The organism is Rhodococcus sp. IEGM 1406, from assembly GCF_030056745.1.
In the GTDB taxonomy this organism is placed as follows: Bacteria; Actinomycetota; Actinomycetes; order Mycobacteriales; family Mycobacteriaceae; genus Rhodococcus_F; species Rhodococcus_F erythropolis.
Genome location: NZ_JASHKO010000001.1, coordinates 1,490,415 through 1,536,206, shown reverse-complemented (window position 1 = coordinate 1,536,206; position 45,792 = coordinate 1,490,415). Strand labels below are relative to the sequence as shown.

The 45,792-nt window shown below is 62.4% G+C and carries 44 protein-coding genes and 1 tRNA gene (1 of these 45 cut by a window edge); 20 read left to right on the top strand and 25 right to left on the bottom strand.

Going from position 1 to position 45,792, the window contains the following annotated elements; genetic code table 11:
- Positions 1-94 precede the first annotated feature (94 nt).
- From QM596_RS07430 to QM596_RS07410, 5 genes are all read left to right on the top strand, one after another.
- Positions 95-895 (top strand): thymidylate synthase, encoded by an 801-nt coding sequence (locus tag QM596_RS07430; protein WP_003946427.1) that lies wholly within the window; start codon positions 95-97, stop codon positions 893-895.
- Positions 896-897: 2 nt separating this feature from the next.
- On the top strand, positions 898-1,389 hold the full coding sequence (locus tag QM596_RS07425) for a dihydrofolate reductase (protein ID WP_019744784.1): 492 nt from the start codon (positions 898-900) through the stop codon (positions 1,387-1,389).
- Between the two features lie 84 nt (positions 1,390-1,473).
- Positions 1,474-1,806 carry a cupin domain-containing protein gene (locus QM596_RS07420; RefSeq protein ID WP_003946336.1) on the top strand — a complete coding sequence of 111 codons (333 nt, stop codon included), beginning with the start codon at positions 1,474-1,476 and terminating at the stop codon, positions 1,804-1,806.
- A gap of 19 nt (positions 1,807-1,825) precedes the next feature.
- Positions 1,826-2,521, top strand: coding sequence for a hypothetical protein (locus QM596_RS07415; RefSeq protein ID WP_283308501.1), 696 nt, complete (start codon positions 1,826-1,828; stop codon positions 2,519-2,521).
- A 27-nt stretch (positions 2,522-2,548) separates the two neighbouring features.
- A complete protein-coding gene (locus QM596_RS07410) occupies positions 2,549-4,240 on the top strand; it encodes a sensor histidine kinase (RefSeq protein WP_283308499.1) in 1,692 nt (563 codons plus the stop codon).
- A gap of 2 nt (positions 4,241-4,242) precedes the next feature.
- Here QM596_RS07410 and QM596_RS07405 read toward each other — a convergent pair whose 3' ends face one another.
- From QM596_RS07405 to cycA, 7 genes are all read right to left on the bottom strand, one after another.
- Positions 4,243-4,881 (bottom strand): response regulator, encoded by a 639-nt coding sequence (locus tag QM596_RS07405; RefSeq protein WP_019744786.1) that lies wholly within the window; start codon positions 4,879-4,881, stop codon positions 4,243-4,245.
- Positions 4,882-4,957: 76 nt separating this feature from the next.
- Complete coding sequence (locus QM596_RS07400) at positions 4,958-5,851, bottom strand: universal stress protein (protein WP_003946389.1); 894 nt, start codon at positions 5,849-5,851, stop codon at positions 4,958-4,960.
- Positions 5,852-6,209: 358 nt separating this feature from the next.
- Positions 6,210-7,250 (bottom strand): LLM class F420-dependent oxidoreductase, encoded by a 1,041-nt coding sequence (locus QM596_RS07395; protein ID WP_007727670.1) that lies wholly within the window; start codon positions 7,248-7,250, stop codon positions 6,210-6,212.
- 175 nt (positions 7,251-7,425) lie between these two features.
- The gene (locus QM596_RS07390; protein ID WP_019744789.1) at positions 7,426-8,319 is read right to left on the bottom strand and encodes a universal stress protein; all 894 of its coding nucleotides are present in this window, start codon (positions 8,317-8,319) and stop codon (positions 7,426-7,428) included.
- A 141-nt stretch (positions 8,320-8,460) separates the two neighbouring features.
- On the bottom strand, positions 8,461-9,966 hold the full coding sequence (locus QM596_RS07385) for a glutamate-cysteine ligase family protein (RefSeq protein ID WP_283308498.1): 1,506 nt from the start codon (positions 9,964-9,966) through the stop codon (positions 8,461-8,463).
- 125 nt (positions 9,967-10,091) lie between these two features.
- A complete protein-coding gene (locus tag QM596_RS07380; protein WP_003946431.1) occupies positions 10,092-10,862 on the bottom strand; it encodes a M23 family metallopeptidase in 771 nt (256 codons plus the stop codon).
- A gap of 122 nt (positions 10,863-10,984) precedes the next feature.
- A complete protein-coding gene (cycA, locus tag QM596_RS07375) occupies positions 10,985-12,448 on the bottom strand; it encodes a D-serine/D-alanine/glycine transporter (protein ID WP_019744791.1) in 1,464 nt (487 codons plus the stop codon).
- Between the two features lie 142 nt (positions 12,449-12,590).
- Between cycA and QM596_RS07370 the strand changes: the two genes are divergently transcribed.
- A complete protein-coding gene (locus QM596_RS07370) occupies positions 12,591-13,307 on the top strand; it encodes an HAD family hydrolase (RefSeq protein WP_135000461.1) in 717 nt (238 codons plus the stop codon).
- Positions 13,308-13,314: 7 nt separating this feature from the next.
- On the opposite strand, the gene xylB is transcribed toward QM596_RS07370, so the two are convergent.
- The 3 genes from xylB to QM596_RS07355 all read right to left on the bottom strand — a co-directional run bounded on the left by xylB (position 13,315) and on the right by QM596_RS07355 (position 15,354).
- Positions 13,315-14,712, bottom strand: a complete 1,398-nt coding sequence (xylB, locus tag QM596_RS07365; RefSeq protein WP_283308496.1) for a xylulokinase — start codon at positions 14,710-14,712, stop codon at positions 13,315-13,317.
- Between the two features lie 24 nt (positions 14,713-14,736).
- Entirely contained in the window at positions 14,737-15,054 is a 318-nt protein-coding gene (locus tag QM596_RS07360; RefSeq protein ID WP_003946343.1) for a WhiB family transcriptional regulator, read from the bottom strand.
- A 69-nt stretch (positions 15,055-15,123) separates the two neighbouring features.
- Positions 15,124-15,354 carry a DUF3263 domain-containing protein gene (locus QM596_RS07355; protein WP_020970382.1) on the bottom strand — a complete coding sequence of 77 codons (231 nt, stop codon included), beginning with the start codon at positions 15,352-15,354 and terminating at the stop codon, positions 15,124-15,126.
- 194 nt (positions 15,355-15,548) lie between these two features.
- On the opposite strand from QM596_RS07355, the gene QM596_RS07350 reads away from it, so the two are divergent.
- Together QM596_RS07350 and QM596_RS07345 are read left to right on the top strand one after the other, a co-directional pair.
- Positions 15,549-16,736: an ROK family transcriptional regulator gene (locus tag QM596_RS07350; protein ID WP_021332277.1), complete on the top strand. Its 1,188-nt coding sequence runs from the start codon at positions 15,549-15,551 to the stop codon at positions 16,734-16,736.
- Between the two features lie 266 nt (positions 16,737-17,002).
- The gene (locus tag QM596_RS07345; protein WP_019744796.1) at positions 17,003-18,304 is read left to right on the top strand and encodes an MFS transporter; all 1,302 of its coding nucleotides are present in this window, start codon (positions 17,003-17,005) and stop codon (positions 18,302-18,304) included.
- A gap of 46 nt (positions 18,305-18,350) precedes the next feature.
- Here the strand turns inward: QM596_RS07345 and QM596_RS07340 are convergent, their stop codons facing one another.
- From QM596_RS07340 to QM596_RS07300, 9 genes are all read right to left on the bottom strand, one after another.
- Positions 18,351-19,151: a crotonase/enoyl-CoA hydratase family protein gene (locus QM596_RS07340; RefSeq protein ID WP_283308494.1), complete on the bottom strand. Its 801-nt coding sequence runs from the start codon at positions 19,149-19,151 to the stop codon at positions 18,351-18,353.
- A 65-nt stretch (positions 19,152-19,216) separates the two neighbouring features.
- On the bottom strand, positions 19,217-20,170 hold the full coding sequence (locus tag QM596_RS07335; RefSeq protein ID WP_283308777.1) for an LLM class F420-dependent oxidoreductase: 954 nt from the start codon (positions 20,168-20,170) through the stop codon (positions 19,217-19,219).
- Positions 20,171-20,231: 61 nt separating this feature from the next.
- Positions 20,232-20,633, bottom strand: a complete 402-nt coding sequence (locus QM596_RS07330) for a nuclear transport factor 2 family protein (protein WP_019744799.1) — start codon at positions 20,631-20,633, stop codon at positions 20,232-20,234.
- Complete coding sequence (locus tag QM596_RS07325; protein WP_020908682.1) at positions 20,630-22,351, bottom strand: class I adenylate-forming enzyme family protein; 1,722 nt, start codon at positions 22,349-22,351, stop codon at positions 20,630-20,632. The genes QM596_RS07330 and QM596_RS07325 overlap by 4 nt, the downstream gene beginning before the upstream one ends.
- A gap of 13 nt (positions 22,352-22,364) precedes the next feature.
- Positions 22,365-23,648, bottom strand: coding sequence for an ABC transporter substrate-binding protein (locus QM596_RS07320; protein ID WP_020908683.1), 1,284 nt, complete (start codon positions 23,646-23,648; stop codon positions 22,365-22,367).
- Positions 23,649-23,706: 58 nt separating this feature from the next.
- Positions 23,707-24,795: a branched-chain amino acid ABC transporter permease gene (locus QM596_RS07315; protein ID WP_019744802.1), complete on the bottom strand. Its 1,089-nt coding sequence runs from the start codon at positions 24,793-24,795 to the stop codon at positions 23,707-23,709.
- A complete protein-coding gene (locus QM596_RS07310; protein ID WP_019744803.1) occupies positions 24,792-25,688 on the bottom strand; it encodes a branched-chain amino acid ABC transporter permease in 897 nt (298 codons plus the stop codon). The genes QM596_RS07315 and QM596_RS07310 overlap by 4 nt, the downstream gene beginning before the upstream one ends.
- A 3-nt stretch (positions 25,689-25,691) precedes the next feature.
- Positions 25,692-26,405: an ABC transporter ATP-binding protein gene (locus QM596_RS07305; RefSeq protein WP_283308490.1), complete on the bottom strand. Its 714-nt coding sequence runs from the start codon at positions 26,403-26,405 to the stop codon at positions 25,692-25,694.
- The gene (locus tag QM596_RS07300; protein WP_020970389.1) at positions 26,402-27,205 is read right to left on the bottom strand and encodes an ABC transporter ATP-binding protein; all 804 of its coding nucleotides are present in this window, start codon (positions 27,203-27,205) and stop codon (positions 26,402-26,404) included. The genes QM596_RS07305 and QM596_RS07300 overlap by 4 nt, the downstream gene beginning before the upstream one ends.
- Before the next feature lie 114 nt (positions 27,206-27,319).
- Between QM596_RS07300 and QM596_RS07295 the strand changes: the two genes are divergently transcribed.
- From QM596_RS07295 to QM596_RS07280, 4 genes are read left to right on the top strand one after another with little or no spacing between them, the layout of a single operon-like run.
- Positions 27,320-27,907, top strand: coding sequence for a nuclear transport factor 2 family protein (locus QM596_RS07295; RefSeq protein ID WP_283308489.1), 588 nt, complete (start codon positions 27,320-27,322; stop codon positions 27,905-27,907).
- On the top strand, positions 27,904-28,674 hold the full coding sequence (locus QM596_RS07290) for an SDR family oxidoreductase (protein ID WP_021332267.1): 771 nt from the start codon (positions 27,904-27,906) through the stop codon (positions 28,672-28,674). Before QM596_RS07295 ends, QM596_RS07290 begins: the two co-directional genes overlap by 4 nt.
- Complete coding sequence (locus QM596_RS07285; protein WP_283308486.1) at positions 28,671-29,726, top strand: NAD(P)H-dependent amine dehydrogenase family protein; 1,056 nt, start codon at positions 28,671-28,673, stop codon at positions 29,724-29,726. The genes QM596_RS07290 and QM596_RS07285 overlap by 4 nt, the downstream gene beginning before the upstream one ends.
- A complete protein-coding gene (locus tag QM596_RS07280) occupies positions 29,723-31,351 on the top strand; it encodes a long-chain-fatty-acid--CoA ligase (protein ID WP_283308485.1) in 1,629 nt (542 codons plus the stop codon). The genes QM596_RS07285 and QM596_RS07280 overlap by 4 nt, the downstream gene beginning before the upstream one ends.
- A gap of 74 nt (positions 31,352-31,425) precedes the next feature.
- Here QM596_RS07280 and QM596_RS07275 read toward each other — a convergent pair whose 3' ends face one another.
- Genes QM596_RS07275 through QM596_RS07265 form a run of 3 tightly spaced genes read right to left on the bottom strand, consistent with a single transcriptional unit; the run spans position 31,426 to position 34,947 of the window.
- Entirely contained in the window at positions 31,426-32,157 is a 732-nt protein-coding gene (locus tag QM596_RS07275) for a VOC family protein (protein WP_047890091.1), read from the bottom strand.
- On the bottom strand, positions 32,154-33,671 hold the full coding sequence (locus tag QM596_RS07270) for a carotenoid oxygenase family protein (protein ID WP_019744811.1): 1,518 nt from the start codon (positions 33,669-33,671) through the stop codon (positions 32,154-32,156). The genes QM596_RS07275 and QM596_RS07270 overlap by 4 nt, the downstream gene beginning before the upstream one ends.
- Positions 33,672-33,714: 43 nt before the next feature.
- Positions 33,715-34,947: an acetyl-CoA acetyltransferase gene (locus QM596_RS07265; protein ID WP_021332263.1), complete on the bottom strand. Its 1,233-nt coding sequence runs from the start codon at positions 34,945-34,947 to the stop codon at positions 33,715-33,717.
- Positions 34,948-35,070: 123 nt separating this feature from the next.
- On the opposite strand from QM596_RS07265, the gene QM596_RS07260 reads away from it, so the two are divergent.
- The 5 genes from QM596_RS07260 (at position 35,071) to QM596_RS07240 (ending at position 39,984) form a co-directional block, all read left to right on the top strand.
- Positions 35,071-36,282: an acetyl-CoA C-acyltransferase gene (locus QM596_RS07260; protein ID WP_047890093.1), complete on the top strand. Its 1,212-nt coding sequence runs from the start codon at positions 35,071-35,073 to the stop codon at positions 36,280-36,282.
- The gene (locus QM596_RS07255) at positions 36,279-37,202 is read left to right on the top strand and encodes an SDR family NAD(P)-dependent oxidoreductase (RefSeq protein ID WP_020970396.1); all 924 of its coding nucleotides are present in this window, start codon (positions 36,279-36,281) and stop codon (positions 37,200-37,202) included. The genes QM596_RS07260 and QM596_RS07255 overlap by 4 nt, the downstream gene beginning before the upstream one ends.
- On the top strand, positions 37,199-38,023 hold the full coding sequence (locus tag QM596_RS07250; protein ID WP_029255965.1) for a DUF1295 domain-containing protein: 825 nt from the start codon (positions 37,199-37,201) through the stop codon (positions 38,021-38,023). Before QM596_RS07255 ends, QM596_RS07250 begins: the two co-directional genes overlap by 4 nt.
- Complete coding sequence (locus QM596_RS07245) at positions 38,020-38,886, top strand: acyl-CoA thioesterase (RefSeq protein ID WP_021332262.1); 867 nt, start codon at positions 38,020-38,022, stop codon at positions 38,884-38,886. The genes QM596_RS07250 and QM596_RS07245 overlap by 4 nt, the downstream gene beginning before the upstream one ends.
- Before the next feature lie 81 nt (positions 38,887-38,967).
- Positions 38,968-39,984, top strand: coding sequence for a winged helix-turn-helix transcriptional regulator (locus QM596_RS07240; RefSeq protein WP_283308482.1), 1,017 nt, complete (start codon positions 38,968-38,970; stop codon positions 39,982-39,984).
- 9 nt (positions 39,985-39,993) lie between these two features.
- On the opposite strand, the gene QM596_RS07235 is transcribed toward QM596_RS07240, so the two are convergent.
- Complete coding sequence (locus QM596_RS07235) at positions 39,994-41,373, bottom strand: LLM class flavin-dependent oxidoreductase (RefSeq protein WP_283308775.1); 1,380 nt, start codon at positions 41,371-41,373, stop codon at positions 39,994-39,996.
- 242 nt (positions 41,374-41,615) lie between these two features.
- Between QM596_RS07235 and QM596_RS07230 the strand changes: the two genes are divergently transcribed.
- Positions 41,616-41,691 (top strand) — tRNA-Arg (locus QM596_RS07230).
- Between the two features lie 49 nt (positions 41,692-41,740).
- On the top strand, positions 41,741-42,703 hold the full coding sequence (locus QM596_RS07225; protein ID WP_060938199.1) for a formylglycine-generating enzyme family protein: 963 nt from the start codon (positions 41,741-41,743) through the stop codon (positions 42,701-42,703).
- Between the two features lies 1 nt (position 42,704).
- Here QM596_RS07225 and QM596_RS07220 read toward each other — a convergent pair whose 3' ends face one another.
- Entirely contained in the window at positions 42,705-43,622 is a 918-nt protein-coding gene (locus QM596_RS07220) for a TauD/TfdA dioxygenase family protein (protein WP_020970412.1), read from the bottom strand.
- A gap of 42 nt (positions 43,623-43,664) precedes the next feature.
- Positions 43,665-44,327 carry a TetR family transcriptional regulator gene (locus QM596_RS07215; RefSeq protein ID WP_283308480.1) on the bottom strand — a complete coding sequence of 221 codons (663 nt, stop codon included), beginning with the start codon at positions 44,325-44,327 and terminating at the stop codon, positions 43,665-43,667.
- Between the two features lie 205 nt (positions 44,328-44,532).
- On the opposite strand from QM596_RS07215, the gene QM596_RS07210 reads away from it, so the two are divergent.
- Positions 44,533-45,792 carry the 5' portion of an arylsulfatase gene (locus tag QM596_RS07210; RefSeq protein ID WP_283308478.1) on the top strand. The gene runs 1,077 nt beyond the window's last position, so the window shows 1,260 of its 2,337 coding nt (coding positions 1-1,260); the start codon lies at positions 44,533-44,535; its stop codon lies beyond the right edge, outside the window.

The following is a 45,792-nucleotide window of genomic DNA, read 5'->3' as shown; positions in this document are numbered from 1 at the left end:
TGGGGATGGGGCGTTTGGTTTTTGGCGGTGGCTTTTTTTTCCCGGGGGTTTTTTATTAACGCCCCACGGCAAGGCAGGCCCTAGACTGATTCCCGTGACTGTCTCCACTGCTTACGAAGACCTCCTCCGGCTCGTCATGGAGACGGGTACCGCCAAATCCGATCGAACCGGAACCGGCACCCGCAGCATCTTCGGTCACCAGATGCGTTTCGATCTTGCCGACGGCTTTCCGCTCGTCACCACCAAGAAGGTCCACCTCAAGTCGATCGTCAACGAGCTCCTGTGGTTCCTGCGCGGCGACTCCAATGTGGCGTGGCTGCACGAGCACGGCGTCTCCATCTGGGACGAGTGGGCCGACGAGAACGGCGAACTCGGCCCCGTCTACGGCGTCCAGTGGCGTAGCTGGCCCACCCCTTCGGGCGAGCACATCGACCAGATCACGCAGACCGTCGAGACCCTGCGCTCCAACCCCGATTCGCGGCGAATCATCGTCTCGGCGTGGAACGTCGCCGACATTCCGCAGATGGCGCTGGCTCCATGCCACGCGTTCTTCCAGTTCTACGTCGCCGACGGAAAGCTCTCCTGCCAGTTGTACCAGCGCAGCGCCGACATGTTCCTCGGCGTTCCGTTCAACATCGCCAGCTACGCGCTGCTCACCCACATGATGGCCCAGCAGGCCGGACTCGACGTCGGCGAGTTCGTCTGGACCGGCGGTGACTGCCACATCTACGACAACCACGTCGACCAGGTCACCGAGCAGCTCGGTCGCGAGCCCCTTCCGTTGCCGACCCTGAAGCTGAACAAACGCGACTCCATTTTCGACTACACCTTCGAGGACGTCGAGATCGTCGATTATCAGCACCACCCCGCGATCAAAGCGCCGGTAGCGGTCTGACGATGACCGATCGCACAGTCACCCTCATCTGGGCGCAGGCCCACGACGGCGTCATCGGCGTCGACAACACGATCCCGTGGCGCGTGTCCGAGGACATGGCTTACTTCAAACGCGTCACCATGGGACATCCGGTGATCATGGGACGGCGCACCTGGGACTCCATTCCGCTGAAGTTCCGGCCGTTCAGCGGGCGTCGGAACATCGTCGTCACGCGCGATCCGCAATGGCAAGCCGAAGGCGCCGAGGTAGTCCACAGGCTGGACGACGCCTTGGCGTTGCCGGACGGTGACGTATTTGTCGTCGGCGGCGGGCAAATTTATTCGGCTGCACTGCCATTCGCGACGCATCTCCTGGTGACCGAGGTCGACCTCGACATCGCCGGTGATGCCTTTGCTCCCGAGATCGGCCCCGAATGGAACCTGAAGTCCGACGAGCCCTGGCAGACCTCGGAGAAGAGCGGGCTGCGCTTCCGCTGGCTGGAATACACGCGCTGACCGACTTCCGCCGATAACGAGGCACCTCGCGAGTGAGTCGGTCATACTCCAAGAACGACATTCACCGCTTCCGAGAGGTCTTCGATGGACAAGAAGTCACTGACCGCTCTCGCTCGCCAACAGTTGAAACTGGCGGGCTCGGCGACCAGCGGTCGCAGTTCACAAACCGTCTACGGCGGCCACCAGCGCAGCCTGCGACAGACGGTGATCGCGCTGAGCGCCGGCAAGAGTCTCGCCGAACACGACAGTCCGGGCGAAGCCACACTGTTGGTCCTGAGCGGGAAGCTGAATCTTGTGTGTGGGAGCGACCAGTGGAAAGGATCCACCGGTGATTTCCTCACCGTGCCGGCCGACCGCCACAGCGTCGAAGCGCTCGAAGACGTTGCATTTCTGCTCACCGTCGCTATGAAGGGTTGAAGTCGGTACCGTCTTCCGGGTGAGCGAAACCGTGATCGAAGTGTCCATCGTCGCAGCCCCGTCCGTTCTGTGGCCCGCCCTGCGCGACCCGTCGCTGATTCGTCGTTGGTTCGGCTGGGAGTACGACGGTCTCGACGACGAAATCACCCAGATCTACTCCACCGCTGAGGCCGATCCCGAAGCACTGACGCTGAAACTCGGAAACGGTGACCGCTTCTCACTTCTCGAACAAGACGGCAAGACGGTCGTCCGCATCGATCGGCCGGCCAAATCTGCCGCCGACGACTGGTACGACGACATCACCGAGGGATGGACGACGTTCCTCCCGTTGCTCAGATTCGCAGTGGAGCACCACGGACTCGCTGAGCGAAGAACCATCTATCTCGACGGCCTGCTGCTCCCTGGCGAGAATGCGGCAACCGTCCTCGGGCTCACCGAAATCGGTTTGGAAGCGGGAAGTCGGTACGCGGCGACAATCGCTCCCGGCGACTATTTCGAAGGCGTCGTCGACTACGTCACCGATCACCAATTCGGGTTGACAGTCGAAGATCTCGGTCCTGGTCTACTCTCTGTCGCGACCCAGTCGGTGACTCCGCAGCGGCCAGACGGAGGCATGTCCATCCTGCTGACCACCTACGACCTGAGCGATGACGAGTTCGACGAAATCAAGCATCACTGGTCGTCGTGGTGGGAAGGTCGCAGTCAGGAGGGCTGACGTTCCGCGAGGCGATATGCTTCGACCATGGTCGAAGCATCGGGTCACAGTCCGGCACGCACGTTCGGCGAGTTGCTCGACCGCCTGGGCGATTCTAATGCAGACATACCGACACTCCACCGTCTGCTCGAGGCGGTCCTGGTGGTCGGTTCAGGTCTGGATCTCGACCTGACTCTCCAACGGATCATCACCTCTGCGACAACGGTTCTGGATTGCCGCTACGGCGCCCTGGGGGTTGCGGCGCCAGGGGGCGGGCTCTCGGAATTCGTGTACGAGGGAATCTCCGGGTCCCAACGCGCGACCATGGGGCATTTCCCCGAAGGTCATGGCGTTCTGGGTGTTCTGATGAATCACCCGCAGACTTTGCGTGTGGCGCATCTCGGCGACCATCCCGAATCGGTGGGATTCCCCGCGAATCATCCACCGATGGAGAGTTTCCTCGGGGCGCCGATCATGATGCGAGGAAAGGTGTTCGGGAGCATCTACCTGACCGAGAAACGAGGAAAAGCCGAGTTCACCCAAGAAGACGAGGTCATTCTCGAGGCCCTCGCCATCGCAGCCGGCATCGCTGTGGAAAACGCCCGGCTGTTCGAGCAGTCACGAACTCGTGAAAGATGGCTCACCGCAACATCTGCCATTCGCTCGCGGTTGCTGGCCGGTGACTCGCTCGAGGACGGCCTGCAACTTCTTGCCAGTCGCGTTCGGGACCTGACCGGCGTCGACGACGTGATCGTGGTGATCTGCGAGAACGGATACGCACAGGTTCACGCTGCGGCCAGCGCCCGAACCACGTCACGTGGAGTCAGAATTCCAGCGACGACCTATCCGTTCGACGTGGTGCGGAGCACTCGAAAGCTACAGGTACTCACCACTTTAGGTGCACTCACCGAACTGGTGCCGTCGGCCGGAAGTGCGGTCGTGGCACCGATGTGCGTCGCCTCGGGTGTAGTCGGCGCGGTCATCGTGGCGTCGAACTCGTCCAACACGCACTGGGATCACGACGAACTGACCCGAATCGAGTCGATGGCCGAACTCGGCTCCGTTGCAATCGAGTTCGACGAGAAACAAAAGGCGCAACGCCTGTTGTCGGTTCTCGCGGACCGCGACCGCATCGCACGAGATCTGCACGACAACGTCATCCAGCGACTGTTCGCGAGCGGAATGAGCCTGCAGAGCACGCTTCCGGACGAGACCCTCCCGGAGTCGGCGCGCGCGATTGTCAAACGATCCCTCGAACAGCTCGACAAGACAGTCCGCGAGATTCGGACAACCATCTTCGATCTGCAGACTCCCACAGCCACCGATTCGTCGAGCCTGCGCCGACGCCTCCTCGATGTCATCGGCGACGCCACCGCACAGTCCTCCGTGACCCCCAGCGTCCAATTCTCCGGCGCCATCGACACTCTGGTGAATCCCGGGATCCACCAGCACGCCGAAGCTGTGCTGCGTGAGGGGCTGAGCAACGTCCTTCGGCATGCACACGCACACCACATCACCATCGCAGTCACCGCGGACGTCGAATTTGCGATCACGATCGAAGACGACGGCGTCGGACTCCCCTCCGACTTCCACAAGAGTGGACTTCACAATCTCGAGCGCCGTGCCGAACATTGCGGCGGTACGTGCACGATCGTCAACCACGATCCGAGCGGTGCACGCCTGCTCTGGCGAGTACCGCTCGGGCGCACCAACTCGAATCGACCGAAGTCCGGTCGGTAGACCTATCGACTGCCGCTGCGGATTTCGGTGGCCAGCACCGCAGCCTGAGTACGACGCTGCATGCCCAGCTTCGAGAGCAGACGCGTCACGTAGTTCTTGACTGTCTTCTCCGCGAGGAACAATCGCGCGCCGATCTCCCGGTTGGTGAGTCCCTCTCCGATGAGGTCGAAGACTGCTCGCTCCTGATCGGAAAGTTCGGCCAACGGATCAGCTGTGCGGTCGCTACGGATCCGCTGCATCAGCGCCTCCGTCGCCCGACTGTCGAGCAGTGAACCGCCGCGCCCGACTGTGCGGACCGCAGCGACCAGATCGGTTCCGAGAATCTGTTTGAGGACAAATCCCGAAGCGCCCGCCATGATCGCGTCGAGTAGTGCCTCGTCGTCCGCGTACGACGTGAGCATCAGGCAGCGCAGGTTGGGCAGCATCGAGCGCAGTTCGCGGCACAGTTCGACGCCGTTGCCGTCCGGCAGCCGTACGTCCAGAACCGCGACGTCGGCATTGCTCTGCGGTACCGCAGCCAATGCTTCTCCCACGGATGCGGCCTCACCCACCACCACGAAGTCTTCGACCCCACCGAGTAGGTCGAACAATCCGCGTCTGACGATCTCGTGATCGTCGACCAGGAATATCCGCGTTGTCATCGAACCCCTCCAAAAGACATCTCACGTCGAACGGTACCGGAGACGGTGGACTCAAAAGTCATTGAATGCATTCTCTTCACTTGTTGACGTGCCGGACGATGAGAACCGGGCAATCCGCAGTATGGAGCAGTGCCCGACTGGTCGATCCGAGGAGCATTCCCGCGAATCCGCCGCGCCCACGACTGCCGACGACGATCAATTGCGCCGTCTCCGCGTATTCGCTCAGCACTCGGACCGGACGGTCACGCGCGACGACTCTCTCGACGACGACGTCCGGGTAGCGCTCGGTGAAACCAGCCAATTGCTCGGCAAGGACAACTTCCTCACCTGTCTGGATGCTGCTCCACAGTGGATCGTCAGGAGTGGCGCCCAGAGAGGGCTGCACGCTCACATCGCTCCACACGTTGACCGCGATCAACGTTGCACCACGAGCGGATGCCTGTTCGAAAGCATGCTCGACTGCCTCGATGCTGCTTTCGGATCCATCGACACCGACGACGACAGGACCTTCGGTCGGCGGTCGACCATCAAGCGTCCGGCCCCGGACTACCGCCACCGGAGATTCGCCGTGCGAGACCACCGACACCGTCGCGGAACCGACGACCAATCCGGTGAATTCACCATGCCCGCGGGGGCCGAGCGCAATGATGTACGCGCCCTTGGACAATTCGATCAGGCGATCGGAGACGCTGCCGTCGAGTAGTTCGGTGACGATCTCGAGGTCGTCGTCGATGCTTTGCCGCGCGAGGATCTGCGCGCTGTCCAGACGGGCGGTGGCAGTGCGGCGAAGTTCGTCCTTGAAGCTCTCGGCGAGGTACGGCTCGGAGTAGTAGAAAGCGGGGATGTGCACCACCGTCGCGATGTGCAGCGGACGACCGAGCGCCACCGCCGTTCGAGCGGCCCAGACGACAGCCGACGACGCCGATTCCGAGCCGTCCACTGCTACGACTACGGGTTTGGTTGCACTCATGTTCGTCCCTCCACGATCGACCAGAGAATCTCTTCGCCCTCACACTATTGCCCAATGACGGCAAAAAGGATTCATCAGCCGACGCGAGTCCCGAATCGGACATTCCGAGTTCGGGTGGACTGCGGCAACGGCCCCGCCAACATCCCTTTCGGGCGTCAACGAGGCCACCGGTGCCGGATTCGCACGCAAACCCTGGCTACTCGATCCACGTTAGGCGAAGAACCCGACCGGTCAGAAGTGAAAAAAGTCCCATATGAAAGCGCCAAAAATCGGGTTTCGTGCGCAAGAGATCCCGAATCACCCGCTCTGCTGTGCGCCTTTATTAACCGCCGGCGGTTAATAAAGGCGCACAGCAGGGTCAGTCACAAATCTTGCGGAACTTCTCGATCAGCTGAACACGGCCGTTGCGATCGGCCGCCAACGGCGTGACGTTGAGCGTCGTGACGCCAGCTTCGGCGAAGGCTGCGACGCGTTCCTTGACGTAGCTCTCGGGACCGATCAACGACACGGCGCGAACCAGCTCGTCCGGGACCGCTGCTGCGGCCTCGTCCTTCTTGCCCGCGAGGTAGAGATCCTGAATCTTCTCGGCGGCCTCTTCGTAGCCGTATCGCACCGCGAGGTCGTTGTAGAAGTTCTTGCCCTTGGCGCCCATACCGCCGATGTAGAGCGCAAGGCTCGGGCGTACCCAGTCGAGCATGTGGTCGACGTCGTCACCGATGGCCAGGGCCGGCGACGCGTACACCTGAAGCTCGCCGAGGCTCGGATCGCGCTTGGCCTTGCCCTTCGCAATCGGCTCGCCCCATACGCTTGCTGCCTTTTCCGGATGGAAGAAGATGGGTTCCCAGCCTTCGGCGATCTCAGCCGTCAGCTCGACGTTCTTGGGTCCGAGCGAAGCGATCAGGATCGGGATGCGCTCACGCACAGGATGATTGATCAGCTTGAGCGGCTTGCCCAGTCCGGTGCCCTTCTCGGCGGGGAGCGGAACCTGGTAGTACTTGCCCTGGTATTCGACCTTCTCGCGGCGCCACACCTGACGGCAGATCTCTACGACCTCACGCGTGCGTCCCAACGGAGCGTCGTACTTGACGCCGTGGAATCCCTCGATCACCTGCGGTCCGGAAGCACCCAGGCCCATAACGAAGCGACCGTTGGAGACGAAGTCCAGGCCCGCTGCCGTCATGGCGGTCAACGAGGGCGTACGGGTGTAGATCTGGAAGATTCCCGAAGCGAGTTCGATGGTCGACGTCTTGGCCGCCAGGTAACCGAGCTGGCTGACCGCGTCGAAGGAATACGCTTCCGGAACGAAGGCGATGTCCAGGCCCGCCTTCTCCAGGTCACCGACCTCTTCGACGGTTTCGGCGAACCCGCCGCTGTAGTTCAAACCCATACCGATACGCACGTTGTAACCCCAATCCAGACGATTGCCGCCGTGTGCGACGCGCACACAGCCTTGGTACTCCCATCGAACACCTAACTCACATCGAACACTACGGAACATGAGTCCGCATTCATGTGACTACCCCGTTCGTATTCGATGACCGAAACGAACGGGGTAGCGGGAGAACTTGGAGAGGTCAGGATTCTTCGGGGCGAACCACCATGACGGGGCACTTGGCCGAAGCGATCAGAGTATTGCTGGTCGAGCCGAGGAGCATGCCACGGAATCCACCACGGCCACGGCTGCCGACTACAACAAGCTGCGCTTTTGCCGACCAGTCGAGCAGCCGTCCTCGTGGGTTGTCGAGGTATACCTCGCGCCGGACCTTCACGTCCGGGTACTGCTCGGACCAACCGGCCAAGCTCTCGCTGAGTACTGCGTGCTCTTCCTCTTCAAGAGACTGCGGGGCAAGCGCAGCTGCCCTCGGGTCTTCGAATGCCGCGCTGCCGAGGTCACTCCAAACGTGCAGCGCCACCAACTCGGCGCCGCGGAACGCTGCTTCCTCGAATGCCGCGCCCACTGCTTGCGCGCTGAGCGCACTGCCGTCGACGCCGACCACGACGGGTCCCTCCGAAGGCACTGCGCCGTCGCGGTCCCGCACGACGATGACCGGGCACTTGCCGTGACTGGCAACACCGACCGCTGTATTGCCGAGAACTGCCGTCGCCGCCTTGCCTGAAGCGGACGCTCCGACAACGACCCGCCTGGCCTGCGCCGAACTCTCGATCAACCACTGAGTTGCGCTGCCGATGGCGATTTCGGTGTGAACTTCGAGTTTCGGATCGATCTCATGGGCGAATTGTTCCGCCTCTGCCAAGATCGCTTTTCCCGCCTCTTCGACCCATTCGTACACCCCACCCGCGTCGACGTACGGTCCGCCGAAACCGTAAGGCGCGAAGTCGAGAGCGTGGATGATGTCGAGTCGCAATTCGCGCTGGGCGGCGATTTTCGCGGCCTCGCGGAGCGCAGTGGACGCAGTGTCCGAACCCTCGACTCCGACAACAACACTGTTATGTTCGCGTGAACTCATGTGCCCACCTTCCTGAAGAAGTAACCGAGCCACTTTCACTCTAACCATCCCACTTGTCCGGCTTTTTTGGGGTCGCCCCCTCTTCATTTCGGGGACTTAGGTCCCCGAAACTGTTGACGGATAGGAGAATTAGCAGAGCAATCAGGACCAGGTGTGAACGGGATCTCCCGCCCGCATGTTCTCGACGTAACCGCGGAGCATTCCGGTGAGCGCAGTCGAGCGATCCGCGCCCGAGGCCTCCGCGCGCGCCACATGCTCTCGTTGCCAGGCGGCACCGGTCTGCCGATTCAGGCACCGCCCCTCGATGACGCCGAGATAACGATCGCGGGCCGCGGCGGACAATCCGAAGTCCGCCAAACCCTCGTCCGCCAATGGCAGCAGCCTTCGCAGGACCAACTCGTCGGCACCGACCCAACCGATCTCCGGCCAGTACAAAGTTGCGTCGAGTCCGTACTTGGCGCCGATGTGCAGGTTCTCTTCTGCCGCATGGAACGACATGTGCGACCACAGTGGCCGCTCCGCGTTCACCAGCGCCCGAACTGTGCCGTAGTAGAAGGCCGCATTGGCCATGATGTCGACGACAGTCGGTCCGGCCGGCAGCACTCGATTCTCGATACGCAAGTGCGGCTTGCCATCCGAGCAGTCGTACACCGGACGATTCCAGCGATAGACCGTGCCGTTGTGCATCTGAAGCTCGCTCAACTCCGGAACCCCGCCCGCCGCGAGCACTTCCAGTGGATCGATGTCCGACACGTCAGGCAGCAGGGCCGGGAAGTACCGTGAATTCTCTTCGAACAAGTCGAGCACTGAGTGGATCCACCGCTCACCGAACCACACCCGCGGCCGTACACCTTGGTTCTTCAGCTCGAAAGTTCTTGTGTCCGTGGCCTGCTCGAAGATCGGGATGCGCGATTCGTGCCAGAGTGCCTTGCCTGCCAGGAAAGGAGAATTAGCCGCCAACGCCACCTGTACGCCGGCCAGACACTGCGCGGCATTCCAATGCGCGGCAAACTCTTCCGGCGCAACGCGGAGATGCAACTGCATGGACGTACATGCCGCCTCCGGGACTACCGAATTGGTATCGGCCCGAAGAATTTCCACGTCGCTGCCAGGTAGCGCGACGCCTTCGACGTCGAGTTCGATGTCCTCGCCTCGAGCGGTGAAAATTTGCTCGTTGAGCAATTCGTAGCGCGGGTTCGCGGTGATCCACTCTCGATCGAGATGCTCGAGTTGCAGGGTCGGCAGCATCCCGATCATCACCATCTCGGCGTCGTGCGCATGGATTCGCGCGTCTGCGACGCCGAGGGAGGCGCGCAGTTTCTTTTCCAATTCGAAAGTTGCATCACCGGTGAGTGGGCCGGGTTCGACGTTCATCTCGACGTTGAACTGTCCGAGCTCGGTTTGGAAAACCGCAGCGTCGTCGATGGATTCGAGCACTTCACGGTTGGACATCGCAGGAGCCATGTCCCCGTTCACCAGGTTGAATTCGATCTCCATGCCCAGCAGCGGCGCCGGCTTGTCGACGGCGTCTCGGAAGTCACCACCATCGAGCATCTGCTTCATGGCGTCGACGCATGACCGCACTTTCTTGCGAAAGAGCCTACGGTCCGCCCGCGTGAATTCTCGCGCCGTGACTTCTGCACCCATCGCGCATTCCCCCTTCGACGATCAACGTCACTGAAGGCTATCCGGCCGGTGTCACCGACAAACGAGAACTGCGGTGGCACCGGGAAGAATTTCCCGACGCCACCGCAGTTCTCCGAAAGTTTCTCTTACGAGTTGTCTACCCAGGTGACAGCCACGCCGCGAGCCTGCAGCCACGCTGCGGGATCGACCTTTGCGCCGTTCTCGGCAACCTCGAAGTGCAGGTGCGGGCCGGTGGACTGGCCACGGTTACCCACTGTGGCGATCTGCTGGCCAGCATTGACGCGCTGGCCGACGTTGACCTGGTAGTCGTTGACGTGGCCGTACGTGGTGACCGTGCCGTCGTCGTGCTGGACGCGAACCCAGAGGCCGAAACCTGACGCCGGGCCGGCGTCGATGACCTGGCCGTCTGCTGCAGCCAGAATCGGCGTACCGATCGGAGCCGCGATGTCGAGACCGCCGTGGTGTGCTCCCCAGCGCGAACCGAAGGTGGAGGTCAGCGTTCCGGACACCGGCTGCACGGTGCGAGCAGAGGTGCCGGGGTTGATCCCCGCGAGGAACTGCTGTGCCTGCGTGTTGAGATCGGCAGCAAAATCGGGAAGCTCGGGAATGTCGAGAGCGGGAAGTGCCGCCAATTCAGCCGGAACGACAACGCCCTCGGGAAGCAGACCCTGCGGGATTTCGATGCCGGCGATGGTCTGTGTTGCCGGTGCCGCAGCAGCGGTTCCTGCACCCATCTGGCCTGCACCGACGAGGAGTGCACCGGTAGCCGCAGCTACGACACCCGCCTTGACACCGGCACCAGGGCCAGCCGACGGGGTGCGGTGGCGGCCGCTTGCTGCCTCGGGATCGATCTCGAAGACAACATCGTCATTGCCCGTGCGGTGGTGGTTTCCCACAGTGTGTACTCCGTCAGTCGTCGGCGTGCAGCGTCCTTCTGATGAAGCCCGCTCCTCTGTCTGCCGAAGAATGTAACAGTTTGATCAAGGCGGCCGCCACCGTTACCCGATCTTGACCAAAACTATTTCTCGCCGTTCTGTCGGCTGGCGTCCAGTTCTGACTTGAATGCGTCGTATCGTGCCCGGTGAGCGGGTCGGCGACGAATGATCGCCCACGCGATTCCCAGAACCACGAACCAGATCGGTGTGACGACAAGTGCCTGCAGGGTGTCGTCCTTGGTTGTCAGCGCCCAGAGGATGAAGACGAAGAACGCGAGCACGACCCAGCACATCACGATGCCGCCGGGCATCTTGAACTTCGACGCCTCGTGCAGGTGCGGACGACGCTTCCGGTACACCATGTAGCTCGCCAGAATGATCGTCCACACGAACATGAACAGCAGCGCCGAGATGGTCGTGACGACGGTGAAGGCCTCGATCACGGAATCGCCCGAGAACAGCAGGATCAGCGACGCCAGCAAGAAGATGCAGGAGAACATCAGGGCGTTCGCGGGGACCTTGCGCGAGTTCAGCTTGCCGAGTGCCCGCGGTGCGTCGCCCTCCTGTGCAAGGCCGAACACCATGCGCGAGGTGGAGTAGATACCCGAGTTGGCCGAAGACGCAGCGGAGGTCAGCACGACGAAGTTGATGACAGATGCAGCGATGCCGAGGCCGGCGAGTGTGAACATGGCGACGAACGGACTCTTGTCTGCGCTGATTTCGCGCCACGGAGTGACCGCGATGATCACGGTCAGTGCAACGACGTAGAACAGCAGGACACGAATGGGGATGGAGTTGATGGCCTTCGGCAGGTTCTTCTCCGGGTCCTTCGCCTCGGCGGCGGTGGTGCCGACGAGCTCGATTCCCACGAAGGCGAACACGGCGATCTGGAAGCCGGCCACGAAGCCCATGAATCCGGTCGGGAACATGCCGCCGTCGTTCCAGAGGTTGTCGATACCCGAGGTGGCACCGTTCGGCGCCGTGAACCCGGAGACGACCATGACGATGCCGACGATGATAAGGCTGACGATGGCGACGATCTTGATCAGCGCGAACCAGAACTCGGTTTCACCGAAGGCGCGAACGGTCGGGAGATTGAGGAGCAGCAGCGCCGCGATCGTCAGCAATGCAGGTATCCATGCCGCGAGACCTGGCCACCAGTATTTGAAGTATCCGGAAATCGCGATGACGTCCGCGATGCCGGTGACGATCCAGCAGAACCAGTAGGTCCAGCCGGTGAAGAATCCCGCCCAGGGGCCCAGCAGATCCGCGGCGAAGTCGGAGAACGACTTGTACGCCATGTTCGAGAGCAGCAACTCCCCCATCGCCCGCATGACGAAGAAGAGCATGAAGCCGATGATCATGTACACGAAGATCACGGAGGGCCCGGCAAGCGAGATCGTCTTGCCCGATCCCATGAACAGTCCGGTGCCGATGGCACCACCAATGGCGATCAGCTGGATATGCCGGTTGGACAGCTGACGTGAGAGGTGGGGGTCTTCGCCGGACGGCTTCGTCAGGTCTGGTGTATTCGCGTGGTCGGACACGGAGGATCCCCCTCGTCATACGGTTCATCCGGGGCATCGAAATCGTGCCCGTCGGGGGAACCTCGGAAAATGTGCTCTCTCAAAGTACGCGTGCACTGGCTCACATCAAGCATCGGAAAGCGGACGCCGATAACCTGTCGAGGTGAACACTGACAGCACGGCCCATCAAGACGGACATATCGCCGCGACGCTGTTCGATTTCTCCGGAACCCTCTTCCGTTTGGAGGAGAGCGACGATTGGACCGAGCACCTCGTCGATCATCAAGGCGATCCGCTCGACGTGCACGCTCAAGCCGAGTTGATGCGTCGGATGACCGCGCCGGTGGGCAGAACCGTCGAGATGGACGAAGCCGGGATCTACGCGTGGGAGAACCGCGACCGGGATCCGAAGTTGCATCGTCAGGCTTACCTCGACGTGTTGAGTAAGTCCGGGGTGCCCGATCCCGTTCGAGCCGAAGCTTTCTACGCGCTGCTGGTCGATCCGGACCAGTGGTCGCCGTACCCGGATACCGGTGAGGTCCTGAAGTCATTGTCGGAGAAGGGCGTACGCACTGCCGTCTTGAGCAACATCGCCTTCGACATCCGTCCGGCGTTCGTCGACCGCGGCTGGGACGTCTGGGTCGACGAGTTCGTCCTGTCGTTCGAGGTGGGTGCAGTCAAACCGGAACCCGCGATCTTCGAATACGCCCTGGCACAGCTGGATGTGGATGCGGCGCAGACCCTGATGATCGGTGACAGCGACGTCGCCGACGGCGCGGCCCGAGACATCGGTTGCCAGTTCGCACTCGTCGATCCCCTGCCGACGACCGAACGTCCGCACGCGCTACTCGACGCAGTGCGGAAGTTCGGGCTTCTGTAGGGAGCGCTCAGACGCCTTCGGTGAGTTCGCGCAACGACGCGTAGCGATCGCGCACGTGGGGAGCTGGTTCGGCGTCGAATCGTCGCTCTTCCGGTTTCGGCCACACCGGAGGCTGCGTGTCCCCGGACAGTGCCCATGCTGCTTGTCTGCATGCCCCTTCGGCGACGTACTCACCCGGAGCAGGGATTACGACCGGCACTCCGAGAATTTCCGGCGCGATCTCACAGAGAGCGCGAGACTTCGCTCCGCCTCCGACGAGGAGAACTCGCTTCACCTCGACGCCCTGACGAACCAGATCGTCGACGCCGTCGGCCAAGCCGCACAGGAGCCCTTCGACTGCGGCGCGCGCGAAATGCGCCGGCGTCGAGTTCTGCAGCCGGAAGCCGTGCATTGCTCCCGTGGCGTCAGGACGGTTGGGCGTCCGCTCGCCCTCGAAGTACGGAATCATGACCAGCCCGTCGTTTCCGAGGGGCGCGGTCAACGCCAACCGGGACAGTTCGGCGTGATCGACACCGAGAATGGACGCCGTCGCATCAAGAATGCGCGCGCCATTGAGAGTGCACACGAGCGGCAGGTGCAGGCCGGTTGCGTCCGCGAATCCTGCCACGCTTCCACTGGGATCGTGCGTGGGGGTGGCCGATACAGCCGACACGACACCGGATGTTCCGATCGAGATGATCACGTCACCGGGAACTGCTCCCAAACCCAGTGCGGCTGCGGCATTGTCACCCGTACCCGGTCCGATGATTCCCCCGGAGCCAGTGTTTCCGATCTTTTCGTTCGGCGATGCAACTCGGGGAACATGGGGGGTGCGATCGCGAAATGCCAACGCCAGCAAGTCGGTACGGTATTCGCGCGTCGAGGCAGCGTAATAGCCGGTTCCACTTGCGTCGCCCGCGTCTGTGGCGAGCTCCTCGATTGAACCGGACCCGCCCAATTTCCAGGACAGCCAGTCATGCGGAAGACACACCGCGGCAGTGCGATCGGCGTTGCCTGGCTCGTGATCTGCGAGCCATCGAAGCTTGCTTGCCGTGACCGCGGCGACCGGAACTACGCCAACCGCGTCGGCCCACGCCTTCGATCCGCCGAGTTCTTCGACCAGATCCGTCGCAGCCTTCGCCGAACGAGTGTCGTTCCACAGCAGCGCCGGCCTGACGACCTCGCCGCCGCTGTCCAGACACACCATGCCGTGCTGTTGAGCTCCGACGGATACCGCTGCGACGTCGCCGAGCCCACCCGCCGCGGCGATTGCATTGTCCATCGCCTCGAGCCAGCATGTCGGATCTATCTCGGTACCGACGGGATGGGCCGCCCGTCCTTCTCGTACCAGTTCTCCCGAATCGGCATCACGGACAATGACTTTGCACGACTGGGTAGACGAATCGATACCGGCTACGAGGGTCACACTGGCGTCCTTTCCGAAGGACCGTCAGCTCGCGTTGGCGACCGCGGGCATCCGGTTGCTGCGCTTACGCAGCGATCGCACATATTCTGCGCGCTCGGTCTCCGTCATTCCACCCCAGATGCCGTACGGCTCGTGGACGGAGAGTGCGTGTTCGCGGCACTGCTGGAGCACGGGGCACGTCGCGCAGACCTTCTTGGCGTTGCGTTCACGGTTCTCGCGAGCGTGTCCACGCTCGCCGTCCGGGTGGAAGTACACCGCGGAATCGTGCCCACGGCACGCTCCCTGCAGCTGCCAGTCCCACACTTCGGCGGTCGGGTACGGCATCGGAAGGTGCTTGTGCATGATGGCGACCTCAATTCCTTACTCGGGTGAAACGGATTCGGGTGACTCTGGGCTGACGCCGGGTCGGGCTTATCGACGCCTGGCCGATTGGCCGAGTCGATGTGCACAGACCGTTGCGAGTTCGCCGGTGACCGGCGGAGTCAGCGCTACGACGCCGTCGTCGAGAATTGCCTGCAGCCTGCGGAAATACTCGTCCGGGGCGAGGCCGAAGGTTACAAAGATCTCTTCGTCAGGTCCACCGTCGAACTGCTGCCACTTACGTGCGAACTCGACGATCTCTTGTGTATCGGTGCGGCTCATCAGGTTCTCCCCTGTTTGTGCGCCCTGCTTCACAGAAACTGCGACTCGTCTCCTCGGACGCCCGTGGCAGTGAGTCAAGACACAGACTATGCCTACTTCTGCTTTTTCACAAGACCTACTTACGTCTTTTTGTGGACAAAGTATGCAAACTTTCGCACGCTGAAGTTACCGACGAGGAATGCTTGAATAGGACAATGACCCGACCGTCCACGACTCCGGCTACCGCGGGAGAGGTATTCACGCTGATACGCAGCGGTTCCGCGACCACGCGCAGCGAGATCGGGAAGCTCACCGGCCTGTCCAGGACGGCGGTATCGGCCAGGGTTGCAGCACTTCAATCGCTTGGTTTGATCGCCGATGACGACGAGGGCCCGTCGACGGGCGGCCGGCCGCCGTCCACTCTCACCTTCGCGAACTCGTCCGGCGTGGTTCTCGTCGTGGCAATCGGTCGATCGCGGGCACAACTTGCCGTCACCGACCTGGCGGGCACGATCCTCGCCGCAGAAGACATCGACAAGTCGGTCGGGGTCGGCCCCGACGAACTGATGCCCGAAATTGCCGAGCATCTTTCGTCACTACTGGCCCAGGTCCAACGCGCGTCTACCGAGGTCATCGGAATCGGACTGAGCATTCCCGGAACGGTCGACGTCGCCGCGGGAGCGAGCCTCGACTCTCCGATGATGGCGGGATGGGACGGCGTCGCTCTTGCCCCCTATCTGGCATCGGTGACCACGGCGCCACTGTTCGCCGACAACGATGCCAACGTGATGGCCCTGGCCGAATTGAGCGAACGACGCGAGAGCGCGCCCAACCTCCTGATGATCAAGGCGTCAACCGGCCTCGGCGCAGGAATCGTCATGGGCGGAATCCTCCAACGCGGTTCACTCGGAGCGTCCGGCGAGATCGGGCATACCAAAACCGCTGCAGCGCGGGGCATGAAGTGTCGCTGCGGCGATGTCGGCTGCGTCGAAACCGTCGCCAGCGGTTGGGCTCTCGTGCACGCCCTCCGAGATCAGGGCCGAAGCGTCGGGCACGTGCGTGACGTCGTCCGCCTCGCCCTGGACGGCGACAGCGAAGCCCGCCGGCTCATCAGAAGCAGCGGCCGACTTATCGGCGACGTCATTTCCGGCGCGGTAAACCTCCTCAATCCCGAGGTCCTGATCATCGGCGGCGACATGGCCGAGGCAGACGAGCTCTTCCTCGCCGGACTTCGGGAGTCCGTCTACGGCAACGCAACGGCGCTTGCCACCCGAAAGCTTCAGATCGCTTCGGTCAGCCACGGCGCACAATCCGGGATCCTCGGTTGTGCGGTTCTCGTCCTCGACCATCTGCTCAGCGCCAGGGAAATCGATCTGCGGATCGCCGCGTCGCTCCACACCTGAGCAACTGATTTCCCGCATGCTCTGCACCAGATAATCAGACCTTTCCGGCACCCCTTGTGTTGACGCTCACACTTCTGCATAATTCATTACCTACCGATCATTCGGTTGCCAATATCGACAATGAGATCGCGCAGGAACGCTCCGAGTCAGCCACAAGCATGCACCGAGCACACCGGCAACGTCGCAGATCGAACAGCGTTTCTCCCCTGTTCCGACTTCGCAGTTCACCGCGCCGGTGAACCACGTGACTGGCAGAAAGTAGCTCGATGACCACAACCAGAACTGGCACCAAGCCCGCCGCGAAGGAGTACGACCGCGCCGCGATGGCGTCGATGGTCGGCACCACCGTCGAGTGGTACGACTTCTTCATCTACGCCCAAGCCGCAGCCCTGATCTTTGCCGACCTGTTCTTCAAGCCGATGGGCTCGGCAGGCCAGATCGTCTCCTACGTCACGGTCGGCATCAGCTTTGTCTTCCGTCCTCTCGGCGCCATCGTGGCCGGATATCTCGGCGACAGACTCGGCCGTAAACGTGTCCTGGTCGCGACGTTGGCGATGATGGGGGCCGCGACGGTTCTCATCGGCGCGCTGCCGACGTATGCCTCGATCGGGATCTGGGCGCCGATCCTGTTGATCCTTCTCAGAATCGTGCAGGGATTCTCGACGGGCGGCGAATGGGGTGGAGCTGCTCTTCTTGCCGTCGAACACGCACCCACCAAGCGTCGAGGATTCTTCGGAGCGTTCGTCCAGATGGGCGTACCGCTCGGAATGTTGCTCGCCACCGGCGTTTTGGCACTGTGCACGTTCACCCTCACGGACGAACAGTTCACCACCTGGGGATGGCGAGTGCCGTTCCTGCTCAGCGTCGTGCTGATCGGCGTCGGCTTCTACATTCGAAGCAAGGTCAGCGAGTCACCCGTGTTCGCCGAACTCAAGGAACGCCGCACCGAGAGCAACACGCCTATCCGAACTCTGTTCAAGAAACACCCGAAGCAAGTCGTACTCGCGGCCCTCTCCTTCATCGGCACAAACGGCAACGGCTACATGGTGATCGGCGGATTCATCGTCGCGTACGCAACCAAGACCTACGGCCTGGGTAAGACCGAACTACTGATTGCCACGCTCGCAAGTGCAGTCACGTGGGGCGTTTTCACCATGATCGGCGCTTACTGGTCGGATCGGCGCGGCCGCACCACGGTGATGAACGTCGGCAACCTCGCAATGATCCTCTTCGCGGTGCCGTTCTTCCTCCTCATCGACACCGGCAATCTCGGCTGGATCTACGTGGCGATGATCCTGTTCTCGGTCGGACTCGGACTGTCGTACGGACCTCAACCGGCATTGTTCGCCGAACTGTTCCCAGCTTCGATCCGTTACAGCGGCGCGTCGATCTCCTACGCCGTCGGCACCATTTTCGGCGGCGCCTTTGCTCCCACCGTCGCCCAATGGCTCCTCGGCAAGACCGGTGGCACTCTTGCCATCTCGATCTATCTCGCCCTGTTGGCCGCAGTGTCGTTCGTCGCCACGATGCTCATCAAGGACCGATCTGGACGAGATCTGATGGTGTAATCGGCCTGAATGAGAACGCCCCACGGCGACGCGATGCCGGAGTTTGTCAGCCGAACTTTCGAATGGCGAACTCCGGCAGCGTCTTTGCAGTATTCGCGGAGCGTACGATCTTGTGGTTCTTGCCTCTCATCAGCGCCAGTTGGATCCGCGATTCGATCCAGAACGCACCGCGTGGCGATCGGTTCCAGGTCTTGTGCAGCAACGTCTTCGTCGCTGCGACGGCGTCCGGCGAGCGAGTCGTGATCTGCGACAACAGTTCCTGCGCCGGTTTGATCGGATTGTCACTTACTCCGCTCACGAACCCCCACTCGAGAGCCTGATTTCCATCGAACAGTTCAGCAGTCATGGCGAGGCGTTTCACGACGTCCATCGCCGCGAGTTCGCGCATCGTGACCGTTCCGGTCATGTCGGGGATCAATCCCCACTTCGCCTCCATCACCGAGAACGTGCAATCAGGGGTGGTGAATCGAAAGTCTGCGGCGAGCGCCAATTGCAGTCCCCCGCCGAAGCAGTGGCCGTGAACGACCGCGATGACCGGCACGGGCAATTCGCGCCACACCCAGCACGCACGTTGAAAGAGGTTGGTCTTCTGACCGGGAAATTTCGCAAAGGCCTTGGCCATCCGGCTCGGCTGCTTGCCGGCAGAAGCGAAGTCCAATCCGGCCGAGAATGCGTCGCCCGCGCCTTGCAGAACCACGCCCCGGATCGAACGATCAGTTCTGATCGTTCGGGCCGCGTCCACCAGCGCGTCGAGCATGTCCAGATCGAGACCGTTGAGTTTCTCCGGCCGGTTCAGCGTCACGTACGCCACCGACTGCACTACCTCGACACGAACACGATCACTCACGGCAACTCCTTCGATTCGACATATCCCCGACGAACTTACCTGAGAGTAAGTTCGTCGGGGATTCGTCATACCATCTCGGCAAGAAGTTCCATCGTCACTTGCCCGGCCGGATCCGAATCAGTGGATGAAGGCACGGCCACGACGGTGTCCACGCCCACCGCTCGATACGCCTCGAGTTGCTCGCGCGCATCGGCCGCGGTTCCCACGATTCCCACCGTCGCGACCATCGCGTCCGAGACCTGACTCAAGATCTCTCGAGGCGCGGTCCCGGCCCTGGCTTCCTCGATCACGGATGCAAACCCTGCTCGCACGAACATGTCCGAGTACCCGGGGGCAGCGAGATACGGCACAAGCCCACGTCTGAGCTGATCGATCGACATCTGAGTTGGGCCTTCGGTTGCCACGGCCGCCGGCGCCCAAACCGACACCTGGGGCATTGGCGTTTCCATTTCAGCCGCGATTTCCTTGCACCGTGCGATCAGGCGCCCCGCTTGCTCCGGGCTGACCAGATTGAGCACCAGTTCGTCGCCCAACTCCACCGCGGCGCGAAGGGCCTTGTCTCCGAAAGCTGCAACGATCAGCCGCCCACCCGGCGGCTGAAGTCGCAGCCGATATCCGCTGGTCCGCATCACCGTTCCGGCGACTTCGCCCCGCTCGCCGTTCATGAGCGCTCGCACACCGCGGGCGGACTCCGCGAGTGCACGTGCTGCCCCGGATCTGCTTCGCCCATGCCATTTTTCGACCACGACAGCGCTGGACGTGCCCAACGCTATCGACACGTGACGCCCGGTCAGGTCGGCTACCGACGCCGCCCCGATCGCGATCATCGCCGGATCACGAACCGTCACCGCAAGCGGGCCGACCACCAACTCGGAGTGCTCGAAGCCGGCGCCGACTGACGTCGCCAGAGCAAAGGCGTCGTACGTCGCCATCTCCCCCACCCACACTCGGCCGAACCCCAGTTTGTCGGCGAGGCGTGCAGTAGTGGTCACCTCCCGCGGCGGACGGTCCTGCCACAAACCCAAGGAGATGTCGATCGTCGGCAGTCGGCTCCTCGAAATCCCGCTTTTCGAAATCCCGCTATTCGAAATCGGAGACAAGACCCATTCCCTTCAAGAGTGTCGGACGGTCGTAGTACTCGAGCCACTCTGTGACCAGCCCGTCTGCCATGCTGAGGATTCCGACAACAGGAACGACGCCGTGGGTCCCGTCGAAGTGGAAATCGTCCACTCGCTGTACAAAAACCCTGCCGTCGATCACGCCGAGCGACTCGATCTTCAGAGTGATCCGTTCACACTTGCTTGCCAGCAATGCAATTCGGCCCGCTACAGCCTCCTTGCCGACAAGAGGTTCCTGCATCACGCTGTGGAGCACACCGTCTTCGGCGAACAGATCGACGACGCGTGCCCAGTCCATGACGTCCCACGCCTGGAACATCTCACGCGCCAACGCAAGCTTGTCACTGTCGTTCATCACACTCATGCCACACTCTTCTGTCGAAGCTCACGCTTGAGGATCTTTCCGGTCGAATTGCGCGGCAGTTCTTTCCGAATCTCCAGCCGCTCGGGAAGTTTGTACGACGCGATGCGCTTGTCCTTCAGGAACGCAACCAGAGCATCGAGTTCGAGTTCCGTCTCGGGTCGAAGTGTCACCACTGCTGCGACGCGCTCACCGAGCACTTCGTCGGGGTCGCCGATGACGGCCACGTCCGCGACGGCCGGATGCTCGGCGATCAACCCCTCCAATTCGGCCGGAGCGATGTTCATTCCACCGCGGATCACCAGGTCCTTGCCGCGATCCAGGTAGCGGAGGAATTGTCCGTGATCACCGGCAATCTCGAAGATATCTCCGGTGCACAGGAATCCGCGCTCGTCGAACGGTGACGGTCGATCGCCGAGATAGCCGGCAAAGACCGTCGGTCCGCTGATTCGCAACTCACCCGGGTGCCCGACTTCGGTGATGTCCTCGCCGGTGACCACGTCGACCAGGCGAACGTCCATCCAGTCCGAGATCCTGGTGCTCCAGCGAAAGTTCTCGACACCGAAACGAGGGAAGTACCGTGCGCGGTCGTCCGGATCCGGCATGTCCGCAGGCGAGGAGAGCAGACTGATGCCTTCGTTGGATCCGAAGAAGTTGATGACTCCGATTCCATATCGCTCCTGCCATCCCCGCACCATCGGAGGTTGCAGTGGCACAGAACCCGAACCGATCCGCGTCAAGCTCGACAGATCGACCGCCGCGAGCATCGACTCGTCGGCAAGCAGCATCCACAACAGAGCAGGCGGCGCTACCGTGTATGTCACTCGCTCGGCCTCGATCTGCCCGAGGAACACTCGAAGGTCGAACGGGTGGTGCTGTACCAGTACACATCCCGTGCGGAGCCAGGGCAGGAACATTCCGTTGATTCCGGCCATGTTGACCATCGGGAACGGGTTAAGCAGGACGTCGTCGACGACGATGTCGGGAGCATCGATCGTGGCCCAGCAGATGGCCAGCCACTCGTAGTGCGAACGTGGGACCCCCTTCGGCTCGCTTTCGGTTCCGGAGGTCCAACAGATCGTCATCGCGTCGTTGGGGTCGTTCGGATCTTCGGTGTTTCGTCTGTCCAGAGCACTTCGCTGCGATTCGGTGGCTGCGCGAGGACTCAGCCCCACGACGCCGGTGGGAAGCTCAGCCGGAAGCTCTGATTCGGGAGCGTAGACGAATACCGATCTCAGAGAGGCAATCCGGGATCTGATTGCAGCGATCTCCGTAGCCGGGAATCTGTCGCCGAAGCTGGGCACGGTGACAAATGCTGCAAACGCCGCCTGGTTGGCCATTCCTTCCACTTCACGTTCGCGGTACTGCATGGGCAAGGGTGAGACCACGATCCCCAGCGACCACGCTGCAAGGTAGACCTCGACCAGTTCGACGGTGTTAGGCATCTGAACGCCCAGAACGTCTCCCCGGCCCAAGCCTGCCTCGGTGAAGCGCGCAGCGAGCGAGATGACTTCGCTCTCCAGTTCGTTCCAACTGAGGCGTCGTGGATCTCCGCCGGACAACTCGCTGCGGTTCGCCGGATCAACTACGGCAAGCTCGTCCCCTCGGGTCCGCACCTGCACCCGGAACACGTGATCGATCGTCTCGTCGGACCACCACCCTTTCGAGGTGTATTCGTCCACCTTGACGCGAGGATGCAATCCCCTGTGTGTCTTGTTCATTCGCGCACTCGATTCAGTTCTCGTAACGGCCGGAAATGTCGATCACGTCGCCCTGCTTCTCGAACGCCTGAGTAGCGGCATTCCACTCGAACGGCTGAAAGGCCAGGATTCCCAACGCATGGTCCGCGGTCATCGTGAACTTGATTCCGTCGATGAACATCGGCGGGTGGTAGTCCTGCGTTCGCGCGGCACTCATGATGGTGGCACGTGAGAGTCCGTCGGATGACTGAGAGGCCCGAGTGAAGTTGTCCACCAACAGGTCACCGATGGCCCAGCCGTTCACGGTGTAGCTGTTGGTCGGGGAATCTGCACCGTGAGCCGCTGCACCGGCGAGATAGTCGCGCACCGCCGCGTCGTCCTTGTAGAGAGCGTTGTTGGGATCCTTGAGCCACACCATCACCTGCTGCCCGTCGGCAGCATCACCGGCGGGTGCATACAGGGTCGCACCGTCGACGCAGTTCGACGGCTGAATCACGGTGTCGGGCTTCCATCCGACACGTCCGATCGCCTGAGTGATCGCGAGGCAGTCGGTAGTGACACCGGCGACCACCAAAACCTCGGCGCCGCTGGCCTTGAGAGTCGAAGCCGCCGTCTTGGGGTCGGTCAGCGCCTCCTCCGCCGCGATCTCGAAGTTGGTTCCTTCGATCGCGGACTTGAAGCCGTTGGCGATTCCCTGTCCGGACTCGGTCTGGTTCGTGGCCAGTGCGACCTTGGCGCCGTTCGGATACTTCTTCTTCAAGCTCTCGACCACTACCTCCATCTCGACGCCCGGATCCGGTAGATACTCCGTGGTCCACGGGAAGTCTTCGATGACCCGGAACTCGGGCATGCCTGCCTGCGCGAAGAGCAACGGCACGCAGGCAGTGGTCTGATCGTCCGCGATGGCGTTCAACTGCCCGGCCCCGAAGGTGCCCAGAACGTCGACCTTGTCCTTCTGAATGAACTCTCCGACGTTGGCTTTGGCGCGCTCCGGGGAGAATGCATCGTCCTTGACCACGACGTCGAGCTTGACGCCGCCGACGCCGCCGGCCGCGTTCTCCACCTCGAACCGTGCTCGCATTCCTTCGATCACGTTGCCGACGGCATCGGCGAGCGGGCCTGACGTCGGCCCACTCCATCCCACCGTAAGTTTGTCGGTGATCGGCGCTGCGGCACCGCTGGGATCACTGCAGTCGTCGACCGATACTGCGCCGGCCGATGTCGACGTGTTGCTCTCTGCGTCGGAGCTACCTCCGCAGGCCGAAAGGAGTAGTGCCGCAGCGGCGATGACTGCGGGAATCGTGGTCTGCCTTTTCATATCGTCCAGTTCCTTGCTGTGAGTTGAGGGAAACGAGAGTGGGCGAGGGAGACGGCGCTCAGGTGCGAGGTTCACCCTCGCGATACTTGGGATGATCTGCGGGAACCACGAGGACGAACCGTCGGAGCACGCTGTTGATCCGTCCGACGATTCCGTCCGGCATCAAGAACACGATCGCGATCAGCACCGCGCCGAACACCACTCCCGACACGGGGCCGTCGGTGACGCTTCCGGTGTAGTACGGCAAGAACACCACTGCCGTTGCCCCAACGATCGGGCCGAATTGGGTTGCGATTCCGCCCAACACCAGTCCGGTGATGAACTCGATCGACTTCATCAGCGAGAAGGATTCGGGTGAGAGCGCGCCGATGTACATCGTGAACAGTGAACCTGCCAGGCCCGTGATCGCGCCGGAAAGCCCGAAAGCGAGAATCTTGACCCGCGCGACGTTGATGCCATTTGCGCTCGCCGCGATCTCGTTGTCACGCACCGCGACCATAGCCAGACCGAATCGACTCTTGACGAGATTGCGAATCAGGAGCATGACGATCGCCAGAGTCACCACCGACACCCAAAAGATCCAGAGGTAGGTGTCGGCTCGGGTCAGACCCGTCCATTTCGGCGGAACGAGCAGATTTGCGCGAACCACCATTCCGGCGGCACCACCGGTCAGATCCCCGGTCTTGCGGATCACCTCGGGAAATGCAACAGCGACGGCGAGTGTCACGAGAGCGAGATACAGCCCCTTGATCCGCAACGAGGGAAGACCGACGAGAAGCCCTAGTACAAAACACAATACGACCGCCATCGGGATCGTGGTCAACGGCGAGTATCCGCGATCGACGATCAGAACGCCGGTCGTGTACGCGCCCAGGCCGAAGAAGGCAGAATGGCCGATCGACAGAAGTCCGGTGTATCCGCTGACGATATTGAGTCCCGCAATGGCAATCGCGATGATGAAGACGCTCGTGAACTGCCCCACGCGAAACGGCGCGCTCTGTGACGCGAGAAGCAACGCACACACGGCAGCCACCAGCAGAACCAACTGGAGTATCCGGTACGACGTCGATCCGGCGACCACTACCCGCGGTCGCCTGACTGCCTTTTCGGCGACGGTGGGTTCATTTCTCTCGGCAAGCGTCGTCATACCCGCTCCAGTTTCTTGGTACCGAACAGTCCATTGGGTCTGACGAAGAGGATCACCACGATGATCAACAGGGCGGATGTCTGCTGCAGCGAGCCGCCGATGACCGAAATGTAGCCGCTGAGCATCGATTCCAGGACACCGATCGTCAACCCGCCGACCACGGCGCCGACGAGACTGTCCAGGCCGCCGAACAGCGCTGCGGCGGATGCTGCGATGAAGATCGGGAACATGGTCGTGAGACCGAGTTGTTGCGGCGAGAGCGGAGTGACCAGGACACCGGCCAGGGCACCGATGGCAGCTGCTACTCCCCAACCGATTGCGAGTATCCGGCTGGTCGGAACTCCGGCGAGAGTGGCAGATTCGGCATTGTCCGCGACGGCACGCATGTGCAGACCGACTCTCGTCTTGCGAAAGAGCAAGGACATCAACACAAGTAGGACAACGAGCGCCACCAGTACGCCCAGTGCGTCGCCGTACACGCGCGCACCGCCCACCGAGATGTAGTCGGTCGGACCGTTGGGGAACGGGCTCGGCATGATCTTCGTATCGCTCCCCCACAGCATTCCGGCCAACGAGTTGAGCCCGGTGAACAATCCCAGTGCCACGATCAGCACCGCCATGTCGCTTCGACGCTGAACCGGACGGATGAGCAGACGCTCCATCAATGCTCCGAGCAGGAACCCCAAAGCCAGGGCCGCTCCGATCGCCGACCAGATCGGCCAGGACATCGTCGTCAGCCACCAGGCGACAAAGGTTGTGAACAGGGCCAACTCGCCCTGAGCGAAGTTGATCGTGCCGGTGGCGCGAAACACCACCACTAGTGCCAGCGCGAGAATTGCGTAGATCGACCCATTGGTCAATCCGGAGATGAGTCGTTCGAGAAAGAGTGTCACCGTTTACTCCTGGTACCCGAGGTAAGCGCTGCGCACGACGTCGTCGGAACGAAATTCCTCGGGCGTTCCGGCAGCGACGATGGTGCCTACGTCGAGCAGGAAGACCTTCGACGCGAGTTTCATCGCGAGATCGGCGTTCTGTTCCACGATCAGCAGTGCAGTTCCGTCGCTGCGGTTGATCGCACCGAGCGTGTCGAACAATTCGGCGATGACGATGGGCGCCAGCCCCAGGCTCGGTTCGTCGCACAAAAGAAGGGTGGGACGGCTCATCAATGCCCGTGCGACCGCGAGCATCTGCTGTTCACCGCCTGACAGCGAACCGGCCAACTGTGTGGACCTCCCCGCGAGCACGGGGAATGTCTCACACCACCGCTCGATGTCGGCTTCGATCTCCGCCTTGTCCTTACGAAGGGCAGCGCCGACGAGCAGGTTGTCACGCACCGACAGTTGACCGAGAGTTCCGCGGCCCTGTGGGACAAGGCTGACGCCGGCGGCCACGGCGCGTTCAGGTTTGGATCCCAACGGCGAACCGTTGAAGGTGATCGTTCCCTGATGCGGGATCAATCCGGCAAGCGCGCGCATCATGGTGGTCTTGCCTGCACCGTTCGCGCCGAGAACGACAGCGACCCCGCCGGGTTCCACGTCGAGCGAAATCCCGTGCAGTACATTGCCTCGCCCGTAACCGGCATGCAGATCGTCGACGCTCAGCAGGGTCATGCCGCACGCCCCAGATATGCGTTGATCACGGCGTCGTCCTGCTGGATCTCCGCCGGGGTTCCCTGGGCAATTTTGTGGCCGAAGTTCAGGGCGACAACGTGATCGGAGATCCCGAGCACCAATCCCATGTGGTGTTCGACCAGAAGCGCGCCGAAGCCGAAGTCGTCGCGGAGCGAGACGATCAGTTCTCCCAGTTCTTTGACTTCACTGTGCGTGAGCCCGCCGGCAGGTTCGTCCAGCAGAAGCAGCGAGGGCTCGGACATCAATGCCCGTGCCAGTTCGACACGCTTGAGAGTTCCGAACGGTAGACCGGACGCGGGTGCATTCGCGACGTCGACGAGTTCGAGACGTTCGAGCAGGTACCAGGCCTTCTCTCGAAGTTCTCGGACTCGGGCACGCGCCGGAGGCAGGCCGAGAAGCCCACTCGCGAGCCCGAAGCGACCTCGCGACGATCCACCGACCATGGTGTTGTCGAAGACACTCATGCCGCCGAACAGCGCGAGATTCTGAAAAGTTCGAGCGATTCCTGCAGATGCCAACGCATAGGGACGCAATCCCAACAGGTCGGTTCCTTGCCAGGTGATGACACCGCGACTCGGTTCGTAAATCCTTGTGATGCAGTTGAACAGCGTGGTCTTACCAGCGCCGTTCGGCCCGATGAGTCCGCAGATCTGTCCCGCGCGGACGTCGAAGCCGACGGCGTCGAGAGCCGTGACTCCGCCGAATTCGATCGACACATCGGAAAGCGTGAGTACGACCGGTGCATTCCCAGGTTGTGCGGGTGGTGTGTTTCCAAGCATTGGTTTCACCTCCTCGTGACACTTCAATTAACAGTGTGATAGAGATTACTACAGTAAGCAGAGGCACTCCGTCAACGTGCGGCCCCCGATCCGGAGCCGAGAAGGGACATCATCGTGAGGTCCAACAACATTCACGCAGTCGACAGCGGCGGGGGCCCAGACGTCAGGGACTACAGCCCGGTCGACGCTCTCGTCGCCAAGCAGAAAATCTACGAGGTTCTGGCTCGTTTCCTCCGAGCCGCAGACCGCGGCGACGTCGAGGACGCCAGGCGGTGTTATCTGCCCGGCGCAACCGAAGACCACGGGGGTGTCTTCACCGGCACCGCCGACGACTACATCGACCACATCGCCGGGGCCATCACCCACCCACGGTCGCTGACCACCCACGCAATGACCAACGTCTTGGTCGAACTCGACGGGGATACAGCACTCGTCGAGTCGTACGTGCTTGCCTTCGCACGAATCAAGACCTCGGACGGCATAGCCGACACACTCACCGCGGCGCGCCTGATCGACCGCTTCGGTTTCGAGGACGGCAGGTGGGGAATCCGCCACCGCGCACTGCGGTGGGACTGGAACCACGACATGGCCACAGCCGAAGGCTGGATCTTCGGGATGCTCGCGCCTGAAACGTCATTGAAGAAGAGCAAGAAATTCCCCGACGACCTCATCTACACCCGACAGACACAGGAGAACTCATGACAACCTTTCGCGGAACTCCGGTCGAGGGTGCGACCGTCCTCGTCACCGGCGCCAATCGAGGCCTCGGGTTGGCCTTCGTCCAACAGGCGAAGTTGATGGGCGCAGCCAAAATCTATGCGGGGGTGAGAAATCCCGACGAGGTGCCGGCCGAGCTCCGAGCCACCGGTGCGCACATCGTCGAACTCGACGTCACCGATCCAGGACTCGTCGACACTGCCGCCGGGGCGTGCGGTGACACCTCGGTCGTCGTCAACAACGCCGGGCTGTTCACCGGGAATCGGCTGATCGAGGCCGACGACCGAGAGGCCGCTCGCGCCGAGATGGAGGTCAACTACTTCGGACCGCTGACGATGATCCGAGCCTTCGCGCCGGTCCTCGCCGCCCGCGGCGGTGGATCGATAGTCAACGTCTTGTCAGTCGCCGCAATCGCACCAACCGCCTTCATGGGCGGCTATTCACCGGCCAAGGCGGCTGCTCTGTCGCTCGGCGGCATCGCCCGTGCCGAACTCGAACCGCACGGCATCACCGTCACCTCGTTGATCGTCGGCAGTGTCGACACCCGCATGGCTTCACACGTGCAGGGCCACAAGGAAAATCCCCTCGACATCGCCGCGACCGGACTCGCCGCCATGCAACGCGGCGAGTGGACGTGCGACACCGATTTCATGGCAATCGACGCCCGTGCGCGTCTGGCTCGAGACCCGATTCGGTACGAACGCGGACTGGGCAAGCTCCTCTTCGCCGGCGAACTGACCACTCGATCATGAGCGATCCGATTCGTGTTGCCCAGTGGGCGACCGGCGCCATCGGCAAGACCGCGCTTCGCGGAATCATCGATCGTCCCGACCTCGAGTTGGTCGGCCTGTACGTCTACAGCGACGCCAAGGCCGGGCGCGATGCCGGCGACATAGCCAGACGCGCACCGACGGGCGTGATCGCCACACGAGACGTGGACGAGATCATCCGCTCGCGCCCCCAGGTTCTCATCCACAGTCCGCGTTTGCAGATTCCGTACGAACGCCACGACGACGATTTGTGCCGTCTGCTTCGCGCCGGGATCAACGTGATCACGACGGCCGGGCAGCACTTCCCCCGCGCACACGGCACCGAGCGCGAGCACATGTTCGCCCAAGCATGTAAGGAAGGCGATTCGACGCTCTTCGGTGTCGGAGTGAGCCCGGGCGTCATCGGTGAGCGATTGGCATTGGCTCTGACGGGAACATCGATCGAACTGGACCGCATCACGATCTACGAGGTGCTCGACGCTCGCGGCATGCCTGACCCCGACTTCGCGTTCACCGTCATGGGAATGGGTTCGCCCCCGGAGGAACTCGACGGAACCGGGCCGTTGCCCTCGCTGTACGCGTCGCTGTATCTGGAGACCATCGCGTTCATGTGCGAACGTCTGGGGATCACCTACGACGAGGTCGTATCCGATCACAGGGTCGTTGCGGCGCGAACGGATCTCGACGTGGCCGCCGGACGCATCGCCGCCGGAACCGTCGGAACCACCGAATGGCGCTGGCACGCAATGGTCGACGGAATGCAGTTCCTCACTCTGGCCATCATCTGGACCATGGAACCCGATCGTGAGGAATACGCGGGGCGCGATCAGTGGGAAGTCCACCTGTACGGCAAACCCGAGATCGTGATGACCGTCAACCTCGTCGAACCACAAGATCCGAACAGCCGGACAACCGCCGGTCAGTTCATCACTGCGGGCCCGGCACTGCGCGCCGTCGAGCATGTACTCGCCGCTCCCACCGGCATTTTCGAACCCCCTGTCTTTGCCCCCTTCAGATTGGAGCATTCAGCATGACCACTCAGCCGACGGCCGTAGGTTCGACTGCCACCCGTGAACCCGCCACCCGCGAACCTTCTGTGAACGCGCTCCTACCCGATGGTCGCCCCGTGCAGAATCTCGAAGACTTGCTGCGCAGCCGGGCGATTGCCAGTCCGGAGAGCACCGCCGTCATCTCCGATGACGGCCGTACCAGTTTCCGCAAGCTGGACATCGAAGCAAATCGTGTCGCGAATGCACTTCTACGCGATGGTGTTCGAACAGGTGACCGGGTGGCGTACATCGGCGCCAATGCACCGTCTTTCCTCTCCGTCCTGTACGGATCTTCGAAGATGGGCTCGATTCTGACGGCCGTCAACAATCGGCTGGCACCGGGCGAGGTCGACTACATCCTGAGCAACAGCGAGCCGACCGTCGTCGTACTCGGAGCAGGCGATGAGGGCCTCTCCGACGTCGCCGCGGCGGTCGGTAGCGTCCGGACCGTCGTCACGGTGGACGGTTCCGCAAACTCGGTCTCGTGGAACGACTGGCTCTCCGGTGCAGGGGACGACGACCCAGGAGTGTCACGCCTTCCCGACGATACCGCGCTGATCTTCTACTCGTCGGGAACCACCGGCCACCCCAAGGGAATCGAACTCACCGGCGCGAACCTCGGCCGCGCCCTCGCGACCATGTATCACCTGCTCGATCTCGACACCGATTCCGTGGCCATGTGCCCGGTCCCGTTCTTCCATGTGGCGGGGCTGGGTCTCGCTCTCGTCACGACGCTCGGCGGTGGCGCTCTACTTCTCAAGACCATCGCCGGTCCGCTGGAGCTGGTGGCGCTGATGCAGGAGTACCGGGTGACTCATGCGGTCGCTGTTCCCGCGGTGATCAGCGTCCTCACCTCCCTTCCTGCTGTACGCGAGGCGGATTGGAGTGCCCTGCAGTTCCTGGTCTACGGAGCGGCGCCCATGCCGCTACCCCTGTTACAGGACGCCACCAAGGTTTTCGGATGCAGTTTCCTGCAGGCCTACGGACTCACCGAGTCGACTGGCGGCGTCACCATGCTGACCCCCGAAGATCATCGGGCGACCGACGAGTCGACCGCGCATCGGTTGAAGTCCGTCGGGCAACCGATGTTCGGCGTATCCATCCGCATCGTCGATCCCGTGACGCTCGACGACGTCCCGGTCGGTACCCGCGGCGAGGTGGTCATCGGCGGCGCTCACGTCATGAGGCGCTACTGGCGCAACGAGGCAGCCACTGCGGCCACCATGTTGGACGGCGACTGGCTCCGAACAGGAGACGGCGGATCGTTCGACGAGGACGGGTATCTCTACCTCCACGACCGCCTCAAGGACATGATCGTCTCCGGCGGTGAGAACGTCTATCCCGCCGAGGTGGAGAGCGTTCTCTCCGGCCACCCCGACATCCGGGAGGTCGCGGTAGTCGGCGTTCACTCCGATCGGTGGGGTGAGACTCCCATTGCGGTGGTCGTTCGTTCCGGCGATTCGGCTGTCACCGAAGCGGAGATCATCGAGTGGTCACGCGAGCGACTGGCGCACTTCAAGTGCCCCAGTGCAGTTCAGTTCATCGAGGAACTGCCACGCAACGCGAGTGGGAAGCTTCTCAAGACTCGTCTGCGACAGGACTTCGCTTGAGTCCATGACAAGAATTCGGGGCCGGTCGCGTTGAGCGATCGGCCCCGATTTCTGTCGTTCGATGTGAAGCTCGCTCAGCCTGGGTGAATCCGGAATTCGACGCCGCCGACGATCAGGCCGGGCTCGACGGTGTTCGCTCCGATCGACGCCGCCAGATCGACCGCACTGAGCATCGACCGCTCGCCCGGAACGAACGACACGGCGCGCGACCCCAGCGCAATCGAGAGTGATCGCGCCGAATCCAGTTTCTTGCCGAACACTTCGGCCCACAGCGCCGCCGTCTTGGCCGGATCGGGAGAGGACACGTCGACGCCGAGAATGTCGTCGACCCGTGGATCGAGTGAAACCTCCTTCTCCGTCTGGTCCCAGAACCACTCGTCGGCGTCGGGAATCTCGTCGAGTTCTACGAGCAGTCCGAGATCACCGGGATGAAGTTGGACGATCCGGTGACCGTAGGCCTCGAGATCGGCCACCGTCCGAACATCGGCCGCAGCTGCACGTTCCAGATAGGGCTCGATGTTCGAAACCTGGATCGAGAGTGCATAGCCGCCCTCCCCTCCGCCCTTGCGGATCCATCTCGCCAGCGAGACCGTCTCGTCGAGCGGTGCGACGATCTCGAGAAATGCCTGCGGCCCGACGGCCAAGGTCTCGTCGGCCAAACCGATGTCTTCGAGCAGCGGATCTGCGAATCCTGGTGCCAGATTCAACGCTTCACGTAATTGTTGACCGGTCTTGTCCAGGTCTCGTGCACCGATCACCACCTGCCGCAGGATCTCCCACGTGCCCGCGTCGTGCGTGCCCGTCACAGTCCGACCGCTTCGGCTGCGGTGTCGGCACTCTGCCAGCGTCGGAGCTCGGCACCCGGCGCCCACGTCGAGTGGGTGCCACTCGAAATCCGTTCGGGAAGGCGAAGTTTGCACAATGGCCCGTCTCCGACGCGGGCAGCGTCGAAGATCAGGCAGAAGGACGCGTCCTCGTTCATGTCGGTGGTCAACGTGATGAGATAGCCGTCGTCTTCGGCGGTACCACCCACGCGTGGTGCCATCGAGGTCTCGCTTCCATACACGCCGTCACCGAAGGAGAATCGTTCCTCGTTCCCCGTCAGCAGGTCGTGCTTGACCAAGCCGTCGAACAGGAACCACGACGGCTTACCAGAAGCCGCATAGGCGTATCGGTACTTCTCACCCGCGAAATTGCCGTTCATCATGCCGAATTCGGTGATCGAGTCACTGAGTTGCTCTTCACGCGTGGCTCCGGTGACCAGGTTCAGACGCCAGCGGTGAAGCCGGGTCTGCATGCGATCGAGAGCGAGGAAACGGAAGGCGCGCTCCCACTGATTGCCCATACCGTTGTCCGACGGCTCCGGATCACCCTGGTAGAAACCGTCCAGAACAATCTCGTCCCCCTCTTCGTAGGCGTTCACGAAGTGCAGGACGTAGGTCGGATCGGCCTCGAACCACTTGATGTCAGCGGTGTTTCCGCGGCGTGGGATGACTCCGAGACGGAGCGGGATATCGGGATGGAAATTCGCGACGTGCGCGCCCTTCTCCAGTAGAACCGGATCCCAGAACAAGGGGCAGTCGTTGAGGATCGCGTAGTTCTCCGTGAAGGCCATGTCGTGTGGCAACCGTGGACCGGGAAGCGGGACGTCGACGTAGTGGACCAACTCGTTGGCCGAGTCCACGACGCCGTAGTGCATGTACGGCGCTTCCTTGCTGTAGTTGAAGAACAGCATTTCTCCGGTCTTGTCGTCCACCTTCGGATGCGCGGACACACCCCATTCGAAGGGGAACTTGCCGTTCCAGCTTTCCTTTCCGAGTGTCTCCGCCGACATCGGATCGAGACGATACAGATCTCCGCACTGGTAGAAGCTGGTGAGAGCAGTCCCCCGGTGAACGACGACGTCGGTGCTGGACGCGTCCTTCATCCGGGTGCGCGCACCCTTGCCGCCCTCGGGGCGACTGAGTTTGGGAGACTCGGCGAGTCCGGCCCACAAGGCGCCGCCGGCATCCTGCTCGGCCGCCAACCCGTCAGTCCGTACGAATCGATTGCGGTAGAACGACTCTCCGTCACGAAAGCCCACGATGTGAATCATTCCGTCGCCGTCGAAGGGATGATAAGCCTTCATCGAGGGATGGAGCGGATTCTCGGTGTTGCGCAGGTAGACACCGTCGAGGTCTTTCGGAACCTCACCGAATACGACTTCGAGGTTGTCCGCTTTGAACTCGGTGGTCTGGGGTTGCCACGGGCCGGTGCGATACGGGTGATCGTCATCGGCGGGAAGGGTGGACAACAACTTGCCTACGATTTCGACGTCCATGGAATTCTCTTTTCGACTGATGGGGAAAGGCTGGGCTGCACTTTCAGGAAACTGCGTCGACGACAAAACTGACGGTGGTGGCCGTACTTCCACCGAAGTTGAGCGTCGCAAAGCGGCTCGCACCCTCGACTTGGAAACCGCCGGCCGTTCCCGTCACCTGATGGGCCGCGTCGAGAAGCATTCGAACACCACTGGCACCCACCGGATGACCACCGCCGATCAGACCGCCGCTGGGGTTGATCGGTAGCTTGCCGCCCATGGCGATGTCACCACTCTCGATGGCTTTCCACGACTCGCCGGGCGCGGTCAGACCGATGTGGTCGATCGCGAGATACTCACTCGCCGTGAAACAATCATGTGTTTCGATCCCGTCTATCCCGGCCAGGTCGACTCCGGCCCGGGAGAAGGCACCCATCACCGCATCCCGAACGTGTGGCATCACGTAGGGATTATCGGCGTCGCGGGCCAGCTTCTGCTCGAGACCTAAACCAACAGTCCGGTGACCCCAGCCCGCGATCTGGGCCAGCGGAGTCGCCGCGGCATCAGGATGCTCACGGAGGTACTTGTCCGTCACCAGCACAACCCCGGCGCCACCGTCGGTCACCTGGCTGCAATCGAATCGTCGAACACCGCCTTCCACAACAGGATTGGTGGCGTCGTCGCCGCCTGCATTCCCGAGCAGATCGGGTACCGCCCAACCGCGTGTCTGTGCATTGGGGTTGTTCTTCGCGTTCGCGAAATTGATCTGCGAGATCGCGCGAAGGTGAGATTCGTCGATCCCGTAGCGCCGCCCGTACTCCTTCGACACACGATCGAACATGTACGGCCACATGAATTTTGCTTCCTGACCTTCGTGTCCGACCCAGGCTGCAGCGCCCAGATGTCCGGCCGCGTCATCACCCGGAACCGTCTTCTCCAGTTCGATACCCATCACCAGAGCCGCGTCGTAGTTGCCGGCGCGCAGGTCTGCCATCGCGGCGAGTACGGCGATACTGCCCGATGCGCACGCCGCCTCGTGCCGGGACGAGGGCACACCCCATAGATCTGGATGCACGGTGGCGGGCATCGCACCCAGCTGACCTTGGCCGGCAAACAATTGACCGAAGGCATTACCGACGTGGATCACCTCGATGTCGGCGGCAGGAACCTTCGCCGCGGCCAGGGTGTGGTTCACCACCTCTTCGGCAAGGTTCGCGAAATCGAGTTCCTCACGGGTGAAGTTCCGTGCGAAGTCGGATTGGTACCCGCCGAGAATCCAAATGTTCGAAACAGTCATGACCTCTCCCCTTGCCGATCCGGCATCGGTGGCGTCACCGAGATACCCGTGCATCGGCGGTTGTAATTTCATCGCAACCGTACTACAACTAGCAGAGTAACTCTACTAATTGAAGGGTTGAAAATGACTGATGCTTTTGTCCTCGACTACGTGCGCACACCGCGCGGCCGAGCATCGACGCGAGGTGCCCTCCACGAACACAGCCCAGTCGATCTTGTCGTCCACCTGGCCAAGGCTTTGCAGGGTCGAACGAACCTCGCCGCAGAGCAGATCGACGACGTCGTTCTCGGTTGCGCATCGCAGGTGGACGAGCAGGGCGCGAACATCGCGAGAACTGCCGCACTCCTTGCTGGTTGGGGCGATTCCGTTCCCGGCGCGACCCTCAATCGTTTCTGCGCATCCGGCGTCGACGCAGTCGGCCAGAGCGCAGCCCGCATTCGCAGCGACGACGTCTCCCTCGTCGTGGCCGGTGGCGTCGAAAGCGTCTCCCGCACTCCGATGTTCAGTGATCGCGGACCGCTGTGGATCGACCCGGCAACCATCGCGCAGATCGGCTCCATCCATATGGGTGTTGCCGCCGACTTGAATGCCACGATCGAGGGGTACTCCCGCGACGAGTTGGATGCGTACGGCGTCGAAACCCAGCACAAGGCTGCCGAGGCCTGGCGCAACGGCGCATTCGAGCGGTCCGTTGTGCCCGTTCCCGGCAGAAATGGTGAAGCCGGAATCGCGCACGACGAACTGGTCAGGGCAGAGACGACGGCAGAGGGACTCGCCGCGCTGCCTCCGGCCTTCGAAGGGCTCGGCGCCGCCGGTCAGGATGCACTCGCGCTCGCCGCCTACCCTGAGGTCGGCAAGATCGAACACCTGCACACCGTCGGATCCTCTCCCGCCATGGCCGACGGCGCAGCACTACTACTCCTCGGATCCGAGAAAGCCGCGGCCAGAGCCGGCCTGACCCCTCGCGCACGGATCATCGGATCCGCCTCGACTTCGGTGAATCCGGTTCTCATGCTCACGGCGGGCCAGAGCGCCGTGGAGGCAGTCATCGCTCGAGCCGGGCTTCGTCCACAGGACATCGACGTGTTCGAGTTCGCAGAGGCCTTCTCCGCGCTCTGCCTACGGTTCCGCCGCGATCTTGACGCCGGGCCGGACCGCATGAACCCCAACGGAGGCACGATGGCGATGGGCCATGCATTCGGCGCCACCGGAGCAATTCTCGTCGGCGCGTGTGTCGACGAACTGGTACGGAGCGACGGACGCTACGGTGTGGCCGCGGTCAGCGGCGCCGCCGGTGTCGGAGTCGCGGTGCTCGTCGAACGGATCGCCTCGTGACCGCCAGTTCACTCTCGGGCCGCGTTGCCGTCGTCACGGGAGGGGGTAAGGGCCTCGGCCGTGCCGTCGCACTGCATCTCGCGAGCCGAGGGGTCACGGTGATCGTCAACAATCGAAATCGCACACTCGACGGGAGCGGCCGGGGCCCTGCAGATCAGGTTGTCGACGAAATCCTCGAAGCCGGTGGCCACGCCGTCGCCAACCACGACGACGTCACCGATCCCGAGGTCGGTCGAAAGTTGGTGGACGACGCTCTCACTCGGTTCGGACGACTCGATTTCTGCATCACCAGTGCCGCGGTCAGCGGTCCACAGATGCTCCATCGCACCACCGCCGAGAACCTCAGCACCGTCATCACGACAAACGTCGTCGGGACCGCGCTGGTTGCCGCTGAAGCCTCCCGAGTCATGCGCGAAGCCGGATTCGGGCGCATCGTGATGATTGCCTCGACCGCAGGACTGCACGGCGAACCCACCGTATCCGCCTACGCCGCCAGTAAGGGTGCCGTCATCGCACTGGGCCGCACCGCGGCCGGCGAAGGCGCGAGTCGCAATGTGTTCACCAATGTCGTACTGCCCTATGCCACTACGCAGATGACCGAGTCCGGAATGGACCCACGATTCATCGACATCATGGGTGCCGACCTGGTAGCCCCGGTGGTCACTGCCCTCGTCGATCCCGAGTCCACGACCAACGGGCAGGTGATCGTCACGGCAGGTAACGGAGTGCGTTCGGCCGACGCCGTCGAGGGCTCGACCGAATTCTTGCCCACCACCACAGAACTCGATGCCAAAGCGCTCGACGCACTGCTCGTGACCAGCCGGCTCGGCACTCCTCACACCTATCCGAGCGCACAGGAAGCCTTCGCGGACTTCGCTTCCGAACTGCTCGACCACCACAATCAGAAAGCGCGCGCATGACCGACATCCCATTGGGCGACCTTGCACTGAACTTCGGTGTGAGCGCACTCGCCGTGCTCGTCTTCATCGCAGTCGTGATGGCCGTAGCCATCCGGATGAACAATCACTCGATCATCGACATCTGTTGGGGGCCTGGCTTCGCCGTCGTCGCCGTCGTCTCGTACCTGACGTCCATCGGGTCGGACGGCAACGATCTGCGTCGCCTCGTGGTGCTGGCACTGACCGTGGTGTGGGGAATGCGACTCGGCCTCTACATCGGTTTCCGAAACCGTGGGCACGGGCAGGACAAGCGCTACACTGCCCTGCTCAAACATCAACAGGGACCGCTGGTTCCGTTCCTGATTCGCAAAATCTACGGCCTCCAGGGCGTCCTCATTCTCGTGGTGTCGCTGCCCGTCCAGTTCGCGATGTACGAGTTTCGCGCCCTCGGAGTCATCGGCGCGATCGGCATCGCAGTCTGGACCGTCGGCTTCGTCTTCGAATCGGTTGGTGACTACCAACTTTCCCGATTCAAGGCAGATCCGGCCAATTCGGGAATGGTGATGGATCGTGGACTCTGGGCCTGGACCCGGCATCCCAACTACTTCGGCGACGCATGTGTCTGGGTCGGACTGTTCATCCTCGCGCTTGGTGATCCATTGGCGCTGATCACGATCGTCTCGCCGATCGTCATGATCAAACTACTGGTGAGCTACAGCGGTAAGGCCTTGCTCGAACGAGGCATGCGCAAGAGCAAAGGCCAGGCCTACGACGACTACGTCGCCCGGACCAGTGGCTTCTTTCCCCGTCCACCCCGTCCGGCACGAAACCACGCGTCGTGAGCGCCCCCACGAGTGGTCTCGCCGACGTCTTCGATCTGGAATCGACCGGCCAGGACCGGTGGCAAGGGTCGAACGACGGTGTTCGGCTACCTCAGTTGTTCGGCGGCCAACTGGTCGCCCAGTCGATTCTCGCAGCCGGGCACACGGTTACCGACGGCAAAGCGATCAGTTCCGTCCACACGCACTTCCTTCGCCCGGGGTCGACGAATCGCGCAACCGAGTTCTCGGTAGATCGCCTTCGGGACGGAAAACGCCTGTCCACCAGAGGCGTCGACGTCCACCAGGACGGACGACTCGTCTGCCGTTCGACGGTCTCTGCCTCCTCGATCGACGAGGGCATCACTCACAGTCGAGCCGTACCCGCCGCGCTCCCGCCCGCTGAGTGCGTGACGTTGCAGGAGTTGGCCGAGGCAGACGGCGGGCTGGGCGAGGTGTGGGAGGAGTTCTCCGCCATCGAGATTCGTGTGTCCCCCCTCGATTCGCAGTCCCCCACGACGCATTCGGCGGCGCCTCCGCGCAACATCTGGATGCGTTCGGCTCAGCGACTGAGCGACGATCCGCTGATTCACGTCGCTGCTCTCGCCTATGCCAGTGATCTGATGCTGATGGCAACCGCGCTGACTCCGCACGGCTACGACATCGGGCAGGAGCACTCGCTCGATACGGATTGGACGGGCGTGTCCCTCGATCACACGATGTGGTTTCAGCGTCCCGTGCGAGCGGACGAGTGGCTCCTCTTCGAGCATTCGACACCCACTGCTCATGCCGGCAGAGCAGTCGTGAATGCCGCGGTCTTCGATCAGTCCGGACTCCAGATCTGCCAAATCACCCAGGAAGCGTTACTCATTGCCCGTATCGAGTGATTCCCGACTCTTTCTGCAGACCACTCGGTACGGTCTCGCGGTGCCGCAGGGTTCGCGGCCTATGATTTCGGGGTGGTACGAGTGAATGCAACCGGATCTTCGGCGTCGGCCGGATCTCCGACACCCACGCCGTCGGTGGGCGTCACCGAGTTGCCTGCGGGCGGACCCAACGCACTGGCGGTCACGCTCGGGCTACTGGGAGACGAGTGGAACCTCTGGATTCTGCGGTTCGCCCTTTTGGGGTCGCGTCGATACAACGACTGGCTGGCTCTCGGGGGAATCTCCAACTCGGTGCTGTCCTCACGGTTGGCAGTCCTGACGGCCGGCGGAATGCTCGAGCGCCGGGAGTACCAGCAGAACCCGCCGAGGCACGAATACTCGGTCACTCGCAAAGGCCAGTCGATCTGGCCGGTCCTCATCACCATGTGGTCGTGGGAGAAGCAGTGGGCACCGAATGAAATCACGCCACTACCGCCGCTGCGGCACAGCACCTGCGGAAACGACTTCACTCCGATCCTGCGTTGCAAGGAGTGCGGCGAGGACGTGGACGTGCGATCCCTGGACTCCCAAATGGGGCCGAGTGGGGACTTCTCACGCAGTGTGCCCGAAGCAACGTCGAGGCGCCGCTCCACCAAGTCCGAACGCCGACCGGAAATCCTGGCTCACACGATGGAACTCGTCGGCAATCGCTGGTCGGCAGCGATCATCGGGGCAGCTTTCCGAGGTGCCCGTCGCTACGGAGAGTTCGCCGAGATCACCGGTGCGCCGCCGGCAATCGTCGCCGATCGGTTGAAGCACCTCACCGAGATCGGTGTGATGGAAACGCGGCCGCTTCCGGATCGCCCACAGTGGTCGGAGTATCGACTCACCGACAAGGGAACCGCGTACTTCCCCGTCGTGATGTGCATGATCTCGTGGGGTCAGCGCTGGTTCAGATCCGCGGACGGTCCGGACATCGTTCTCCATCACAAGGCGTGTGGAAAGCGGTTCGAAGCAAGGCTGGGTTGTAGTGCGTGTGGTGAGGAACTGAGGTCTTCGGACATCGAGGCGATCGACCTCACCACCTCGGTGCACGTGCCTGGGTCCGGTTGGTCCTGAGATCCCCACTCAGCCGGCAGTGCGGATCCTGTCGAAGCTCCGGCCTCGGTGTTCGAGCGGCAGCCTGTCCCCTCGCCCGAACAATTTGTTGCGCAGCGTCCCCGCTTCGTAGTCGCTCTGGTAGGCGCCCCTTCTCGTCAGTTCCGGAATCACATGCTCCACAATGTCTTCGAAGGTTCCAGGAGTCACCGCGTAAGCGAGATTGAAGCCGTCGACGTCGGTCTCGGCAACCCACTTCTGCAACTCGTCGGCGACCTCCGCGCCGGAACCGACAACGATCGGGCCGAGCCCGCCGATACCCGCCCACTCCGCGATGTCTCCCACCGTCCATTCGCCGCCCTTCTCGTCGGCCTGACGAAACGATGCGACCGCGGATTGAATGGCGTTGCTCTCGACGTTCCCGATCGGCTCGTCCGCTCGGTATCCGGAGAGATCAATTCCCATCCACCCCGAGGTGAAAACGAGTGCGCCTTCACTACTCGCGTAGCTGCGGTAGTCCTCGAGCTTCGCCTGGGCCAACTCGGGGGTTCGGTCGGTGACGATCGTCAACAGTGTGTAGATGCGGGCCGAGTACGGATCGCGCCCGACCTTCGTCAGTTCGTTTCGGATTCGGGCAACGGCGTCTTTGAGAATCGCCTTTGTCGGTGCACCCACAAAGATCGCCTCGGCATTCTCGGCGGCGAACCGAACCCCGCGTGGCGACGCGCCGGCCTGGAAGATGACCGGCGTCCGCTGCGGAGAAGGTTCGGAGATGTGGATGCCCGGAACCGTGAAATGCTTGCCCTCGTGCTCGATCGGATGAACCTTGGAGGGGTCCGTGTAGACCCCGGTAGTTCTGTCACGCACCACCGCGTCGTCTTCCCACGACGTTTCCCACAACTTGTAGAGAACTTCGAGGTACTCGTCCGCGTGGTCGTAGCGATCGTCGTGCTGGAGTTGGTCGTCCTCGCCCATGTTCCGTGCGGCCGACGGGAGGTATCCGGTGACCACGTTCCACCCGATTCGCCCGTTCGTCAGGTGGTCGAGGGTGCTCAAGCGCCGAGCGAACGGGTACGGATGCTCGAAAGCTGTACCTGCGGTGATACCGAAGCCCAAGTGCTCGGTCACGGCAGCCATCGCCGACGCCAGCAGTAGCGGGTCCGAGACCGGTACCTGCGCGCCCTGCCGCAGCGCTGCGTCGTGATTGCCGCCGTACACGTCGTAGGTTCCCAACACATCGGCCAGGAACAGCCCGTCGAATCGTCCACGCTCGAGGAGCTTCGCCAATTCCGTCCAGTACCTCAGATCCGTATACCTGGACGACTGGTCCTCCGGGTGACGCCACAGACCTGGCGATTGGTGGGCGACGCAGTTCATGGCAAAGGCGTTGAAGCGGATTCTGCGGGTCATTCCCGCACCATGCCGTGCCTGCTCCGCGGTGAACACCATTGCGATCAGTGCGATCGGTTCGGCTCCTGCTTGCACCCGGCGATACCGTCGACTTCGCGACCTCGTCGGCGGGCCGCTACACTGACTAGCGCAGCTGTGACGCCCGAGGCTTCGTGCCGACAGGTCGAGCGGATGCAACAGTAGTATCGGGAAGCGAAAACCCCGGCAGCACAGGGTTTTCAGCACTTGTCGGTACGCTCCCCGCCCTCGTAGCTCAGGGGATAGAGCATTCCTCTCCTAAAGGAAGGGTCGCAGGTTCGAATCCTGCCGAGGGCACCAGGTGGGACTCTCCCCACATCGGCGTGACCAACGTGCCATTCTTGAATTCATGACGACGCCTCACTCCACGGCAACTCCCCCGAAGAACATGTCTTTGATCCCGGGTGGGACGTACTGGATGGGCTCCGAAGACTTCTATCCGGAAGAACGCCCAGTTCACCAGGTCACCGTCGACGGATTCTGGATGGACACGACGGCGGTGACAGTCGCCGAGTTCCGACGCTTCGTGAAGGCAACCGGCCACGTCACCACTGCTGAAATCGCCCCGGATGCCGCCGACTATCCCGACGCCGATCCAGCCCTCCTCGTCCCGGGATCGTTGGTCTTCAATTCGCCACCCGGCCCGGTTTCACTCGACGACTACACCCGGTGGTGGTCGTTCACTCCCGGCGCCGATTGGCGCCATCCCGAGGGCTCCGACAGCAACATCGGGGGACGCGAACGGCACCCCGTCACCCACGTGTCGTACTTCGACGCCCAGGCCTACGCCGCGTGGGCCGGCAAGGAACTCCCGACCGAGGCCGAGTGGGAGTTTGCCGCCCGCGGCGGACTCGATCGCCAGGCCTACGTGTGGGGCGATCACGACTCTCCGGGCGGGCGGCCCGGTGGCAACGTATGGCAGGGCCAGTTCCCCTGGGAGAACCTGCTCGAGGACGGGTACGAGCGCACCGCTCCGGTCGGAAAGTTCCGGCCCAACGGCTACGGACTGTTCGACATGGCCGGGAACGTGTGGGAATGGACGGCCGATCACTACACGTCCGACCACGCCCACAGTTCCAAGAACGTCGCGCCGGCCTCGTCGTGCTGCATTCCTCGCAATCCCCGCGCGGAGTTCGCCACCGAGGCCTTGGCCGGCGAACCCTACGCACGACGGGTGATCAAGGGCGGCTCACATCTGTGTGCACCGAACTACTGCTTGCGATACCGCCCTGCCGCGCGGCAGGGCGAATCCGAGGAGTCCTCGACCTGCCACGTCGGCTTCCGGTGCATCATCCGCATTCCGCAGGAGTAGATCAGAAGGGCACGTCCCCCAGGATGGCCACCCGCTCCATGACGCGGCGATGCGGGAAGTAGTCGCTCGCAGCGTAGTGCTGGGTGGCCCGGTTGTCCCAGAAGGCAATGGAATTCGGCGCCCACTTGAAGCGGCACTGAAAGTCCGGGACCTTGACCTGCGCGAACAGCAGGTTGAGCAGATCGTTGCCTTCGACAGGATCCATATCCGGAATGTGGGTGGTGAAGAGGCTGTTGACGAACAGCGTCTTCCGCCCGGTCTCCGGATGCTTACGCACCATCGGATGCAGAACCGGCGGGTACTGCTCCTTCATCTGCTCCAACTTCTCCGGGCTCATGCCGCGTCCGAAGGACGGCACAAAATCGTGGATGGCGTCCTTGCCGTCGATCAAGTCCTTGATCTCGTCGGGGAGGCAGTCGAAGGCGTTACCCATATCGGCCCAGAGCGTGTCACCACCGGCAGGCGGTACGTCGATCGCCCGAAGTACTGAACCGAGTGGCGGCGTCTTCGTCCAGGTGACGTCGACGTGCCAGATGTTCTCCGTTCCTGGACTGTCCTCTCCGCGTTCGAATCTGACGACTGCCGGGACCTCTCCCTGCGGGAGAAGTGGATGGACCTCGAGTTCACCCCAATGGGCCGCGAAGTCACGATGATTCAAGCTCGAAATCGGCTGGTCCCGAAAGAACACGACCTTCCATTCGAGGAGGGCCCGGCGCACGTCCTCGATCTGCTCCTCCGACGGATCACGCAAGTCGATATCGCTGATCTCGGCACCGATGAACGGTGTGACGGGTGTCAGAGTGAACCGCTCGTACGGCCTCGATTCAACGCCTTCCGGATTGCGCCTCATTCCGCGTGGTCCGAATTCGATTGTGTGATTGCCGATTTGGACTGTTCGTGATGATGTAAGGGTAGCCATCGAATGACTCCGTCCTGTCGTGTCGTGTCGCGGGGTCACACGTCAGTCGACGCGTGCACCCCGCTTTGCTCGTGTGCGTTTGTGTGCGCTTTGGGGCGCGGTCAGTGCTCCTACCGCGAGATCGACCAGATGATCCACCGTCGTATCGAAATCTGCCTGCACAACGGGGTTTTCGTCTTCGCGGCGCTGCTCGAAGATGGCCAGAGCAGAGACGCTCATGTTGAACGTCAGATCGATCCGTTCAACCGCGACGCGGCGGGGCAGATGCGGCAACGCCCGCGTCAACCTGCCGACTACCTCGTTGATTCCTTCACTGACCTCGCGAAACTCAGCACTCTGTGTATCTACTGACTGTGAAATTCTCGCGATGAACCGCGCATAGTTGGACCCGTCGACCGTCGCCATGAAATCGGCCAGCGGGTACAGGAAGGCTTCGACCAAAGCACGGACCAGATCGGTCCGCCCACTGGCGTCGACGTCGTCGAGATACGTCAGTCGCGCTGCATTGATCTGATCCATCCGATGCCGGAATACGGCCAGCACCAGACCGTCTCGCCCGCCGAAGTGATACTGAACTGCAGAGTTGTTGCGCTGCCCGGCCGCAGTCGCCACGTCCCGCATGGACACTTCGTGAATACCGTGCTCGGCGAACATCCGCTCGGCGACGGCGATCATGGCGTTCTTGGCATCCAACGAGGCGGGCATATACCGACCATATAAGTCACTGTCTTAATTCCGCAAGACCCACCCCCTGTGCGCGGTTAGGGAGTGCAGGGACTCCTTAACCACTCACAGGGGTGATTATCCCAGTCAGCGAGACCTACGCCGCCAACTGAATTCCGATCGATACGCTCCAGATTAAGACGACTGCTTAATCGACCCGGTTTTGCATACGCCAAGGAGCCTGCTGGTGAATCGCCATTCCATCCCGATCATTCCCGAGACGCCGAACGTCGCGGCCGCCGTGTACTACCCCGATCAGAATCCCCCGTACACCCGCCCGGAACCGCTTCGCCCGCCGGCCGGGGCCCCGAACGTGCTGCTGATCATGATCGACGACGTCGGATTCGGCGCACCCTCCGCGTTCGGTGGCCCGTGCCGCACGCCCACCGCCGAGCGTTTGGCCGAAACCGGCGTGAAATACAGCCGATTCCACACCACGGCTCTGTGCTCGCCGACGCGTGCCGCCACACTGACGGGGCGCAACCACCACAGTGTCGGTATGGGTGTCATCTCCGAAATGGCCAACGCGGCACCGGGATACAACGGTACCCGCCCTGCCTCTGCCGCCACGGTCGCACGCGTCCTGCAGGGAAACGGCTATGCGACGGGCGCTTTCGGCAAGATGCACCAGACCCCGACGTGGGAGACCACCGCTGCCGGGCCGTTCGATCGGTGGCCGGTCCGTGAGGGTTTCGACAAGTTCTACGGTTTTCTCGGTGCCGAGTCCGATCAGTTCACCCCGGTTCTCTACGAGGACTTCACGATGGTCGACTTACCCAAGACGCCACAGGAGGGTTACCACCTGTCCGAAGATCTCGTCGACCACGCGATCGAATGGGTCGAGGGCGTCAACACGATGGACCCGGACAAGCCGTGGTTCTGCTACCTCCCCTTCGGCGCGTGCCACGCTCCACTTCAGGTCCCGGACCGCTACCTGGACAAGTACGTCGGCGAATTCGATCACGGGTGGGATCGCCAACGTGAGATCACCCTCCACAAGCAGAAGGAACTGGGCGTCGTCGCTCCTGACACCGAGTTGGCCCCGTGGGCTCCGGGGCTCCCACACTGGGACGAACTCGACGACGACCAGAAGAAGGTCTCGGCCCGTTTGATGGAGTTGTACGCGGCATTTCTCGAGCACACCGACGACGAGGTAGGCAGGCTCGTCGACCGGTTGCAGGAAATGGGTGTACTCGACAACACTCTGGTGCTCTACATGATGGGTGACAACGGCGCCTCCGCCGAGGGCGGCATGGAGGGCTCGTTCAACTACCTCGCCGGCCTCAACGGTTACAAGAGTGCGACATCCGACGTACTGGCACGCTACGACGAATTGGGGACCGAAACCAGCTACCCGCACTATCCGGCGTCGTGGGCTCTGGCTCTCGACACCCCGTACCAGTGGGCCAAGCAGGTTGCGTCCCACTACGGCGGTACCCGAAACGGT

Bases quoted from the DNA above. Each gene is read 5' to 3' on its own strand.
- QM596_RS07325 (WP_020908682.1), bottom strand. From the start codon at position 22,351: ATGAACAAGACACACAGGGGATTGCATCCTCGCGTCAAGGTGGACGAA.
- QM596_RS07285 (WP_283308486.1), top strand. From the start codon at position 28,671: ATGAGCGATCCGATTCGTGTTGCCCAGTGGGCGACCGGCGCCATCGGC.
- QM596_RS07260 (WP_047890093.1), top strand. From the start codon at position 35,071: ATGACTGATGCTTTTGTCCTCGACTACGTGCGCACACCGCGCGGCCGA.
- QM596_RS07390 (WP_019744789.1), bottom strand. From the start codon at position 8,319: ATGAGTTCACGCGAACATAACAGTGTTGTTGTCGGAGTCGAGGGTTCG.
- QM596_RS07215 (WP_283308480.1), bottom strand. From the start codon at position 44,327: ATGCCCGCCTCGTTGGATGCCAAGAACGCCATGATCGCCGTCGCCGAG.
- QM596_RS07400 (WP_003946389.1), bottom strand. From the start codon at position 5,851: ATGAGTGCAACCAAACCCGTAGTCGTAGCAGTGGACGGCTCGGAATCG.
- QM596_RS07350 (WP_021332277.1), top strand. From the start codon at position 15,549: ATGACCCGACCGTCCACGACTCCGGCTACCGCGGGAGAGGTATTCACG.
- QM596_RS07420 (WP_003946336.1), top strand. From the start codon at position 1,474: ATGGACAAGAAGTCACTGACCGCTCTCGCTCGCCAACAGTTGAAACTG.
- QM596_RS07290 (WP_021332267.1), top strand. From the start codon at position 27,904: ATGACAACCTTTCGCGGAACTCCGGTCGAGGGTGCGACCGTCCTCGTC.
- QM596_RS07305 (WP_283308490.1), bottom strand. From the start codon at position 26,405: ATGACCCTGCTGAGCGTCGACGATCTGCATGCCGGTTACGGGCGAGGC.
- QM596_RS07410 (WP_283308499.1), top strand. From the start codon at position 2,549: ATGGTCGAAGCATCGGGTCACAGTCCGGCACGCACGTTCGGCGAGTTG.
- QM596_RS07220 (WP_020970412.1), bottom strand. From the start codon at position 43,622: ATGGCTACCCTTACATCATCACGAACAGTCCAAATCGGCAATCACACA.
- QM596_RS07425 (WP_019744784.1), top strand. From the start codon at position 898: ATGACCGATCGCACAGTCACCCTCATCTGGGCGCAGGCCCACGACGGC.
- QM596_RS07360 (WP_003946343.1), bottom strand. From the start codon at position 15,054: ATGCACAAGCACCTTCCGATGCCGTACCCGACCGCCGAAGTGTGGGAC.
- QM596_RS07355 (WP_020970382.1), bottom strand. From the start codon at position 15,354: ATGAGCCGCACCGATACACAAGAGATCGTCGAGTTCGCACGTAAGTGG.
- QM596_RS07225 (WP_060938199.1), top strand. From the start codon at position 41,741: ATGACGACGCCTCACTCCACGGCAACTCCCCCGAAGAACATGTCTTTG.
- QM596_RS07265 (WP_021332263.1), bottom strand. From the start codon at position 34,947: ATGACTGTTTCGAACATTTGGATTCTCGGCGGGTACCAATCCGACTTC.
- QM596_RS07270 (WP_019744811.1), bottom strand. From the start codon at position 33,671: ATGGACGTCGAAATCGTAGGCAAGTTGTTGTCCACCCTTCCCGCCGAT.
- QM596_RS07345 (WP_019744796.1), top strand. From the start codon at position 17,003: ATGACCACAACCAGAACTGGCACCAAGCCCGCCGCGAAGGAGTACGAC.
- QM596_RS07315 (WP_019744802.1), bottom strand. From the start codon at position 24,795: ATGACGACGCTTGCCGAGAGAAATGAACCCACCGTCGCCGAAAAGGCA.
- QM596_RS07405 (WP_019744786.1), bottom strand. From the start codon at position 4,881: ATGACAACGCGGATATTCCTGGTCGACGATCACGAGATCGTCAGACGC.
- QM596_RS07385 (WP_283308498.1), bottom strand. From the start codon at position 9,966: ATGGGTGCAGAAGTCACGGCGCGAGAATTCACGCGGGCGGACCGTAGG.
- QM596_RS07320 (WP_020908683.1), bottom strand. From the start codon at position 23,648: ATGAAAAGGCAGACCACGATTCCCGCAGTCATCGCCGCTGCGGCACTA.
- QM596_RS07300 (WP_020970389.1), bottom strand. From the start codon at position 27,205: ATGCTTGGAAACACACCACCCGCACAACCTGGGAATGCACCGGTCGTA.
- QM596_RS07330 (WP_019744799.1), bottom strand. From the start codon at position 20,633: ATGAGTGTGATGAACGACAGTGACAAGCTTGCGTTGGCGCGTGAGATG.
- QM596_RS07280 (WP_283308485.1), top strand. From the start codon at position 29,723: ATGACCACTCAGCCGACGGCCGTAGGTTCGACTGCCACCCGTGAACCC.
- QM596_RS07235 (WP_283308775.1), bottom strand. From the start codon at position 41,373: ATGACCCGCAGAATCCGCTTCAACGCCTTTGCCATGAACTGCGTCGCC.
- QM596_RS07250 (WP_029255965.1), top strand. From the start codon at position 37,199: ATGACCGACATCCCATTGGGCGACCTTGCACTGAACTTCGGTGTGAGC.